We start from the raw sequence: 57,671 nt of genomic DNA on the forward strand, positions 1-57,671 counted from the left end.
TTTGTTTCGAAACCTTCAAGTCAGGGACGACTTGAAGGAGCTACAGGGATGTATTCATGCGTTTTCGAAACAAAAGGGCTAATGACAAACGTGCTACGAAGTTCCTCTACAACAAGAAATCCCTCTACAACAAACTAAAAATCAGCTAACTTAATTCCCAGCAATTTTTATTTATCCACATCAAAAAACGTCTTAATACTCTCCGCTTCCCACATCGTGTCCTGATAACCCAACTCCATCAGCTCCGTAATAAATTCTTTTACAAACAATAAATAACTTGCCGCCGTTGCACCGCCGCCCTTTGCCGTGGCACCGATGGTGCGCAGAAAGAAACGCAAGCTGTTCGGCAGATAGCGGACGCTGCGACCGGCAATAGCATCCAGCGGGCGCGAGGGGGAAATGACTTTGTTTTTTACAATCCGCAATTCCATTCCGCTCGCCTGGCGTTCACTTTCGGGAATCAGGCTCAGCAATTGATTCAAACGCTCCAGATGCTCCAGGTCACCTTCCATCGCATCGATAAATGCGCTGTTAAATAAATGCCCGACGATTTGTGCCATCGACGGTGAGTGCCGGACCGGTTTGCGTTTACCCCAGTGGACTGATTTGCGGTTGCCGCTCACGCCGATAACGAAAAGCGATTCTGCGCCGAGATGTAACGCCGGGCTGATCGGAGCCAATTGACGTAAGGCGCCGTCGCCGAAGTATTCACGATTGATACGCACAGCAGGAAAAATGGTGGGGATAGCGGATGAGGCCAGTAAATGCTCCAGGCGCAATCGGGTAGGCATGCCAGCGCGACGATAGCGATTCCAGCCGACCAGGTCAGGATGTCCCTGAAAAAAGCTCACGGTTTGCCCGGAAGAATATCCCATAGCGGAGATGCTGACGGCAAACAACTTGCCCTTCTCGATTTCGTGATCCAGATTTTCCAACCGGATCTTGCTGCCAAGTAATTGCCAGAGTGGTGAGTTGTCCAGCATCGATAGCGGGCGTTGGCGGCCGACACCTTCATTAAACAACGACAATCCAATCAAACCGATGCCTTTGAAGATGTCGCTCCAGCCATGTAGATAAATTTGATCCAGCGTAAGGTCGCGCCACATACCCGCCAGGCCGGCGACAGATTCTTTAAACGTGCCCGGATGACTCGCCAGGGCTACCGCATTGATCGCCCCGGCAGAGGTGCCGCAAATTATGGGAAAGGGGTAAGGTGCATCCTCCGGCAAGATATCCGCCAAGGCTTGTAACACACCCACTTGATATGCAGCGCGAGCGCCACCACCGGAAAGAATCAATGCTCGTTTCATCACTGCAACCAATCACGCACCCGGGGTTATTCCGGATTATTCACAAAGGACTTGTCATGCAATTTGACAAGCAGGGTCATTCCGTCTGCGCCAACAATATCAACGATGCTGCCTTGCGGCAGGTCATCATTGCAGGTAACCGTCCAGAGCGCATCCTCGATCTGCACCTTACCTGTACCATTTTGAATCGGCGTCAGCAACGAAACACTGCGACCAATCAACCGGGCTGTGCGCGAGTTTAATAAAGGCTGTTCGGTCTTGTTGTTGAACCGGCGGAACTTTTTCCAGTACACCAGGGTGATAGCGATCGACAATACCGCAAACAAGATGAATTGCCAGTACCACACAAGGCCAGGAAATACCGCTAGCACGGCAGCAACAATCAGCGCAGACACGCCGATTCCCAAGAGGAAACCACCAGCACCAAGCACTTCGAGGATTAAAATCAGCATCCCCAATGAAAGCCAATGCCAGGGTTCAAGTGATGCAAGAAATTCCATAGCCGTACCTGCCGATATTATTGTTTTTGTTTGGCTGAATTAATGAGCTCGCTGATGCCGCCGATAGAGCCGATGATACTTGATGCTTCCAGCGGCATCAGGATAACCTTGCCATTCTCGGATGCAGCCAGTCGTCCCAAGGCGTCCACATATTTTTGTGCAACAAAATAATTGATCGCCTGCGAATTTCCTTTGGCAATAGCTTCGCTCACCATTTCGGTTGCCCTGGCTTCGGCTTCCGCTTCCCGCTCACGCGCTTCTGCTTCAAGGAACGCTGACTCACGCAAGCCTTCCGCCTTAAGAATCTGGGCGCGCTTCTCACCTTCGGCTACTTTAATGGCCGCCTCGCGTTCGCCTTCGGCACGCAAGATTTGCGCACGTTTTTCACGCTCGGCTTTCATCTGGTTGGCCATCGCATCGACCAGATCGCGCGGTGGCGTGATGTCTTTAATTTCAATGCGCGTGACTTTAATGCCCCAGGGACTGGTCGCCTCATCAACTTTCAGCAATAAGCTGGTGTTGATGGCATCGCGATTGGAGAGCATCGCATCCAGCTCCATAGAACCGAGTACTGCACGGATATTAGTCATCACCAGATTTTGCATCGCATGACTCAGGTTATTTACTTCATAAGACGCTTTGGCTGCATCCAGAACCTGATAAAAACACACTGCATCGGTGGTGACCATCGCATTGTCCGCACTGATGACTTCCTGGGGTTCAATGTCGAGCACCTGCTCCATCACGGTGACCTTGCGCCCAATCGCATCGACGAAGGGCACAATGATATGCAGGCCGGGATCAAGCATACGGGTGAATTTTCCGAAACGTTCAACAGTCCAGTTTTGTCCTTGAGGCACGCTTTTGACACCCTTGACGACAATGACAATAGCAAGTGCCACCAGGATGATGATGGTTTCGTTGAAGATACCGAACATAGCGGTTTACCTTTGTTAAAAAACGCGTTGTTATTATTGAGCCGCTTTGGATTCCTGGTCTTTCAATTCACGACGCAACACTTTGCCGACATTGGTCTTCGGCAATTCGTTACGAAATTCCACCAGGTGCGGCACCTTGTAGGGTGTCAGCTTGGTCTTGGCATAATCCCGCACGTCTGCAATGGTTAACGACGGATTGTTGGTGACCACAAACGCCTTCACAGTTTCACTCCCATCGTTATCCGGTACACCGATAACAGCGGCTTCCACAATATCCGGATGACCAGCCAGCACGTCCTCCACTTCATTGGGGAAAACCTTGAAGCCCGACACGTTGATCATATCTTTTTTGCGATCAACAATCTTGATGTAGCCGTCGGCCTGGATGATGGCGATATCACCACTCTTGAACCAGCCATCCGCATCCAATACTTCTGCGGTTGCGTCTGGTCGCTGCCAATAACCTTTCATGACTTGTGGACCGCGAATACAGAGTTCGCCGGGTTCGCCAGTGGGTAGCGTGTTGCCATCTTCATCGATAACTTTGCATTCCGTATCCGGCATGGGTAAACCCACCGTCCCCTGCTGAATGCCACCCGGCGGATTGATGGCGACGACCGGTGAGGTTTCCGTCAATCCATAACCTTCATTGATGGTGCTGCCGGTCACTTCGGTCCAGTGCCGGGATGTCTCTGCGGTCAAGGCCATACCACCGGACGACGTTAAACGCAGATGACTGAAATCCAGTTTCACAAAATCCGGATTGCGCATCAGCGCGTTAAACAGGGTATTCAAACCGACAAAACAGGTAAACGGCAGGCCTTGCAGTGTTTTAACAAACGCTTTGATATCGCGGGGGTTGGGAATCAGTACGTTATGGTTGCCCAACGACAAGGCTGACATACAGTGAATAGTAAAGGCGTAGATGTGATACAGCGGCAAAGGGGTAATGTAGAGCTCCTGATTTTTTCTGAATACCTTATGCATGTGCTCGTTAACCTGCACCATATTCGCGACGAGGTTGCGGTGAGTCAGCATCGCGCCTTTGGCAACACCGGTGGTGCCTCCGGTGTATTGCAAGACGGCCACGTCCTCGGGATCACGTTTTACCGGCTGAAAGGGTTTTTGTGGTTTATTCAATGCATCCCGGTAACTCACCTGCAACGGGAATGAAAATGGCGGAACCATTTTCTTAATGTGTTTCACTGCAAAATTCAGTAACACGCGCTTAACCGGCGAATGCAAATCCGCAAGCTCGGTCACGATCACTTGCTCTACTTTTGTTTCCTGAATAATCGCGGCGGCATTCTTGGCAATATTGGCAAGTACCACCAGGATTTTCGCCCCCGAATCATTTAACTGGTGCTTTAATTCATGAGCGGTGTACAACGGGTTGGTATTGACTACCACCATGCCTGCGCGAATCGCACCGAACACGGCCACCGGGTATTGCAGGATATTGGGCAATTGAATGGCAATACGATCACCGGGCTGCAGGGACGTAAATTGTTGCAGATAGGCAGCGAAGCGTGCTGAGTAATGATCCAGGTCGCGATAGGACAGCGTTTGCTTCATGCAGGTAAATGCCGGACTATCGGCATACTCTCGACAGGACGATTCCAAAATATCGGTAATGATCTGGTTATAGTTTAACGACATGCTTCACTGACTCCTGTGATAATCCTTGAATGATAAGAGGCAAAAAATTAAAAGATAAAATCGCTTTCCGGTAAGGCCATCAGGTTGTCGGCACCGGATTTTATGGACTGCACCAACGCGCGCGTGCGCGGTAATATCCGCTCGTAATAAAAACGGGCGGTATGCAACTTGGCTTGATAAAACGCTTGCTCCTCAGGCTTTTCAGTTAATGCCTGGTGCGCACAGGCCGCCGCGCGTCCCCACAGATAAGCCAGTGTCAGGTAGCCCGAATACATGATGTAGTCCACTGAGGCTGCACCGACTTCGTCAGGGTTTTGCATGGCGCGAGCGCCAATGCTTTGCGTCAACCCCAGCCATTCACTTTTCAATTCGACCAGTGGTTTGCATAAATGTGCCAGCGCGTCGTTATCAGCTTGTGACAGGCAAAAATCATCAATCATTCGGACAAAACCCTGTAGCGCCTGCCCCTGGGTCATCAGCACCTTGCGCCCCAACAGATCCAGCGCCTGGATACCGGTAGTGCCCTCGTACAGGCTGGCAATACGCGAATCACGCACGATCTGTTCCAGACCCCACTCACGAATATAACCGTGGCCACCAAAACATTGCAGGGCGTGGTTGGTCGATTCAAAGCCGGTTTCGGTCATAAATGCTTTGGCTATCGGCGTCAGGATACTGAGCATTTCCTCGGCATCATCGCGAGCCGCCGGGTCTGCGCCATGCTGGCTGATATCAATTTGCATTGCCGCAAAGTAGGCGAGCATCCGCGCGCCTTCTGTGAGGGCTTTCTGGGTGAGCAGCATCCGGCGCACATCCGGATGAACGATGATGGGATCAGCAATACCCTGGGGATTTTTTGGGCCCGTCAGCGACCGCATCTGCAGGCGCGCGCGCGCGTAAGCCAGGGATTTTTGCCAGGCAGCTTCAGCCAAGGCCAAGCCCTGGGAGCCTGTGCCGAGCCGCGCGAGGTTCATAAAGGTGAACATGCCATTCAAGCCTTTGTTGGGTTCACCCAGCAAGGTCGCCGTCGCACCATCAAAATTCAGCACGCAGGTAGCATTACCGTGAATGCCCATCTTGTGCTCAATCGAACCACAGTTCACATGATTGGGAGCACCCAGGCTACCGTCGGCGTTCACCTGGAATTTGGGTACGATAAACAGCGATATACCTTTGGTGCCGGCTGGCGCATCAGGTAGGCGGGCTAACACGATATGGATAATGTTTTCTGCCATGTCGTGGTCGCCAGCCGAAATAAAAATCTTGGTGCCGGTGATGCGATAGCTACCATCCGCCTGCGGTTCCGCACGGGTGCGTAATAATCCGAGGTCACTGCCACAGTGGGCTTCGGTTAAACACATGGTGCCGGTCCAGTCACCGGATGTCAGGCGCGGCAGATAGGTTTGCTGCTGGTATTGGGTGCCGTGAACTTCAATGGTATGCATGGCGCCCTGGGATAAACCGGGATACATCGCCCAGGCCGCATTGGCCGAGGCCACCATCTCATTGAGCACCACACCCAGTGATAAGGGTAGTCCCTGGCCACCGTAAGCCTGGTTGCGGGTCATCGACGGCCAGCCGGCCTGGCAATACTGTTGATAGGCTTCTTTAAAGCCATCCGGCGTCTGGACCTGCCCGTCGTGCCAGCGACACCCCTGGCTGTCTCCAACGGGGTTGAGCGGTGCCAACACCTCCTGGCAAAACCGGGCATTCTCGTTAAGGATCGCCGTCGCCAGATCACGATTGAGATCGCCACCGCCGGGTAAAACCTGGCAGTGAGATTCGTAATCGAATAATTCGAACAGGACAAAATCGATATCGCGCAGAGGCGCTTGAAAATTACTCATCCTTAATTGCCTTATTGTGAAACCCGCCAGCATCAGGCTGTGGGAGAACTGTTGATCTACCGATCATGACTCTTATCGGCCGCCCTATAAAATCTGTCGTGTGGTCGGTGTTGCCCCGTCAATATTGGCAGATGGCGCCATGAAGTCAAACAGTCTCCAGCGGAAAACCGACAGGCTTCCGCTGGAACGCGAGTGTTATTCCTTGGCGAAAACCTCTTTGAGGAATTCGCGCATTTTTTCCCAGGAGTCTTTATCTGCTGCTGCGTCATAGGCCAGAGGTAAATTGTAGCGTTTGCCCAATTCGGTGACGTCCGGGTTGGTAAAGCCATGCTGGGCACCGGGATAGGTATAAATGCGGAAAGCCACATTGGCATCAGTCATCTCTTTACGGAAAGCCTCTACCTGTTCGGCAGGCACCATGGGGTCGGCTCCACCGGTCAAAATCAGTAAATCGGCTTTAACCTCGCCATCTTGCGCCGGGGTTTTGGTCGCCAGGGCGCCATGGAAACTCACCACCGCATCCAGATCCATACCCTGGCGCGCCATGTGCAACGAGGTTCCGCCACCAAAACAGTAACCCACGGCCGCGATTTTTTCCGGGTCTACCGTGGGCTGATTGCGCAGCAAGTTGTAGGCCGCCTCGAAGCGTTTCTCAGCCACTTCGACATTGCTCATCACCATCTGAACAAATTTACCGGCCTCATCAGGATGATCGGTCAATTTGCCGGTGCCGAACATATCCAGCGCGAAGGCGGTGTAGCCCTGCTCCGCCAGCATCTCGGCGCGCTTACGGACGTAATCGTTATGCCCCCACCATTCATGCACAACCAGGATACCTGGCCGCTTGCCCTGCACACTGTCGTCATAGGCAAGGTAGCCGGTAAAGCTTTCGCCATTGACCTTGTATTCGATAACTTTGGTCTGTACCTCGGCATGTGCCCATAGGCTGAAACAAAAGATGATTAAACCGGTAACAATTTTTTTCATGATGCAAACTCCTTGACTGGGAAAGACAATGTTATTCGATTGGCAGAACTTCATCGGTTGCATTGAATACAGCGGTGATAATTTCCTGGGTTAACGCGGCGGTAAAACCCCAGATTTCGTAACCCTCATGTTGATATGCCGGCACGCGCCAGGATTTACCGGCATGAGAGAAGATATCGGTGCGCGTTTGAATACCCGCACGAAAAGCAGATAAGGGTACACGAAACACCGCATCCAACTCGTCCGGGCAGGGTACGAGTTCAATGGCAGGATCGATCACACCGACAAACGGTGTTACACGCACACCGGCGCGAGTGGCACGGGGTTTACAGGCGCCTAATAATTTCACCGCAGCGGGCGATAAGCCAATTTCTTCATGACTCTCCCGCAACGCGGTATCAAGCAAGGTGTTGTCTCCGGTTTCCCACATGCCGCCGGGAAACGCTACTTCCCCCGGATGGTTCGTTAAATGTTGGGCGCGCAGGGTAAAGATCATTTCGGGATTTTCTGCATCGGTAAATAACACCATCACCGAGGCTTGGGCAGGATAAAGACCCACTTGCTGGGTCAGGGAATGATTAGGTTGGAGATAATTTTGCAAATACTGCCACAAAGGTCTCATGAGTTCGTTCCGGCACCAGACACGAGAATTCCAACCATACCACTAAGCCGAAATCTCGGCCAAGTGCCAAATATCATAGGCGGGTTCTTCGTAGGGATGGGCCGAACGCAACGCGTGGAGGGCTCCGGTTATATGCTCGTCGGCACACACCATCTCCACGCGATATTCAGCCACCACTGCCAACTCACCGGTTTTACCGATAAACGGATCACTACCAGCCAAGGGGCGAAACTGCCCCTCTCCCCGCGTTTGCCAGGCGCAACAATCGTAATGTCCGATCCGCCCGGCGCCCGCCGCAAACACAGCGGACTTTACAATCTCCAGATGCGATTCAGGGACGAAAAATACCAGTTTGTACATCGCGACCTAGATGACACGCACGGCAATCACATGATCTACAGCGCGGATAGCGGCAATCACATCGTCGCTGGGCGCTTGCTCAACATCGATGATGTTATAAGCCATCTCACCGCGGCTTTTGTTGACCATGTCCACGACGTTGACTTTTTTATCTGCCAGCAATGACAACACATGGCCAAGCACACCGGACACATTGTCGTTAGAGAAGGTAATGCGCGCGCCGGTGCCCGGGTTGCGATCCATATACACACTGGGGAAGTTAACCGAGTTTTTGATGTTGCCGTTTTCCAGGTAATCCATCAGCTGGTCTGCAGCCATGATGGCGCAATTTTCTTCAGCTTCTTCGGTACTCGCGCCGATGTGTGGCATGGCGTAAACATCCTGACGTTGCAGCAGGCAAGGCTCGGGAAAATCACACACATACTTGCGCAATTTCCCTTCATCCAGACTTGCGATCACCGCGTGGGCGTCAACAATCGCTTCACGCGCAAAATTCAGCAGCACCGCACCGGTTTTTACTGCTTTAAGTGACTCGCTGTTGATCATCTGTTTGGTCGCTTCGATGGCGGGCACGTGCAGGGTGATGTAGTCCGAGCGCGCCAGCAGCGACTGCAGGTTTTCCATCCGCCCCACCTGGCTCGGTAAACGCCATGCCGCTTCAACCGACAAGGCCGGGTCAAAGCCGACAACATTCATACCTAACGCCAAAGCAGTCTCGGCAATCATGGACCCAATGGCTCCCAAACCCACTACGCCGAGCGTCTTGCCTTGCAACTCACTGCCGGCGAAATTGGCTTTTTCTTTTTCCAGTAATTTGGACATTTCCTCGGCGTCGGTCATGTGCGTCAAACCTTGCACATACTCCATTCCCGACAAGATGCCACGTGAGGCTAACAACATACCGGCCAGCACCAGTTCTTTTACCGCATTGGCATTGGCACCCGGCGAATTGAATACCACGACACCCAACTTGGTGTAATCCCCTACGGGGACGTTGTTGACACCGGCACCGGCACGGGCGACGGCTTTTACGCTTTCCGGCAGGGCTTCGCCGTGCAACTTGTGGCTGCGCAGGATGTAAGCATCCGGGTGACCGATATCACTGGCCACTTCATATTTTTCACGGGAGAAACGATTGAGTCCTTTCACAGAAATCTGGTTGTAGGTTTTGATCTTGTACATGACCTTTCCTTCTCATTCTTCGGGCAAAAGATAGGCGCCGGCGTATACGACAACCGGCGCATGCAATTTAGGCGGCGTTTTTAGCTTCCTGATAAGCCCAGCTCAACCAGGGCATTAACGCTTCGAGATCTGCCTGTTCAACGGTTGCACCACACCAGATACGCAGGCCCGCCGGGGCATCGCGATAGGCGCCGATATCGTAGGCAACACCTGCTTTATCCAGCAGTTTCACCATAGCCTTCACTTGATCCGGCGTTGCATCCAGGGTCAGACAGACGCTGGTATTGGAGCGGGTTTCCGGGGTTTGCGGCAGGAAATTGATCCAGGCGTTTTTCGCCACAAATTTTTCCAGCACCGCGAGGTTGGCGTTTGAACGCGCGATGGTTTCTTTAACGCCACCGATGGCTTTTACCCAGTCCAGCGCATCGAGATAGTCCGCTACCGCCAACATGGAAGGTGTATTGATGGTGTCACCTTTGAAGATACCTTCGCTCAACTTGCCGCCACTGGTCATGCGAAACAGCTTCGGCATGGGCCAGGAAGGCTTGTAGGTTTCCAGTCGCTCGACCGCGCGCGGGCTGAGGATCAACATGCCGTGCGCGCCTTCGCCGCCCAGTACTTTCTGCCAGCTGAAAGTAATCACGTCCAGTTTTTCCCAAGGCATCTCCATTGCGAAAACCGCAGAGGTTGCGTCGCAAATGGTCAGGCCCGCGCGATTATCAGGAATCCAGTCGCCGTTGGGGACTTTCACACCAGAGGTGGTGCCATTCCAGGTGAAGATCACATCATTTTCAAAATTGACTTTGGATAAATCGGGCAGCAGGCCGTAATCCGCTTCGTGCGCATTAACCACCAGCTTCAATTCTTTGGTGGCATCGCTCAGCCAACCTTTACCGAAGGATTCCCATTGCAGAATATCCACACCGCGCGCACCGAGCATTGACCACATCGCCATTTCTACCGCACCGGTATCAGAACCGGGCACGACACCAACGCGGTAGCCAGCCGGCAAATCAAGGATGGCAGCGGTGTCTTCGCAAGCGCGTTGCAAGGCAGCTTTGCCGATCGTTGAGCGATGGGAACGGCCAAGCGTGGATACATCCAGTTTGGTCAGGTCATAACCCGGACGTTTGCTGCAAGGGCCGGAGGAGAAATTAGGATTGCGGGGTTTTACCTGTGGTTGCATGTTGATCCTCTGATTCAAACAATGAAGGTTAGCGCACCCGAGATAAACAACATCTGCCACACAACCTGAAACAAGTTGCACGTGTTACATAACGTTCAGTTACATAACGCGGAGGCGCTGCCAAGAGGCCGGCGAGACGGGCGTGAACTACTCGCGAAATTGCCAGCAAATTCGGGGGCGTCGATTATGCCAGCTATGCCGAAAATAACCTAGCCAGGGACTGTGACAATGGGAGGCAAAAAAAAGCCCTCCACAATGTGGAGGGCAGAGGGAGACGTCGATGCATCAACCAGACATCGACGGTGAGAGACCGGTACAACAGCGGGGAAGTCGGTGCCACCCGCCTGAACATGCTCGCTGACTCTCGGGAGCGAACCTGTGTTGAAATCAGAATTAGCGAAATAGTAACGAAAGCTGCGCCTCATGGCTACTCAAAAAGCTGGAATATGACAAGGAAGCGCTAAATTTTTGTCAAATTTTGTACGGTTTCATGAAAACGGACACACAAATGACAAATTATTTTTGTGAGAACGGTTACATCTGCGCACTGTAGTTTTCCCCATCACCGCTGTCAATGTGAACCCTGCCGCAACAAAAAAATGTCTGTAACGACAAATTCCTTAAATAGCCATTAACACTATTTCCTGAGCGTGATATCGCACAGAAACCGTTCATAAAATGCTTCTATGGTTATCGACGGCTCAAACTGGAATACCAGATACCGGAGCCCTATTCTGCAGGACATAGATGCCATGATTACGCTGTACACCTACACCACCCCCAACGGTCGGAAAATTTCGATCATGCTGGAAGAGCTGGGCGTTCCTTATAACGTGAAGGTTATCAATCTCAGCAAACGCGAGCAGTTTGACCCGGCCTTTACCGCCATTTCACCTAACAACAAAATTCCGGCGATGGTGGATGGTGAGAGCCCAGCTGTGGCCTTGTTTGAGAGCGGCGCGATTCTCACCTACCTCGCCGAAAAATACGGTCGGTTCCTTCCACCAAGTGGCCCTGCGCGCTATAAAACCCTTGAGTGGCTTTACTGGCAGGTCGGCGGGCTTGGCCCGATGTTCGGACAGTTGGGCCATTTCGGCATCTTTGCCAAAGAAAAATTGCCCGGCGCCATTCAGCGCTATGTGGAAGAAGGTGAACGCCTGCTCAACGTGATGGAACGCCAATTGGAAACCCATGCATTTCTCGCCGGCGATGATTATTCGATTGCTGATATGGCTGCTTATCCCTGGGCTTTAAATGCAGATACTTTTCTCAGCGAGTTTCTCGGGGATCTGGTAGCGACCATGCCGGCCGTGCAGCGCTGGCTCACCACGGTGGGCGAACGCCCTGCCGTGCAACGCGGCATGGACGTTCCGGTTATCCACACCGATTAATTTACAGGCCGCAAGGCGATGGCAAGGGCGGTTGCTGTTCTGCAACCTGATCCATATATTTCACCTGATGTTTGCGCAACTCGGCCACAGCCCGCTCCACTTGTTGCGGAGACATGGCAACACCGGCTTTATGGAACACCCAATCGATATCTTCGTGGTATTCACGTCGTTCCGGTGAATCTACCGGCCCCACCGAATCGTCCGCGCCTTTGGGCATAAACCATAGGTTAAAATTGATCGACATAAAATCTTCCGGATAGACCTTCTCGCTGTGTTCGGCAAACAACTTGCCATCCACGTAATAGCGCACCCGGTTATCAGCGACTGTAAATACCAGGGTCCGCCAACCGGCGTAGCTGCCTTCCTGCCGCGTAAATTCATTAACCTTGGTCCAGGGTTCCAATTGGAAGGTCTCCCAGGTTGTGGTCCACATGGCCGGTTTTGCGTCCGCACCCCAGCCACCATTCGGCAGGTATTCGAAATCGGTCTCGCTGTAGTCTTTATCCATCGGCGCTTTCAATGGGCTGATGGCATAAAAGGTCTGGATGACCTCGTCACCGTCGGGGCCATATTCGGGTTCGTCGCGGAAAAATACCCGCGCCGCATAGGTCCCTTCCCGGTATTTGCGCGCGTGGCAGAACTGGGTATGGCGAGTATTGTCGCCCGTGCCGTCGGTGACGGATGCCATGCGGATAGCGCCCTGCGCTGTCCCGTCAATATCCGTGTGGAAGGAAATTCCCTCCCCTGACCAAGTCGCCCCGGCAATACCCGGGTGGCCGGTTTCGGTTCTGACTGACCAGCCATTGGCTGTGAAATCCTGCAGCGTGGTATAGCTGAAATCATCGAAGAAAACCTGTTGGGTCGCCTGATCCGGCGCAATGGCACAGGCACCTAAACCTAAGCAGGAGGCCAGACCTAAAACAGCGGTAAACCTTGATACGCTCATTATCTTTATCCTTTTATGTGACTGACGAAGCCGACATTCTTTGGTAGTTGAGACAACGTTGTCAAAGTAATTTTGGTTCACTTACGGCTTTTTACTCCTGCTAACGAAAATTAACCCTTCGCTGAATGCCACTCAAGGCAAAACGCCGTTGTCGCGCGCGTTGACATTACAGCTAGCGTGTGGATAATTGCGAACAATTATCATCTGCATTTTTATTTGCAGCACCTACCTTATCTGCCACTCACAGGAACATGGTCACATCATGGCAAATCTGGGTCAGAGTCATGCCGTTCACGCACTGTATAACGACCATCAGGGCTGGTTACACGGCTGGTTACGCAGCAAGCTGGGCAATACCTGGGATGCAGCGGACCTGGTTCACGATACGTTCGTTAAAGTACTGCTGAAGGATGAATGGAGCTTTATCCGCGAACCCCGTGCGTATCTGACAACCATCGCCCACGGCTTAATGGTCAACAGTTTACGCCGCAAGGATTTGGAGCGCGCCTATCTGGAAGCGATTGCGCATTTGCCGGAGGATGAATACCCCTCCCCCGAAACCCGTGCCCTGGTGTTGGAAACCCTGATTGATATCGACATTATGCTTGATGGTTTGGCGCCCAATGTGCGTCATGCTTTTCTCTTGCTGCAACTGGAGGGATTACGCCATGCCGAGATAGCTGAACGGCTTGGCGTATCCGTGAGCTCAGTACGGCAATATATCGCGAAAGCGATCCAGCATTGTGTACTGCGCCACCATGACTGACGATTCACTGCAAACGGAGGCGCTCAAGGCCGCTGCGTTGTGGTTTGTGCAGCTCACCTCCGGTGACGCCACCGATGAAGAACGCGCAGCCTGGCATGCCTGGCGTCAACAAAATCCCGCCCATGAATATGCGTGGCAGCAAGTAGAAAAAGTGACCCGCAAATTCTCATCGCCGGGTATGTCTGCGGAAATCGGGCTGGCAACCCTGGAACGCCCCGCTTCACCCGGGCGACGCAAACTGTTGCAACACATAGCTACCGCTGTTGCGCTGGGCGGATTGGGCTGGATAAGTTATCGCACGGCGCCTTGGCAATCCTGGTCAGCAGATTATGTCACGGCTGTCGGCGAACAATGCGCGGTGACATTACAAGATGGTTCACAGCTGACATTGAATACTGACTCGGTGGTTGATTTGCGCTTTTCTCCGACGGAACGGCGGATTGTGTTGCACCGGGGCGAAGTGTTTATCAATACCACAACAGATACACACCCACGTCCATTTATTGCCGCCACGGCGCACGGTGATGTGACCGCGCTCGGCACACGCTTTACGTTGAGGTGCGACGACCACCTGACGCGAGTTGAATTATTTGATGGTGCCTTGGGAATCCGTACCGCGACGAGTCAAGATATTCACTATTTAAAAGCAGGACAATCCACGCGCTTCAGTCAGCAACTTGTCGAAACACCTTTTCCGCTGAATCGCACTCAGCCTGGCTGGTTGAATGGTATTTTAGTGATAGACGATATGGCTCTGCCGGATTTTATTGCGGACCTTGGACGTTACCGGCGAGGTTATTTAATCGCCGATAAAAGTGTGGAAGGACTGCGAGTTTCCGGTGCGTTCCCCATCGGGGATACGGATCGCGTCCTGGATTCCCTCGCCACCACCTTGCCGGTGGACGTGCAACGTTTTACCGATTATTGGATCACGATAAAACGTCGCACTTAAGCCAGCAGGACCGCCCGGTCCCGCTTGTTTACGATTATTTCAGCTTCATACAACTTGCATAATAGGTGACCGTGGCTGGCCAATCGGAAAACATCCCAATGATACCCACGTCCTTTGCCAACACATGCAACACGTCCATCATATCACCATCATTATTGATCGCCGGGCGAATGCTTTGGTGATACCAGCCACCGCCATTTTTTAACGGACCATCGCGCTCGAAGGACCAGGCGATGATATCCAGTCCCGCTGCCTTGGCATACTCAGCGTAAGCAGACGCCACAATACGATTGTCTTCATCCAGGGTTAACAACGCCCATAACGGCGGCGCAACGATGTTAATACCTTCGGCAGCCAGGGACTCAAGGTCTGCCTGAGAGGGTGCTTCATCCGTCGTATTGATATCATCAAGATAAACCGCCTGTTTGCCAAACCGCGGTTCGTTTTGAATCCAGTAACGCACATCCTGAATATCAAATGACTGCGGCCACACATCGCGCGGATGCACACCGGCCGCTTTGTATTCGTCAATCAATTGCTGGGCATAATCGGCTTGGGTGTATATGCCTTCAAATGGCATGGGCACGCTGGCTGACTTTAATTCCGGGGTAAATTTTACGCCGAGTTTTTTAAATAACCGGATACTTTCCGCGTGAGTCAGCAGAGTGCCTTTGTCAGCGTACAAATCCGTGCGCCAGGCTGCCGTACCCTTCATATATTCCTCGACAGTCGTGGCGCGGGGATTGAAACCGTCCATCTTTCCTTGCAGGGTTTTAAACTCGGCCAGAGTAATATCGCTGGTGCAACAGCGCGCTGATGCGGGCGTACCACTGGCGAGATCAGCGGGTGTGAAGGGTTGTGAACATTTAGCAGCCAGCGCCGGAATTGCGAGGATGTTGGTCGTGGTGTGCAGGTCGCATTGAGAATGGCGGCAAACCAGTTCCTTGTCTTGGGTAAAGGTGACATCGCACTCCATGATGCCCGCACCCATACGCGCGGCTGCTTCATAAGATTCTTTTGTGTGCTCGGGAAATTGCAAGGGTGCACCGCGATGACCGATGGAAAAATCGGTTTTACGAAAGGGCCCTTTTGCGCAGGATTGCAACTTTCGTTTCAGCGGGCTCGCATCCATATCCTCCACCAGATAAAAAGGACGCGGACCAACCTCTACCGGTTGCTGATGTTTGTATGAGTGATCGGGACGATGATGATGTTTATCATCATCGTGATGTTTACCGGCACAGGCCAGTACCGATAGACACGCGGCAGAGACGAAGACAGTCAATTTACTCAAGGTATGGGATTTCCGGAACATGAGGGTTTCTCCTTTATTAGATTCAGAACCACGCTGAATCTACCCTCGCTTTATGACTGTCCCTTGCCAGTTTGATGACAAACGCAATAACAGGAAATTTCTTGCGACAAATTAACCTTTTTGTGACGCCAATCAAGCCGTGCGCGCGGCCGGTTTTTTGCGCACATACAACTGGCGATGGACACGCGCGACCACTTGTTGTTGCTCATCGCGAATCTCGACGTGAAACTCAGGCAAATACTTTTCACCCTTTGCGGTCCTTGCCCGAATCTCGTCCAACACCGCGTCGTCGATGTGGAAATGAGCCGTCACCATACCTCTCCCCGGCGCGATATAGTCGATCGCTCCGCGTTTGTCCCACACGTAATAATCGCGCCCCAGGTTATTCATCAACATCAACATATACCAGGGGTCCGTCATAGCAAACAGGCTGCCACCAAAATGTACACCGACGTAGTTGCGGTTATACCAACGCAGCTTCATGATGACCTCTATATACCGATAATCGGCGCGGATCACCTTTGCGCGGATACCGGCAAACAATAGGGGCGGCCACAAATTAACCAAACGGCGAAATACTTCGGCTTTCAACTCACACCTCTTTCAATAAACACGCGGGGTCGGGATGCTAACCCAGTTGCAATCAGACTGGCCAGCGTGCAGATAAATCCTTCGTTCCAGCCACCCCTTTCACTTTTTACAAAAATTCACTTTTTACAAAAATTCACTTTCTACAAAAAACTGGCCTGGCGTTGTCACTTTTTGAATCTCGATTGGCATAAAGGGTGAAGACCTTGTTTTATCCTCCAGACATCAATCGCAGGAATCATCATGACTCATCGCCTTACGCCTTCGCAGCCCGGTATTGCTGCGCGCAATCCCTTAACCCTGGCTTTGCAAGCCGCGACACTGGCATTGGCCGCTGCAACCGCCCTGCCCACTCTGGCTCAGGTGGCTGAGCCTGCGGCATCGGTTAAAAAAAGCTACAACATCCCCGCCGGTCCTCTGGGGCATGCGCTATCGACCTTTGCCATGGAAGCTGGCGTGCTGCTGTCTTTTGATCCGGCGCTTGCCGCCAACAAACAAACACAGGGATTACGCGGTGAGTACGGTGTGCAAGATGGTTTTAGTGTGTTACTGGCCGGCAGCGGTTTAAGCCTGGTGCGTCAGGCCGATGGCAGTTATTCCTTGCAAGCCATCACCGGTGCAGCTGCAGCGCAATTGCCAACGGTACAAATATCCAGCAGCTATGAGCCGTTAAATGCTGGGGTCAGCGGCAATCGTCGCGTGGTCAGCCAACAGGACATCGAGCATATCCAGGCCAATGACCTGGAAGATGTATTTCGTAAAACACCATCCGTGGCTGTGGGCGGCTCCGTGGCTATCGCAGAAAAAGTTTACGTTCGCGGCCTGGAAGATGCCCTGTTGAATGTCACCATTGATGGCGCGACGCAAGCGGGCGTGTTGTTCCACCACGCCGGACGTTTGAGTATTGAACCCGAATTGTTAAAACAGGTAGAAGTCCATGCCGGTGCCGGCGTGGCTACCGATGGTCCGGGCGCACTCGGCGGTGCCATTCGGTTTACCACAAAAGATCCGGAAGATTTACTGCGCCCCGGCGAACGGTTCGGTGCATTGGTTAAAGGTGGCTATTTTGATAACACCGAAGGTTACAAAGCCAGTGTGAATGTGTTCGGGCAGCTGAATGACGATTGGAGCGGGATGGCCACTGTAGCAAAATCGGACAATGATGCGATTACCGATGGCAACGGCACTGAACTGGGCGGCACAGAATCTGAACAGGACATGGGCTATGCCAAACTGGTGGGAAAACTCACCGATAGCCAAACGGTCAGGCTCAGTTATGACCTGCGGGTGGACGACGGCATTCGTGCACAGCGCCCGCAATGGGTTATCAGCGACTGGAACCCCGGCTACCCGCTCAAGATTGAACGCAACACCACCAATCTGGGCTATCAATTAAATCCGGTCGATAATCCTTTCCTGAACCTGGAGGCCACGCTTTACAACACCCGGGCAAAGTTGCAACAAAATGTGATTGGTCGCTGGGGAATTTACAACGGGATTTCAGAGAGCCAAGGCATTAACCTGCGCAACACCACGCAGTTGAGTGCTCACGAATTAATTTACGGTGCCGAGTACCGCGACGACATTGTCAATGCTGGCCCGGAAACCAATACCAATGCAGAAGAAGAAAAGGGTACTGTAGTCGGCTTTTTCGTACAGGATCTTTATCAAGTCACCGATAAGTTATTGTTAAGCGCCGGCGTGCGTTACGACGATTACGAACTGACCGACACGAATGACAAGGAATTTGAAGCCGACGGTTTCAGCCCGAATGTGGGCGCCAGTTATCAGCTCACGCCGTCACTCAGTGTCAACGCCAGCTATGCGGAAGCACTGCGCGGCCGCCAGACCATGGAGACTTTCCTGCTGGATTCACGCATGAACGACCCGGCGCTGGAAGCGGAAGAATCAGAAAATACCGAAGTCGGTTTTGAATATTACCGTGAGGCGTTTGGATTCTCCGGTACCTTTTACCGCTCCCGTATCGACAATGCAATCAACGACCAGCGAATTCCGGTCAATGGTGTACCACGTTGGGTCTTCCGCAATATCGGCGATATTGAAACGGAAGGTTTTGATTTGCGCGTGAGCTACGATTGGACGCAAGTGCAAGTCGGCTTAAGCTACAGCGATTTTGAATCCGAGTTGGTCAGTGATGAGGGCGACCTGAAGCTTAATGCTTACGACCACGGTGCACTCGGCAACACCATCGGCAATACCTGGACGGCTGACCTGGCTTATCAAGTCACCGACACCCTGGAATTGGGCTGGAATGGTCGGCTGGTGGAGAGCCTGGAAAATATTCGCACGTCGGCCGGCACCGTGGATAAAGACGGTTATGCCGTGCACGATATCTATGCGCAATGGTTTGTGACACCGGATTTCAATGTGACATTCACGGTCAAGAACCTGTTTGATAAATACTATATCGACCACGCTACCAACGGCAGCTTCGAACACATTCCCGGTTATGAAGGCATCGTCGGTTTGTCGGAACCAGGCCGCGACCTGCGTCTTACCTTAAGCTGGCGGATATAAAATCAGCGCGGCTGCCTGATCGGGTAGCCGTCATTTTTCCTCTGGTTCAGGACCAACATTTATATGGACGTAATGCATGGATGCAAGCCAGCTTCTTTACTGATTCATCCCCCATTTACATGAAAGCCATACTATCGGCTACTCCTCTTTGTCCTGCTCAACAATAACGATTTCGTAACCTGAGGGCAGACGGATACGCACTACCCTCATACCAAGATCGCGTTGTGCGGCCTTGTCAGCGGGTAATTCGTTCGGTTTGGGCCTGCGTCGTAAACGACGCACATACTCCTGCAATTTGTTAAAAATAAACACGGCATTGATCCCTGTGAAAATGAACAGAGAATCGAATGGGGTATGAGGGAAAATATCGAGAACACTTCAGACCGCATTCGATTCGCGGTCTGAATTAAAGGAAAACCTAACTGACAGACAACGAATGCATACCCGCATGACGGACCGAGCCGGTCATCATGGAGAAGCAATTAATAGTCAGGGTTAGGGTTTGCATGGGAAGCACTTTTTTCGGAAACGAAGCCGGGAGAGTACCAGCTCAAAAAAATCCTGCAAGAATTTTTATAAGCTTATGCCAAAAAATTTTATCGACAGACAGAAGCATCCCTTTCTTTGCCGCGAAGGTTATCGATACGCACATAAAAAAACCGGGTCAACATGGTTAACCCGGTCAAGTGCTGCAATTGAGGGTGAGCAGCAAATCAAAAGGTGTATTTGAATCCTGCACTTAAACTGCGGCCCGGCTGGGGTACCACGGCAGCAAGGAAGGATGAATGATTCCAGACTTCCTCATTCAACAGGTTACTACCGCGCACGAACACCAGATAGCGCTCTTCGCCGAATAAACTGATGCTCACCGTTGCATTCAACATGTTGTAGCCGGGTGTTTCAGCTTCATAGTCGGCGATATCGTGTTGCGTGTTTACGTGGTAGTACTCCAGCTCTGCACCGATACCATCTGCCTCCATATTCAGGCGTCCACCCACGCGCGATGCCGGAATACGCGGCAGGTTACCGCCATCCACAAATTCGGCCCGTACGTAGTCACCGAACAAGGTCGCTGCAACGGTCTCATCGAACTGATAGGTCACCTCCCCTTCCACACCGGTAAATTCGGCATCCTGTTGGGTATATTTAATCAGGCGGAAATCTTCATATTGGTCCAGGGTGCGGGCATAGATGTAATCATCCACATCGTTGCGGAAGGCATTAACACTGTAGGTCAAATCGCCACTGTGTTTACGCAGTGACAATTCGATATTATTGGACACTTCTTTGGAAATCGTCGCGTTGTTCTCGACACCACCGCACGTCAGCGGATGTGGCACCAGACCGCACTCGTATGTGTTGGTTGCCAGGTGGATACCGCGTGCATACAGCTCCTGCGATTGCGGCAAACGCTCCGCATTGGCAAAGGACAAGGCCAGGGTCGTCTCCGGCACAAATTCCCAAATAATCGCCGCCGAGAAGGACGTAGCAGAATCATCAAAGGCCGGGCGATTACGCGGGTCATTTACCGGCGTGTGTTCCTGTTGTTCGTAACGCGCACCCACCTCAAGATGCCACTGGTCATTCAACTCGTAATGTTCAACGGCAAAAATACCCAGGGTTTCAGATTCGGTATCCGGAATAAACGCCTCTTCACCCAATGCGCTGAATTCAGTGCTGGAGAATTGTGCCCCCACCACACCGTGCCAACCGAGTACCGGCGCGTGATCAACTTCAATACGACCTTCGTAACCTTCGTTACGGAAGGTCGTTGAGATTTCATCTTCTTCAATTTCATGATGTTCGTAATCCGTGTGGCTGGCACGGATGCGGATTTTGTGCACACCGGCAAACGGGTCCTGCATTTCACCGCGCAGATCAAAACGTTTGCTTTTCAGATCAATGACCGGCACCTCTTCATGTTCGTGCTCATGTTCATGATCGTGATCATCTTCCTCTTCTTCATCGTGGCTGCCGCAATGCAAGCTGGCACCGTGGGGGTGACACCCTTCGTATTCATGGGCATGACCCGGCAAGCCGTATTCATCATCGCGATAAGAATAGGCAAGCCCCAAAAAGCCGCTGTCGCCGATCCAGGAGGCGCCGATGCTGGCGTTGTTGCTCTCCGAAAAGGTGCCGTGTACGTGATCTTCTTCCCAGTTGCGAACTTCATAATCATCCGCATCCCGCGACGAGCCTTCCACGTGTATGGCGAAACTATTACCTAAACGCGCTGTTGCACTCACAGCGCCGGCGCGCTCGTTGGCCACGCTGTTACCGCGCAAGGCAACAAACCCCTCAACGGGTTGCTCGGGCAGAGCCTCAGGAATCTTGTTATCCAATAGGTTCACTACACCGCCGATTGCGCCGCCGCCATACAGCAAGGTGGCGGGACCGCGTAAAACCTCTACCTTTTGGGCCAACAGCGGATCAGCCGTCACCGCATGGTCAGGTGAAATATCCGAGGCATCCAACAGGCTCGCACCATCCGACAGTACTTTTACGCGCGGAGAGGTTTGCCCCCGCACCACCGGCCGGCTCGCCCCACCGCCAAAGGTGTCGGAATGCACACCCGGCAAACCATTCAGCAATTCTCCCAGGGTAGAACTGCCGCGCTGGGTAATATGCTTGTCATCCAGGATGCTGTAGGGCGCAACGATTTTGTTCGCATCCTCATCCACCGCCAGGGCAGTAACGTGGATGATCGGCATGGCATCTTCCCGGCTGACATCAGGTTGGCCCGCACCCGGCTGGGCCACCGCTGCAGCCGAAACCGCAAGAAAACCGCCGCTCAGGATGACCTTGAGAGCTGAGGCGAGGGGGTGTGGAGGGAAACGCATGGACAAGTCCTCTTGTTTAAAACGTGTGCGATTGACAGATGTTTAAGAATAAAAGGCTCTGGGCGGCCGATTTGAATAATGTTATACCATAACATTTTGATTGCATAGAAGGTTATTACATAACATGTGAGGGATACGCTCTTACAGACAAAACACACCCCTTGTTCCCAATGCAGAAAGCTCTGAATGGGCTTTATAAAAACGTTGACTGCTACTCGTTGAGAAACCACTGCTCAATCGGCGTAATTGCGTGTAATGCTCCGCGCATTTAAAAAACTCAATAATAGATGATCCGCTAAAGCCAGCCAGCATCTGAAGCGATGACATGGGCCATCAGCTGGCATAAAAATATCCGTTTAATAGATAAAGTCACAACAGGAGATGACATAAGATGCCAACCAAAATCGGATTTTGGAATGTTGAGCACTGGAGCAACAATGCCCTCCTGAAAGCTGAAGAAGCCGAAGAAAAAGCTTCCTTCGCACTGGAGCGAATCCAAAGGGGAGCTGTTCAACGGGGGCATAACACCAAGCCGACGCGAGCGGTGACACGATTACAATTGAGAAATGACTGGAAAAAACACAAGTTCAGCGGTTTATCCCGTGCAGAAAAGAGTGAGCTGAATGCACTGAAATATGCCAAAGGTAAACTGAGAATCGCGCAGCAAAAAGTAAGGAAATATACCTATGCGCGGGATATGGTTTATTCGTGCGACCATTTGTTCTATTGCGAAGTTGAATCGAGTCATATAAATGCGCAAAGTTCCCGCTTTGACGGTCTTATAAATCCTCACCTTCTCTGTTATGCCTATTACCACAACAGAGTCAGCACACCGCTTAATCATTACGCACTCTGGCCAGGCGCAATAGCTAATTTGGATCGCGTGCCCAAATACATGGATATTGCAGGCTCCGGTCGTGGAGGTGCCGTTCGTTGTTATTTTTGGCACGCACCTTCCGGCAATAACGGCACCATAGTCGCCGCAGCTTACAATCACCTCAACACGCTTCACACCAATCTGGGCACACCATTTGTTCTGTTTGGAGACATCAATACGGAACCAAAAAATTTGATATTAAAAGGCGTTCCGCCGGCTAATATCGTGGCTACGGACGGAGGCACGCGCATCTCGACGCGGATACTTGATTACGCCATCACCAATGTTCCACAGCGCATTGCTGTCCGGAAGTATCAGGATTGCCCCGCACAATCCATTAAAGATCAAAATGGCTCAGATCATGCCTTTATGTTTCTTGAAATAACATAAGCAGGATTGTTGCCGGGACGGGTGGATGTGGAGTAACGCCGGACGTTCGTCCCGGTATTCTGTCGTTCCTCCCAAAGCCCGCTTTTAAAAGCCACACCTGCGTTACAGTCAAGCCTGAATTCAGCCACGGCAAGCAGGTAGATGCTATGCGATTTCTTTTATTTTTTCTTTCGTTGAGTCTCTCTTTCTCAAGCGTATCCACCTTCGGCGCTGACACAACCCGGGGGCGTACGATTGAGGCCGAATCCCTCAACCACTTGCGTTCCTCCAACTTCAACGTGAGTCAAACGGAAGCGGGTTTCGATTACGTCGGCCACATCGATGACAGCAGCATCCTGTGTTACGACAACATCGACATGAGCGGCGTACGCAGTATCGAGTTTGTGTATGCCCGCGGTCCCGGGGCCTATGAGACCGGTCGTGTCGCTATCCTGGTGAGTCCGCCGAACGGGCTTGGCAAACGCACAAACCTCGGCGAATTTGAGACTGCAGATACCGGTGACTGGGAGACTTTCCAACGCCAACGCGTGGGACTGACGAAGCCGACCGGTGGGCGTCACAACCTGTGCTTTTTTGGGGTGACCGGTGGCGGCATTTTTAATCTGGATAAATTCACCCTTAGTAGTCAGCCCGGTGAAAACCTGGGCATTACCAAAACCTTTGCCGACGCCTTGCCCGGTGTACTCGGTGGTGCGGGTTATCGTTTCGAACTTGAGGTGGTTGGCGAAGCTCCTAACGAAATCTGGTCCATGGCTTTCTTGCCTGACGGCGACATAGTCGCAGCACAAAAAAATGGTTACCTGCTGCGGTTTCGCGACGGCAGGCAAAGCGCGCTGATCGAAGGATTGCCTGACGTGTGGAACCGCGGTCAGGGTGGTTTGATGGCAATTCAACCCCACCCGGAATACCCGAAAAATGGCTGGCTCTACCTGACTTACTCGCACGGCAATAACGATGGCAAAGCGATGACCGTCGTGGCCAGGGGCAAAATCTCCGGGCAAAGATGGCAGGACCACGAGATCATTTACCGGGCCCCTGACGCATTTTATTCCGAATCGAATTCGCATTTCGGTTCCCGGCTGGTGTTTAAAGATGGCTACATCTTCTTCAGCGTGGGTGAGCGCGTTGACCAGGATAAAGCGCAAGACCTCGGCAGCCCGCTCGGCAAGATTCACCGCCTGCACGACGATGGCCGCGTCCCCAACGACAATCCTTTTGTAAAAACCGAAGGTGCGCTCGCCACCATCTGGAGCTACGGTCACCGCAATCCACAGGGCATGACCCTGTCACCGGATCGCAAACATGTCTGGGCTGTTGAGCATGGTCCACGCGGTGGTGACGAGCTCAACCTGATTCGGAAGGGACGCAACTATGGTTGGCCGCTGGTAAGTTTTGGCACCAACTATGACGGTACCCTTATTTCCGAAAGTCCCTGGCGCGAAGGCACTGAGCCTCCGGTGCAACAGTGGACGCCTTCGCTCGGTGTATCCCAGGCTGTGTTTTATACCGGTAACCAGTTTCCACTGTGGCGCAACCAGTTGCTGGTAGCCAGTCTCGGACAGCAACAGCTGCGCATGGTCAAACTCGACAACAATAATAAGCTCGTAAGCGATACCCTCATACTGCAAAACCTCGGCAGAATTCGCGACGTGGTAAGCGGACCGGATGGTTATCCCTATCTTGTGATCAGTCACCCTTATGGAAAAATTTATCGCTTAACGCCGGTGAAATAAATTTAAATGCGCAGGGAAGCACTACACCGGTTTGTCGCTGCGCTGCCAGATTGGATAATCAGGCAATAATATCGGAGTTCTGTATTACCTCCCAACGTCATCTCTGTAACAAACTTTCTCCTGCGCGGAATGTCGCTCACTTGGCCGATTTACACGAAGCCAATAACCGAATGACCAAGCCTGCTACTGGAGATATAAAATGTCTGGAAAACGCCTTGATAAAATCCTGCTGAAATTTATTTTTCTCTTTTTGCTATCCCTTCCGGTTTATGCCAACGTGGATAAAACACCAACGGATACTAACCGGGAATTTATCGCTGAGGCTTTTGCTCAGTGGGCTGCTGGCGGGCGAACCTTCTTTAACGATGTACTTGCACCGGATATTGTCTGGACCATCAAAGGCACCAGTCCGGCAGCGGGAACCTATCGCGGTATGCAGGATTTTATGGATCGCGCGGTTACGCCTTTTGTTCTGCGCTTGGCAACACCGATCAAACCTCGTGTTAACAATATTTGGGCAGAGGGTGACGCTGTGGTCGTTCATTGGGATGGGGAGGCAACCGCCGCCGATGGGAAACCCTATCGCAACAGTTACGTTTGGATTTTTCGCATGAAAAATCGGCGTGCCACCGAGGTTATTGCTTTTCTCGACCTTGTGCCTTACGACGATGTGATTGAACGGATACCTGTTCCGCATAAGGCCGCGGAAGAATCAAGCGTTACTCGTTGACTTATTGGCGGTGGCAGAATTTTTGAGATGGAATGCCTGAAATCTGACATCCAGACATTGCGGAGAAGGGTGCGAGACACGCCGTAAATACTTCCCTGTAGGCTCGACACCGGCATCCCTGCCGGTGACGGTCTCGCACCCTTCTCCGCAATGTCTTCCGTACTATCCTGCATTTATTCGAAAAGATTAGAGCGACTTTCTTTTAATAAAGCCAGCAGATTCTGTTGTCGGATTTCATTGGATTCAGTGGGAGAAAGTCGATCCACCAGGTTCTCAAGTGTTCGCTCTTTTTGATGGTCTTCATGACGATCTATTTCGGCAAAATTCTGGTAGAAGCGCTCCAGTATGTCATGGGTTTTCTCACGCTCTACCAATAAACTATCTACATCGCCTGCTGACATATCCAGAGTGCGTGTCGTTTTACCGCTTTCGTATTCATTGACGTACACATAATTGCCGTTTGTAAAATCCGCTGCTTCCAGCCAGGGTAAGGGTTTGAAATAGCTGCTATGCAGTTCATAAAAAGATTCCTGTTGCAGCAGCAAACGTGCACCGTCGGTTTCGGCGCGCGTTGTCTGTCCCATCGTGAGATTCATCGCTGATACTTGTGTGCGATTTTCCGGGTTATAGGTGGTTGTTGCGCGGAAGCTGGCCGTGAAATCCGGTAATCCCGTATGAAATTCATCGGGCAGGCTTTTTTCTGCCGGCGAAGATGTCGGCAGTGTTAATTCATCCAGCAACAACACACTGCGCAGCCCATCCAGCATAAAACGCACCGACGCACTCTCCGTACCACGCGCATCGCCTGCCCGGCGAATTAAATCCAGGTATTGCTCGATGGTTTGCTGGGCCGTCGCGCGATCCGTTGGTAATATGCCATTAACGTGCGCAGTAATATCAAATTGATAACCGGCCACGTCTTCACCGCGCAAGCGACGGGTTTGCGTGGTTTCATCAAACGCATAGTCGTAATTCAGCGTATCGTAGACGTCGCCGTTGGGTTTGGATAATTCAAGTTTAAAGGATTGAATATTGGCATCATCAAAGGCAGCAAGGCCACGCAGTTCCGCTTTGCCGGTACGAAAAAATTCATCCGCCACTTCACCGAGTTTACTGGCGAGTTTATCGAGCGCTTGCTGTTCCGCTTCTGATAATTCACCAACCACATCAAACGCAAACTCCAGACTCTCTCCACCAGGACCTTGGCGACGCGTCATGCGAACCGTGATGTCATCACCCTCTTTGGTACGAATGGTCAGCAAAAAAGATTCCCGACGTTTACCCACCAACGCCGAGAAATCCGGCGAAAATTTCTCCGCTGCAATATCGCCCGGCACACTGAAATTGCGTGCCTCATTGCGAAAACTATTAGTCTCGGCGCTGAGCGCACCCACCTGACTCAAAAAACTTCCCGCACGAAAACTATGCGCGCGATCATTACGGAACGTTGACCATTCATTGAGTAGTTGCTGCGACAACGCCCCCGCAACAATGCCTGTTTGTTGCTGATAGCGCAGGTAAGTAACTTCTGCGGATGGCTTGCTATAGGTCGGCGTGGAGTTTTCAAATGCACCCAGACTAACTTGAGTCGAAGGCGAGTCCTGAATAGCGAGCGGCGATGCAGTGGGCTCAACCGTTTTATTTGCGGGAAGTACCGGGGCATTTACTGTTGCACCAGGTGTAATTAACGATGAGGTGGGTGATATCGACATAAACCGCTGTTCCCAAGCAAAACCAAAAACTACCGCACACTTGACGCTCGCACGATGCAAGTTTGGCGTTAGGCCATTGGTTTCGAAACCCTCAAGTCAGGGACGACTTGAGGGAGCTACAGGGATGTATTCATGCGTTTTCGAAACCAATGGCCTAACGACAAACGAACTACGAAGCACATTTACCTCACTATCGGCCAATACCTTCTCAACTTTAATCCCAACCAAATTTACCGCGTCACCAACCGCGCACAACTTGCCAAAGCCAATAATCCCAAAGCAACCAGCGCAAACGACACCGACAAACTACTGAATTGCGCCACAAAGCCGATCATTGCCGGACCAGCAAGGATACCCGCATAACCCAGAGTAGCTACAGCCGAAATCGCCAAACTCACCGGCATGGTTTTTTGATTACCGGCCGCCGTGAATAACACCGGCACAATGTTAGAAGCACCTAAGCCGATCAACACAAAACCTAAAAACGCCGCTTCACGCGCGGGCACCAGGACCGTTAATAAAAACCCCGCCGCCGCACAAATGCCGCCGAGAAAAATCACTTTTGTTCCACCCAGTGCCTGCACAATCCGATCACCCGTCAAACGTGCGACAGTCATAGCGACCGAAAAGCCCGCAAAGCCCAAACCGGCTTGCGCTGCATCGACATTACGCATGCTGGTAAGAAAAACCGCACTCCAGTCCAGCACTGAACCTTCCGCCAGAAACACCACAAAACATAAACAACCAATCAATAAAACCTTGCCGTGCGGCATAACGAACAACGGGTCGCGACTGGTGCTGCCGTAGGGCAACAAATGTGCGAAACACACAGCGAGCAATATCAGTATGACAACCGCCATCACGACCACCGCGATAAGCGGTGAAAACGCGAGCCACAACAATCCACTCACACCCGCCGCACCGAGAATACCGCCGAGACTGTAAAAGCCGTGAAAGCCCGACATCATCGAACGGCCACTGGCTTTCTCCACCATCACCGCCTGAATATTCATCGCCACATCCACCGTGCCCACCGACGCACCGAACACCAACAACGTCAGCGCCATGGTCAACACACTCGGCGCGCTGGTCAGGCACACCAGACTCACACACATCAATAACGCCGCCACCATAATCACCCGCCGACAACCCAGGCGACCGGTAAGCATCCCGGTAATCGGCATGGACGCGAGCGAACCGGCACCGAGGCACAACAACAATAAACCCAGCGTCGCTTCGTTAACAGCGAGACGCTCTTTCGCAAAAGGCACCAGCGGTGCCCAGCTGGCCATTCCCACACCGGCAATTAAAAACGCCGCGCGGGTAGACATTTGTTCAGCAAAACCGGGGACAGGATGAGAGGCGGAAGTAACAACGGACATAACATTCACCACAAAAAATACGCAAAGCGCAAAACGCCGGAAAAAGTGCCGGGCACTATATCACCGGGATAATTTCGGGATCAGGGGTGAAAGTGTAAAAAGACGTTTAGGTCGGGAAGTCGCTCTTGAACAAATCCATATTCGGAGCACAAAGGAGTTTCCGGACAGTGTTGGGAGACCGTCAGAGGCATGGACGACCTACATGGAAGTAGGAAGTTTCCCGAAGCGCCGGGAGCGCGAAGGGATGCCTATGCCGAGCCTACATGGATGTATTCACGGCGTGTCTCCCAACACTGTCCGGAAACTCCGCTCTCCAAGATGGCACCCCTTAAATAAGAAAACCAGAAATTCCATCAATCACAAAACGTTGGGAAATGTAAAACCGGTTGCTACCCCAACACTTAACACTTACGCTCCCTCAACCAAAGCAATAACAGCGCCAATGTTTACCGATTATTGTCGCCCATACGTATTAAGAAAAAGACCGGGAAATATCGGGAATTCTGTCAGGGTTTTCTGATCCACCCCACACCCCGTTCATTTACCCCCAGCGTCAGTCAGTAGGCTTAATGTAGGAATCTTCATGTTTGCACCTGTTTCCCGTTTATCCCGCGGCCAACGGTGGCTGTTGGCCGCAGTCCTCGTTGTTGTACTGCTGTTACTCTGGTTCTTTGTCTGGCGCTCACCGGCAGAAAAATTACCGCCGCCCCCCAACCCCTGGATGAGCCCGGTGCCGGTGCGCACGGTTACTGCCACTCGTGAAGATTTAAAAGTTCACATCAAAGCCATCGGCACCGTTACCCCGCTCAACACCGTCACGGTGCGCAGTCGAGTCGATGGCCCGCTGGTTGATGTCTCGTTTCAGGAGGGACAGCAGGTCAAGGCGGGGACGGTGCTAGCAGAGATTGATCCGGCGCCTTACCGCGTGCGTTTGGCACAGGCCGAGGGTACCTTGCAGGAAACCCGTGCACAGTTAAAAACCACCGAAGAAGACCTGGTGTTGTACAAGCGCCTCTACGAACAAAAATCCATTCCCAAGCAGCAACTGGATAAACAGGAAGCCCTGGTCGAGCAATTCAAGGGAACCTTAAAGAATCACCAGGCGCAGGTTGACGATGCGAAATTGCAGTTGTCCTATACCCGCATCGAGGCACCGATTGCGGGCCGCCTGGGCCTGCGCCGGATCGACGTGGGTAATATGATCAACGCCAGCGATACCGAAGGCTTGGTCAGCATTACCCAGACTCAACCTATCGCGGTGGTGTTTACCATTCCGGAAAACCAGTTGGTGGCGGTGCGCCAGTCTTATAACGCGGCGACTGAGGCGGAGCAACGCCTGGCTGTCGAAGCCTGGGATCGCAGCGAGCAACATCAGTTGGCCACTGGCGAACTCACCACCCTGGATAACCAGATTGATTCCGCCACTGGCACCCTGCGCTTAAAGGCACAATTTGCCAATGCGGACGACATGCTCTTCCCCAACCAGTTTGTGAACGCTCGCCTACACCTGCAAACCTTGGACAAGGCCATCACTATCCCGGTGGATGCCGTACAGTTCGGCTCCCAGGGGACTTACGTGTACACCATTGAAGACGGCAAAGCCAAAATCCGCCCAATTAAACTCGGCCCTACCGAGGGTGTGCGGGTGGCGATTGAAGAAGGTTTGCAGGAAGGTGAAGCGGTGGTGCTGGAGGGGATTGATCGGCTTAATGAAGGCCGTGAGGTTAAGGTGACGAATTAAGTCCGGGATTTGTCGGCTTACGCTGCGCTAAGCCGACCTACGTCACCGAGCTGGAATACCGTAGGTCGGATTAGCGCCAGCGTAATCCGACACCAGGATCGCCGAACAAACCAATATTGATAAACGGCACCGACGACAGATCAATAAATCTGTTTTGGTTTACCAATGAGTGACTGTTGATGAGACTGTTTCAATGAGTGTGTCCCGCCCTTTTATCCTGCGCCCGGTGGCAACGTCGTTATTGATGTTGGCGCTGCTGATGTCCGGCATCCTGGCGTGGCGGTTGCTGCCGGTGGCGGCTTTGCCGCAGGTGGATTATCCGATCATCCAGGTCTTTACCTTCAACCCCGGCGCCAGCCCGGACGTGATGGCACGGACCATCACCGCACCGCTTGAGCGTCGACTGGGGCAGATTCCCGGCTTGAAACAAATGTCCTCTACCAGCTCCACCGGGGCTTCGATTATTACCCTGCAGTTTTCGCTGGAAGTTGACCTGGGCGTGGCGGAGCAGGAAGTCCAGGCCGCGATCAACACCGCCAGCAGCTTATTGCCCGGCGACCTGCCGACACCGCCAATCTATCGCAAAGTGAATCCCGCTGACGCGCCTATCATGACCTTGGCGGTTACCTCTAAAAGCCTGCCGTTGCCCGAAGTTTACGACCTGATCGACACGCGCATGGCGCAGAAGCTGGCGCAGTTACCCGGCGTGGGGATGGTGAGCCTGGCAGGCGGCCAACGCCCGGCCATTCGCGTCAAGGTTAATCCGACGGCGCTGGCGTCGCTCGGTATGAGCCTTGAAGAAGTCCGCTCCGCTATCGTCACCGCCAACGCCAACCAGCCCAAGGGCAGCTTCGACGGCCCTTACCGCTCCACCATGCTCGACGCCAATGACCAGATCAAATCGGTCGAGGAATACGAAAACCTGCTGATAAATTGGAACGCCGGAGCACCGGTGCGCCTGAAAGACGTGGCCAAGGTGGTCAACGGTGCCGAAGATCGATTCCTCGCCGCTTGGGCCGATACACAACCTGCCGTGCTGATCAATATCCAACGCCAGCCCGGCGCCAATGTGATTGACGTGGCCGACAGCGTGCAAGCGCTGATGCCGCAGCTGACCTCCACCCTGCCCGCCGCTGTGGAGGTCACCGTGTTGACCGACCGCACCAATAGTATTCGCGCGTCTATTCGCGATGTGCAAAAAGAACTGATCTTCGCCATTTGCCTGGTGGTGCTGGTGACCTTCGTCTTCCTGCGCACAATTCCCGCCACCATTATCCCTAGTGTCGCCGTGCCCCTGTCGCTGGTGGGCACCTTCGGCGTGATGTACATGATGGGCTTCTCCATCAACAACCTGTCGCTGATGGCCCTGACTATTGCCACCGGTTTTGTAGTGGACGACGCCATCGTGATGCTGGAGAACGTGGCCCGCCACCGGGAAGAAGGCGAGTCGCCCTTGCAGGCGGCGTTAAAAGGTGCGGCGGAGATCGGCTTTACCTTGATCTCGTTGACAATTTCGCTGATCGCGGTGTTGATTCCGTTGCTGTTTATGGGCGACGTGGTTGGCCGTCTGTTCCAGGAATTCGCCATTACCCTGGCGGTTGCCATCGGTATTTCGCTGGTGGTGTCACTCACCCTGACGCCGATGATGTGCGCGCGCATGCTGCGCGATGCGCCGGCCCACGATGCGGCTGATCCCGGTTTTATGGATCGCCTGATTGCCCGTTACGGTATCTGGCTGGATCGGGTGTTGGAGCATCAACCGGCGGCCATGCTGGTGATGATCGGCACAGTCGTATTGACAGCTGGCTTATACCTGCTGGTGCCCAAAGGGTTCTTTCCGGTACAGGACAGCGGCGTGATCCAGGTGGTCACCGAAGCCCCGCAGGATATTTCCTTTGATGCCATGGCCGAGCGACAGCAATTGCTGGTCGAGCGGGTGTTGGCAGACCCGGACGTGGCGAGCCTGTCCTCCTTTATCGGCGTGGACGGCAGCAATATCACACTCAACAGCGGACGCCTGCTGATCAACCTCAAATCCCATGGCGAGCGCGATGCAACCGCAGGCGAGATTATTGATCGCCTGCGGGAAAACATTAAGGGCGTCACCGGGATTACCGCCTGGTTCCAGCCGGTGCAGGAACTCAGTATCGAAGACCGTATCAGCCGCACCCAATACCAATTCACCCTCACCACACCGGACAGCCAATTGCTGGATGACTGGGTGCCACAGGTGATTGAACGCCTGCGCCAGGAACCCGCATTGGCCGATGTGGCCAGCGACCTGCAAACCCAGGGACTCCAGGCTTATGTGGATATCGACCGCGATGCTGCTGCCCGCTTGGGCGTGCGGGTCAGTGATATCGCCGCCGCGCTGCAAAGTGCCTATGGCCAGCGACAAATCGCTACATTGTTTACCCAAGCCAATCAGTATCGTGTGGTATTGGAGGTTAATCCGGATTACGCGCAAGGGTTAAAAGCCCTGGAAACGACCTATGTGTCCAACAGCGCGGGCCAGCCGGTGTTATTGTCCACCCTTGCCAGGGTGACCCAGCGGCCCACCGCCCTGCTGATCAACCACCAGGGGCAATTTCCGTCGACCACCGTGTCATTCAATCTGGCCACCGGTGCATCCTTGGGTGAAGCCATTGATGCTATCGAAACCGCCCAACAGGAGCTGGCGATGCCGGCTGCGCTGGAGCTGCGTTTTCAGGGCGCCGCGGAAGCTTTCCGTGCCTCGCTCAGCAACACCTTGTGGCTGATCCTCGCGGCTGTGGTCACCATGTACATCGTACTGGGTGTGCTGTACGAAAGTTTTATTCACCCGGTTACAATCCTATCGACCCTGCCATCTGCCACTGTAGGGGCTTTGTTGGCGCTATTACTGACCGGGCGGCCATTGGATCTGATTGCAGTCATCGGCGTGGTACTGCTGATCGGCCTGGTGAAGAAAAACGGCATCATGATGGTGGACTTTGCGCTGGAAGCTCAACGCAAAGACGGCCTGACTCCCCGCGCGGCCATCCACCGCGCCGCCATGATGCGCTTCCGCCCGATCCTGATGACCACCCTCGCCGCGCTGTTTGGTGCAATTCCCCTGATGCTCGCCTCTGGTTCCGGCGCCGAACTACGTCAGCCCCTGGGCCTGGTGATGGTGGGTGGTTTGTTGGTTAGTCAGGTTCTGACCCTGTTCACCACACCAGTGGTGTACTTATTCTTTGATCGGTGGTTGAAGAACCGCCCGAACAAGGCCGAGCAACAGGCGTTGCCGTTGCGGGAGTAAGCGGATTATGAGCCTCGCACGCCCGTTTATCCGCCGCCCCGTTGCCAGTAGTTTGCTGGCAGTCGCGATTGTATTGGTGGGACTCCTGGCCTGGCGGATGCTGCCGGTGGCGCCTTTGCCGCAGGTGGATTTTCCGTCGATCCAGATTTACGCCTCTTTACCCGGCGCCAGCCCGGAAAGTATGGCCGCCACGGTTGCCACCCCCCTTGAACGCGCATTGGGCAGCATCCCCGGCGTGACCGGCCTGAATTCCAACTCCAGCCAGGGCGCGACCCAAATCTGGCTGGAATTCGATCTTGACCGGGATCTGGATTCCGCTGCCCGCGACGTGCAGGCCGCGCTCAATGCGGCGCGCGGCCAACTGCCGGCAGGAATGCCGGGCATGCCGACCTATCGCAAGATCAGCCCCTCCCAGGCACCGATTATGGCGTTGGCATTAAGCTCGCCTAACCTATCTCCCAGCGCGCTCTATGATGCGGCCTCTACCATCCTTGCGCAAAAACTGTCGCAGATTCGTGGCGTAGGTCAGGTGGGTATCGACGGCGCCTCCCTGCCAGCGGTGCGCATCCAGCTCAACCCCGGCTCCCTCGCCCATTACGGCATCGCACTGGACGAGGTACGCAACGCTATTGCCAATGCCAATGTGGTGCAGCCGCTCGGATTGCTGGAAGAAGACGAAAGTCGCTGGCAGATCCGCACCAGCGATACCCTGCGCAGCGCCGCTGACTATAAACCGCTGATCATCCGCTACCAGGAAGGCGCGCCGGTGCGTTTGCAGGATGTGGCGGAAGTGACCGATTCAGTGGAAAACCGCTACGCCAGCGGCTTCCACAACCAGCGCTCGGCGGTCACCCTGACAGTCAGCCGCCAGACCGGCGCCAACATCATGGAAACCATCGATGCCATCAACGAGCAACTGCCCGCCTTGCGCGCGCTAATGCCAACAGATACCGAGTTAAAAGTGGTGATGGATCGCTCCCCCGGCATTCGCGCCACGCTAAAAGAAGCACAGATCACTTTGCTGATCGCGGTGTTGCTGGTGGTCGGCGTGGTCTGGGTATTCCTCGGCAGTGCCCGCAGTGCGTTGATTCCCAGCCTGGCGATTCCGGTCTCGCTGATCGGGGCTTTTGCGGTGATGTACCTCTACGGCTTCTCGCTCAATAACCTGTCGCTGATGGCGTTGATCGTTGCGGCTGGCTTGGTAGTGGATGACGCCATCGTGGTGCTGGAGAACATCAAACGCCATATCGAGCGCGGGCTATCACCCTATCGCGCAGCGATTCGCGGCGCACACGAGGTGGGTTTCACCCTGCTGGCGATGAACATCACCCTGGTGGTGGTGTTCGTGTCGATCCTGTTTATGGGCGGCGTGGTAGAAAAACTCTTCCGCGAATTCTCCATCACCCTCGCCGCCGCCATGCTGATTTCACTCGCCGTCTCCCTCAGCCTGACGCCAAGTTTGTGTGCCCACCTGCTTAAACCCGATGCACCGCCGGTGCCGGGGCAGGAGAAAAAACCCACTATCTTCGACGACATCAAACACGGCTATGCCGTCAGCCTGAACTGGGCTTTGCGCCATAGCCTGCTGGTGATTCTGTTGTTAGCGGCAGTGATCGGCGTGAATTTTTATCTCTACGTCGCAATTCCAAAAACTATGCTGCCGGAGCAGGACACCGGCCAGCTAACCGGCTGGATTCGCGGCGACGACGGCTTCTCCTTCCAGATCATGCAGCCCAAGATCGAGGAGTTCCGCCAGCTACTCTTATCCGACCCCGCAGTTGAAGACGTCTTCGGCGCTAGTGGTGGCGGCATGGGCGTGAGCAATGCCTGGATGCGTGTGAGTCTGAAACCCATGGCCGAACGCGGTGTGCCTGCTGAAGAGGTGGTGGATCGCATACGGCGACGTATGCCGCAAATTCCCGGGGGCATCCTGATGATCGGCGTAGACCAGGATATTCGTTTGAACTCGCCTTTCAGTCGCAGTGAACAGGAATTGTTAATGCTCTCCAGCGAAGTGGAACCGCTGCAAAAATGGGGCGTGAAAGTCACCCAAGCGATGGAAAAACTGCCGGAGCTGACCAGCATCGACGGCGAACGCGGCGAAGGCGCCCAGCAGGTAGTGATTAATATCGACCGCGAAGCAGCACAACGCCTGGGTGTGGATATGGCCATGGTGGCTTCGCTGCTCAATAACTCTTTCTCGCAGCGACAAGTCTCCACCATGTACGACGAGTTCAACCAATACCGGGTGGTGATGGAGCTCGAGCCTGAATACACCTCGACACCGGCGTCACTCGAGCAGATTCAGGTGATTACCCGCGATGGCAGCCGCGTTCCGCTCTCGACCTTTGCGACCTTTGGCTATGGCCTGGCCAACGACCGGGTACGTCACACCGGGCAATTTGCCTCGGTGAGTATTGGCTACGATCTGGCAGAAGGTGTCACCGCTGAACAGGCCCGTGCAGCCATCGATAATTTGCTGGCAGAGCTGATGGTGCCCTCGGAAGTTCATGTGGGTCCGCCGGGTAGCAAACAGGCGGGATGGGGACCGAGCACACCGGGCACCGATCAGAACCAGGCATGGTTGATCCTGGGCGTATTGCTGGCGGTGTATCTGGTGTTGGGGATTTTGTATGAAAGTACGATTCATCCATTAACCATTCTCTCTACCCTGCCCTCCGCCGGTGTGGGCGCTCTGCTGGCGTTGCGGCTGAGTGACACGCCCTTCAGTTTGATTGCGCTGCTGGGTTTGTTTCTGCTGATCGGTATCGTGATGAAGAACGCGATCCTGATGATTGATTTTGCGCTGGAAGCCGAGCGCCGCGATGGTTTGTCATCCCGTGAATCCATTTATCAGGCAGCATTGCTGCGCTTGCGCCCGATTTTAATGACCAACCTTGCCGGTCTGCTGGGTGCCATTCCATTGGTATTGGGCTTCCACGAAGGATCTGAATTGCGTCGCCCGCTGGGGATCACCATCATCGGCGGTCTGGCGGTCAGCCAACTCCTGACGCTCTACACCACACCGGTGGTCTATCTTTACATGGAACGCCTGCGTCAATGGGGCCTGCGCCGCAAATCGGTATTGGTTGCCCGTAACCCGTAGGTCGGATTAGCGCAGCGTAATCCGACATCTGTTCCGTAAAACGTAGCGCTTACAATACCGCACGTGTGTTGTCGGATTATGCCTTCGGCTAATCCGACCTACGTGTTCCGATAATACGGTTAAGCGAATCATATTTGGATGGAATATCTATGCGTATTGCAATGATCGGTCTGGGCGATATTGCCCGTAAAGCCTATCTACCGGTGGTAGCAAATCATCCGGAAATTACTCCGCTGTTGTGCACGCGTAATGCGCAAACACTTGCGGCGCTCGCGCAACAATATCGGGTGGCCGATTGTTTTAATACTGTGGAAAGCCTGCTCGCCGCCAAACCGGATGCGGCAATGATTCATAGCAACACCGAAAGCCACGCTCATATTGCCACGCAATTATTAAACGCAGGTATTCCGACGTTTATTGATAAACCGCTCAGTTACCAATTGCACGAATGTGAAGCGCTGTTGAACCTCGCCGCGCAAAAAAATATTCCGTTAACCGTCGGTTTCAATCGCCGCTTTGCACCGCTGATTGCACCCCTGGCAGATGTCGCTAACCCGCTTCATATTCACTGGCAAAAAAATCGGGTGAACCTGCCTAATAAGCCGCGCATCTTTATCTACGATGATTTTATTCATGTGCTCGACAGCCTGCGTTTTCTCGCACCGGGCATATTGCAAAACCTGCACATTACCACCCACGGAAAAACCAACGCCCTAGGCGCTATTCAGGTGCAGTGGCAGCGCGATAAAACCTTGCTGACAGCGAGTATGAATCGCGTCAGTGGGGTAACCGAAGAACGGGTTGAATTTTTCGCGCCGCAGCAAAAATGGCAAATCGACAGCCTGACTAACGGCGTGCATTATGAAGATAACCAGGCCCGCTCCCTGGGCTTTGGCGATTGGGAAAACACGCTCTACAAGCGCGGCTTTGTCACTATGATCAATACCTGGGTGGCGCAAGTACACAGTGGCCAGTTAAGTGCGCACGATGACATACTCGCCACCCACGCACTCTGCGAGCGCGTCGTAAATAAAGCCGAGATGATGCTCAGCAACAATTAATCATTAACGGTATTTAGGCAAGATCGACGGATCGCTATCGGTTTGCGGCGCGTCCAGTAAATATAAATAACTGTTGTGATTGTGTTGTGCCCCCACCTGATCGAGATAACCGATAGACTCCGGCAACTGCACCTGCGGCAATTTAATGATGACTTGCGGTTGCTGCCAATGACCGGCCAGTTCAGCGATACCAATAGCCGCATCAATGGCCAACCGATATAACTCTGGCACCGCTTCGGGCACCTTATCTTTCACAATATCTTTTAGACCGGCATAACCGAAAGGCACAACATCCAGCGGATTAATGACCTGAAAAGACGTCGCATGTTGGCTAAGCCAATTGGCAAAATCCGGGTCGCCTGCCGTGGGGGGTGCAAAACCATAACCCACACAATTCACCTTGCCATCCCAACTCGCCGATTGACTCAGCACCCAGGGCACAAACAGGGTAACCAAGCCCGCGCCCTGACTGTGGCCAGTAACATAGATGGTGATGTCGGTCTGCTTGCCTACACGACTGAAGAATTGCGCGAGGGATTCACCACTATCTGGATCACGCCCGCTTAATAACGCCTGCTGCGCCTCCAGAAAATGGGACGACACCTTGCCCTTTGGTACAGCGTCCGGTGCGGTCGAGGCAGGAAAAAACGGAAAGGTTTTTTGTTCGGTGGGCACGTCTTCCCAAATACTGCCGCGCTGATCGACCGTACCGCGCAATACGATGGAGTATTCAGCGGTTTGCGCGTGTTGGGCCACAAATACCAGGTTATCGCCCCACCCGTGCACCACTGGTCCCCACACCAACGACCACAAACCCTGCGTCGCATAGTGGGTTTTCAGCAGTTCCTGGATCAGTGCCTGTTTTAATTTATTGATCGCCAAACCCTCATCAACGTAAGCCAGCCCCGCCAACGTCATTTGTACTCCAGCCTGTTGTTGGTCGAATGTTGTCATCTGGTTTTCCCTAAAGTGTGGTAGTGATTGAAAATCCATTAGAAGCATAGACTAAAAATTTTTTAGGAGAGCCTGACACCCCTACTGAAAAGGCCCCAGGCACTCTGCTAAGATGTCGCGAACTACCACCTGCTGTGCTTGTCTTTATCCCTACTCCTCCCAAAAAAACCAATGAGTCGCTTATGCCGTTGATTGATCGTCGCGTTACCCTCGTTTACACCCTGTTTTATGCCCTTGTCTTCAGCTCCTGGTCGCTATCGGCGGGGGCTGATGAGACTCCCTACTACCAACTTGATTACACCGTGGAGCTGCAACCGGAAAAAGATCGGGCATTTGTCATCATGGAAGTTGATCGCGGCGACCTGTTGCGACACATCGAATTCGACGTCAAGCGCGATGTGTATACCAACATCAGCGCGAACGGCGAGTTTATGATCAAAGACGGGCGCGCCATCTGGAAACTACCCGAAGAAGACGCACGCCTCTCGTTGTACATTAAAATTACCCACGAGCGCGATCCCGGCGAGTTCGATGCGATGATGACCAAAGACTGGGCAATCTTTCGCGGCGACGACATCATCCCGGCCATCCATACCTACGAAGCGCCCGGCGCCACCGCCAAAGCCACACTGGAATTCAAACTGCCTAAAGGCTGGAGCATTGAAACCGGATGGCCGCGCAAACGCGGTACCACGTTTCGCATCGACAATCCCGAGCGCCGCTTTGATCGTCCCACCGGTTGGATGATCGCCGGCGACCTCGGCACCCGCCGCAGCAAAATTGGTAACACCAGTATTGCCGTCAGCGCACCCAAAGGTTCCAACCTGCGTCGGATGGATGCCCTAACCTTCCTCGGTTTTGTCTGGCCGGAGCTGGAGAAAGCCTTTGGCGAATCGCCCGAAAAATTATTGATTGTCGGCGGTGATGACCCACTCTGGCGCGGTGGTTTGTCCGCTTCCAATTCCTTGTTTTTGCATTCTGATCGACCGATGGTCGGCGAAGACGGCACCAGCCCGATTGTTCACGAATTGGTGCATATGGTAACGCGCATCAGTGCCGTCAAAGAGAAGCACTACAGCGACGACTGGATTGCAGAAGGGTTGGCGGAGTTTTATTCCATTGAATTGTTGTACCGCGCCAACGGCATGCCGAAAGAAAGACGCAATCACATCATGAGCAGGCTGCGTAAAAAAGGCGCTGAAGTTGAAAACCTGCGGACCAAGCGTTCTTATGGCGCGATCACCGCAAGAGCCGTGGTATTACTCGATGAGCTCGACCGGGAAATTCGCGCGCGCAGTAAAGGCGAGCATACCATCGACGATGTGACCCGCGCGTTGATTCCTATTCGCAAAGTGTCGCTGGACGACCTGCGCGATGTGACCGAAAGCTTGATTGGTCCGAACATCAAGACGTTGCAATCACCGCTATTAAAAGTACCCAAGGCCAATTAACGTTTGGCAATAGCAAAAAAACGAATGCGCTATTTTTGTGCATAGAAATTCAAAGTCACAGGGACGTGCCAACCGTTAAATCTGTTTGCAGAATCAGCGAATAAGGCATAAGTTTACAAGAGCAACTAAATCCCGGTGAACTCGGTAAATTCCATGTCCCTGTGCAAGGAGTTTGTTATGCCATCAAATTCCCTTCAGCTGATTCTTCTCGACCTCGACGGCACGCTTTACATTGGCAAGGATATTATTCCCGGCGCACCCGCCGCCCTATCCGCACTGCGCCAGCAAGGTTATGCCCTGCGCTTTCTCACCAACACCACCACCCGTTCACACGCCGAGCTGCTCACACAATTGCGCGCGATGGATTTTGTGGTGGACGACAATGAATTAATCAGCGCACCCGCTGCCGCCCGTTTAGAGTTACGCGCGATGCAAGAAAAACGCGGCGAGAAAATCCGCATCTGGCCCGTCGTGGCAGATGCTATCAAAGCAGATTTCGCACAATTTACTCTTGATGAACAACAACCGGATTTTATTGTGCTGGGCGATATTGGCGACCAATGGAACCTGGCCCTGATTAATCGCCTGTTCAATGCCATGCATAGCGGCGCGCAATTAATTTGCCTGCATAAAAACCGTTTCTGGCAAACCGCCGACGGCTTAAAAGCTGATATTGGCTTTTTCGTCGCCGGGCTTGAATATGTCACCAATCAAACCGCGCAAATCATGGGCAAGCCCACGGCTGCTTTCTTTCAGCGGGTGCTGGATTCCGCTGGCGTGAGCGCTGACAACACGTTATTGGTAGGCGATGATCTGGATAGCGATGTCGGGGGCGCGCAGGCCATGGGAATTAAAGGGGTGTTGGTAAAAACCGGGAAATTTCGTCAGAGTTATCTGGATAGTTCGGATATTAAGCCGGATGGGATATTGGATACGGTTACTGAATTGCCGGGGTGGTTGGAATCTTAATCAGAATAAAACAAATGTTACAGCGGTACTTCGTTATACGTTTGTCATTAGGGCTTTGGTTTCTAAACCAAAGCCCTAACCCCAAACTTGCATCGTGTAACCGTCAGTTTACTTGCGATTTACAATTTTCATAGAATTTTAATTACAAAGAATCCTTTCTCGGAGTTTCATCAGAATTCACTTATTAAAAACTATACCCCACCTTTGCATACCAGAACGCACCATTAAAACCAAAAGGTGCGGAGCGGCGTGAATAGGTGAAGATGCCGGGGCTGTCGGCAATGACGTTGCCGCCCGGCGCGTCTTCCAGTGCACCGCCGCGAGCGTTACCGATGGTATTTTTATCCGGGTATTCGTCGAAGATATTATTGCCACCCAGACTCAATGTCAGTCCATTGTCAAAACCGTACTCCACATTGAGGTCGGTTAATACCTTAGCGCCGTAGGTCTGACGGCCGCCGTCTTCGACGGTGTACTCGCCGTAACGGTTCAGCGCCAGGTTAACGCGCCAGTTGTCCAGTTGATAATAACCGCTCAGACTGATGCGATCTTCCGGCTGCCATTCTTCGATGATAGAAATATCTTGCGAACTGAATACCACATCGGCATCGAGTTGCGCGAGCGATCCCGCTTGCGAGGTGAACAAATCTACCACGTCGGTTTCAGTTTTATTGCCGGCCAGGGTTAAATCCAGATTGCCGCCCAGGAAATTGATGCCGGCGTAGTTAATTACGAGATCAACACCGCGCGTTTCGGTGTTTGCGCCGTTAAGAAAAAATTGTCCTGCACCGGCGCCCACGGCTTCCAGCGCATCACCCAGGGTACCGCTGGGATCATCGGCACCGCTCAGGCGGTTACTGATCACAATGCGGTCATCGATATCGATCGCGTAGTAATCCAGCGTGATAGTCAGTTGATCCACAGGGGTTAGCACAAAACCTGCGCTGTAGTTGGTTGACTCTTCCTCTTTCAACTGCGGAATACCGATGGCTTGGGCGAGTTCGCTGTCGTTGCGAAAGGTACCAACCTCAACCAGAATTTGCGGTCCAGTCGGGTCAGCCGGATTGGTGACAAACTGCGTGCCGATGTTATTGAAATATAACTGCTGCATGGAGGGCGCGCGAAAACCGGTGCTTGCTGCCGCGCGCAGACGCAGGATGTCATTCACTGCCCAATTGGCACCCAATTTGTAATTGGTGGTGTTGCCGAAATCTTCGTAATCATCAAACCGAATCGCAGCAGTTACCAATACGCTGTCAGTCAATTGATAATCCGCGTCAACAAAGGCAGAGATCACACTGCGGTCTTCATCCACCGATGACGCGGGTGCAATACCGGGAAAGCCCTGGATGCCGCCGCCGGCATCTTGCGGGTACAAAGCGACCCCGCCGTTTTCAAGGTCTGTATCGTAATCCAGATAGGAATACTCTTCGCCGGGGATAATCTTGTAATCGTCAATGCGGTATTCAAATCCCGTCGCTATCGAAAGATCACCAAAGGTGTTATCAAAATCGATGTTGAACGTCTGCAATCCCAATTCCAAACCGTAGGCGTACGCCGAGCGGGGGATGCTGCTGCGAATCTCTTCATCGGTTAAGCCTTCTTCATAATTTAAATAATTAACGTAGGAATAGTTAATGGAATTACTGGTGTCATAATCAATTTCGTTACGGCCATTGGTGTAGGAAACATCCATATCCCAGCCATTGGCGAATTCGATGCGGTAACCGATATTGGCTGAGAAGTCATCGATTTGCGAATTGATATGGGGCAGGAATCCGAGCGGAATAACATTATCGCCATCATCCAGCGCGGCGGAATAGCCCGAACTGGGATTACGATATAACGCACCAGAGGTGGATTCGCGCTCGGAGTAAGTGACAAAGCCGTAAGCTTCACCAGCACCGACATCAACCGCACCATTAAGGATTAGTGCTAATTGTTCCGAGTCGGCGTCGCCAATCCGATAAACATCGCGATTAAAATCAATTTCACGCGGATCAGCGGCTTCGACAAAGCCGTTATCGTCACTGTCAACACACCCGCCAAAAACGCAGTCGCCCGGTACGCCGGCGCGGTTGGTTCTGCCGCGATCACGGAAATTCAGAGTCATGTTGATATACCCGGTATCACCCAGGTTAAAGCCTTTATTCACATCCAGGTTAATGGTTTCACCGTCGCCTTCAGCGTACTCGCCATAATAAGCACTGACGTTACCGCCTTCGTCTGCATCGCGCAGCACGATGTTAATCACGCCCGCGATAGCATCCGAACCGTATTGCGCTGCGGCGCCATCGCGCAGGACCTCAATACGTTTTATGGATGCCGCTGGAATTGCATTCATATCGACACCGGCTGTGCCGCGTCCCACAGAGGTATTGATATGAATTAATGATGCCTGATGGCGACGTTTGCCGTTGATTAACACCAGCGTTTGATCCGGCCCCAATCCTCGCAAGGTCGCGGGTCGCAGTGCGTCGGTACCGTCACTGATGGTGGACGACGAAAAATTAAATGAAGGCGCGAGGCTTTGCAGCATGCGCCCGACTTCCGTCTGTCCGGTTTTTTCCAGCGCTTCGGTATTGAGCACATCCACAGGTACAGGTAAATCTTCAGCGGTACGCCCACGCGTCCGGCTGCCGACAATCAAGAGTTCTTCTACCGCCTGCGGCTGATCACTCGGCGCATTTTGCGCCTGGGTTATTGCACTACCGATGGCCAAGGGTAATGGCAATAGCATGGCAGCAAATAAAGAAACCGGGCGTTTTTTTGTTACTGGATGTAATGCGTGAAAGGGGGGTTGATCCAACTGCGAACAAAAAGCGGGGTGAGTTGACATGCAGGCTCTCCAATAATCCGTGAGGGTTGTCAGCTGCAGCAGGGGATCATCAGGGTGATAATCCCGCCACATCGTCCGCTACCATAAATTTATCCCGCAGGAAGTGATAATATTTTTTCTATCTTTAAAGCGAAGCGTTAGTTGTTCATTGTTATAAAAACGCGTATTTAAAAAAACAATTTTGAATTGTCGTGATCTGGGTCAAACAATCGAAAAAAAGCGTGGCGGGTTATGATCCTGCTTTTCGTTAAGGCTGTTTTTCTGTGGGATCAGCTTTTATTTCACTTTGGTCTGTCGCATTATCTTGCATGCAAATGGCGTTGATTTAGGAGCGGAGGACTTTTTCTCTTCACCAAACACCCGTATTATGTCGGCCTATTCAACATGGCTACTCAACAGCCCGACGCTACAACCATGAAAGGACTACTCTGTGCCCGCCTCACGAAAACTCCCCACCTTGTTCGCATCATTAATCATTAGTCTCGCAACTGCCAACACCTGTGCCGATGTAGTGATCACACCTAACTTGGGCCGCAGCAAGATCGATTTAAAGCCCGCCTATGCCATCGACGGTGAAGGCACGCGGGTGGACGGCACCCACACCGGCGTGTCAGTGGGTTATCGCTTTGATGCCAATATACTGATTGGCGGTAATCTGTCGTTTACCTATGGCGATAATTTATTCAGCGCAGCTGATGATTATCGATTGTACGAAGGCAAGGCTTTTATCGGCTATGTGACTTTATCTTCGGGCGAACCAAATCCATTCGTGGCGGCGTTAGCTTTCAATTTTGATCAGCACGCTGCGTTCTGGTCTCCATATTGCTAGTAGTCATTCATGATGAGGACCAATTTATGCAATGGGATGATGTGTTGCCGGCGGTGCGTGATGTAATAGCAGAACAACAATTGCCGGAGGATTTTCTCGGGGTGTGCCAGCGGTTTTATTTTCCGCTGGCACGTTATCTGTTATCACGTAAGCAGATGCACCCTATGCCGCTGGTCATCGGCATCAATGGTGCACAAGGCACGGGCAAATCGACGCTCGCCGCCCTGTTGCAGTGCATGCTTGAGAATGGCGCGCACAAACCTTGTGCTAATGTGTCTATTGATGATCTCTACCTGACGCGCGCGGAACGCGAGAAACTTTCGCAACGCGTGCATCCGTTATTAGGCACACGCGGTGTTCCCGGTACGCATGATATTGAGCTTGGCCTGGCGTTATTTGAGAGTTTACAACGGACTCCTGATTACGGTGTGATTACATTACCTCGCTTCGATAAAGCACGGGATGATCGCAAACCGGTGAAAGAATGGTCGCAACAACCGCTACCGGTAGACTTTATTATTTTTGAGGGCTGGTGCGTTGGGGCGGTCGCGCAGCCTGCACACCAACTTGTCACACCCGTCAATGCGTTAGAGGCCACAGAGGATAGCGATGGTCATTGGCGGCGTTACGTAAACCAGCAATTAGCAGAGCAATACCCGGCCTTATTTGAGCAGTGCGATTTGTTAATCATGCTTAAAGCGCCCTCCATGGAAGCCATTGAAGACTGGCGCTGGCTGCAAGAACAAAAACTGATTGTCAAAACCGGCGGTACAGGTCAGGGATTGATGACCCACGCGCAGGTCAAACGGTTTATTCAACATTATGAAAGATTAACCCGTTATATTTTGCAGGAAATGCCCCATCGCGCGGACCTGGTTTTTCATCTCACGGAAGACCATTACATTGAGCGGGCCACTGGTTCCCTGGCGAGAGAGATGATCTTATGATGCTACTGATTTTTACTGATCTGGACGGCACTCTACTGGATCATCACACCTACAGCTACACGCCCGCCCTGCCCGCGCTTACCGATATAAAAAACCGCCACCATCCCCTGATCCTCGTCTCCAGTAAAACCCGCGCTGAATTACTTGACTTGTCCAACGAACTGCACCTGGAATTTCCATTTATCAGTGAGAACGGTGCCGCCATACACTGGCAAGAAAACAATGCATGGCAGTGCCAGGCATTTTCTCCGCCGCGCGATCATATAGATAAGATCTTGCAGGAATTGCGCACACGCAAAGGCTATCGTTTTACAGCGTTTATGGATTGTACTACCGAGGACATCGCAACAATCACAGATTTGCCGCTTGATAAAGCACAGCGGGCCAACGCCCGGGAATACACAGAGCCGTTATTGTGGCACGACACACCGGAACAACTATCAAGCTTTCTCCATCAGCTCAAAGAACACGGTTTACAAGCCGTTCAGGGCGGGCGCTTTCTCAGCGTAACGGGACAGTTCAATAAAGCCAGTGCCATGCAATGGCTTGTGCAACGCTACCAGACGCATCAACCACTGTTAACCGTGGCCTTGGGCGATAGCCCCAATGACGAAGCCATGTTGCAGGCAGCAGATATCGCGGTGGTCATTCAATCTCCTCGATCAGCACAGCTTGAGATTACTCAACCGCAGTGGATTATTCGCACCACACAACCCGGCCCTCTAGGTTGGCAGGAAGCGATGGAACAAATTCTCACAAGCGATTTAAACGCATTTCATTCCAATAACAACTGATAACTGACGAGGTGCAAGATGGGCGACTTTCATCAAACCGGTATGATCACCACACTCCACAACATCGCCAAGCGACCGGTAGATGCCATGGAGGCAGAACTGAATCAATTTAAGACGACGCGACCCATGTCCCTGGTGCTACCGTCACTTTATTCAGAGTTGGCCGGTGAGGCGCTGGCTAATATTGTTAACGAATTAACCCGGGTTCCTTACCTCAATGAAATTGTGATTGGGCTGGACCGTGCCAACCGCGATGAATACCAACACGCGCTGACCTATTTCAAACAACTGCCCCAGTATCATCGCGTGTTGTGGAATGACGGGCCGCGCTTGATGGCCATTGATGCACAATTGCAATCACTGGGCCTTGCGCCCAACCAACTGGGTAAGGGCCGCAATGTGTGGTATTGCTTTGGTTACGTACTGGCATCCGGGCGCGGTATGTCCGTAGCATTGCATGATTGCGATATCGTCACGTACCACCGCGAACTGTTGGCGCGTTTGATTTATCCCGTGGCAAATCCTGCGTTTAATTATGAATTCTGTAAAGGCTTTTACGCACGCGTCGCGACTAACAAGATGGGGGGACGTGTCAGCCGTTTATTTGTCACGCCTTTGCTGCGCACCCTGAAAAAAATCTGCGGTTACAGCGAGTATCTGGAATATCTCGACAGCTTTCGCTATCCACTGGCCGGCGAATTTTCCCTGCGCACGGATGTGATCAACGACTTGCGCATCCCCAGTGACTGGGGCCTGGAGATTGGCGTGTTATCCGAGATGCATCGCAACTACGCCACCAACCGTTTGTGCCAGGTAGATATCGCCGATATTTATGACCATAAACACCAGGACACTTCCACCGAGGATGCCGACAAAGGTTTATCCAAGATGAGTACTGATATTGCCAAAGCCTTGTTTCGCAAACTGGCTACCAATGGTGAAGTGTTTTCCACGGAAAAAATTCGGACCATCAAGGCCACCTACTACCGTATTGCACTGGATTTTGTCGATACCTACCACAATGATGCACTGATTAACGGCCTGGGTTACGACCGCCACATTGAAGAAGCCACGGTGGAACTATTTGCGCAAAATGTCATGCGCGCCGGGGAGTTTTTTCTGGAAAACCCTATGGACCGGCCGTTCATTCCCAGCTGGAACCGGGTGATCAGCGCCATTCCGGATATTCTCACCCAACTCAAACAAGCCGTCGAAGACGATCACCGGGAATTTTCTGCTTAGGGCCATAGCCATGACCACCACTGCGATGACTGATTTGCTCCGCCGGGTAAAGGAACATCTGGCGTTTATTTATCCTGACCTTGACCCTGAGCGTCTTGCGCAGGAACTCATTCATGTCATGGGAATTGATGAACAATGTCGCAGCCCGCAAGCGCATCGCAACCACTGGGATGAAACCGATGCGGTTTTGATTACCTACGGCGATTCCATTGTTAAACCCGGCGAGCAGCCACTGATCACCCTGAAAGAGTTTCTCGACCGGCGTGTGCGCAACACCATCGGCAGCGTACATATTTTGCCATTCTTTCCTTACAGCTCCGATGATGGATTTTCGGTGATTGATTATCTGACGGTGAATCCGTCGCTCGGTGAGTGGGATGATATCAGCCGCATTGCAGCGGACTATAAACTCATGGCGGACCTGGTGATTAACCATGTATCCAGTCGCGGGCGCTGGTTTGAGAATTTCAAGAAACGCGTTGATCCGGGTAAGGATTATTTTGTAGAGGCTGCTCCTGACCTGGACGTGTCGGCCGTGGTCCGGCCACGCAATACGCCCCTGCTCTACGCTTACGAAACCCTGGATGGTCCGCGCCATATCTGGTGTACATTCAGTGCAGACCAGGTGGATCTGAATTTTAAAAATCCGGCGGTACTGAAGGAGTTTATCAATATAATCCGTCACTACTTACAGTGGGGCGTTAAACTATTTCGCCTTGATGCGGTTGCCTTTTTGTGGAAAGAGCCTGGTACATCGTGTATCCATTTACAGCAAACCCATGAAATTATCAAATTGCTGCGGACCCTCATCGAGCATCACAGTTCTGATGCCGTGATCATCACTGAAACCAATGTACCTAACCGCGAAAACCTCACCTATTTTGGCAATGCCAATGAAGCGCACCTGATTTACAATTTTTCCCTGCCGCCGTTGCTGTTATACACACTGGTGAGCGGAGATTGTCGCCATTTAAAAACCTGGCTGATGAGCATGCCACCCGCGCAAGCGGGCACCACCTATTTAAATTTTATTGCGTCTCACGACGGCGTCGGTTTACGTCCTCTGGACGGGTTGGTCAGCGAGGAGGAACGGCAACGCATGATCGACGCCATGACAGCCGCTGGTGGCAAGGTAACCTATCGGCGCGGGCAGGACGGCAAAGATAATCCTTACGAACTCAACATTGCGTTATACAGCGCCCTTAAAGGTACGCTGCACAATCCCGATGATGGCTGGCAACGCCAGCGGTTTATTTGTGCCCACGCCATTATGTTTGCACTGGAGGGTATCCCGGCCCTTTATATCCACAGTTTGTTCGGGACCGAAAATGATTATCAGCGCGTGGAGCACACCGGCCGTGCCCGCTCCATCAATCGCCATATCTGGCAATACGATGAACTGGAACAAGCGCTGGCCGACAGTAACCGCCATCACCGAGCAGTCTTTGACGAACTGTTAACACTACTGAGAATTCGTCGACAACAATCGGCTTTTCATCCCAACACCACGCAGTTCACCATGCACCTGGGCACCCGTGTATTTGCCTTCTGGCGACAGAGTATTGATCGTCGGCAGAGTGTGTTTTGTCTGTACAACATTACCGACGAGCAACAGGTGATTAACCTGGCGGACATTAATTTAATCGGTACAGATCATTGGGCAGATCTCATCAGCGGCGCAGTCTATGACAACCTCGGCGGCCAGCTGACGCTAGCCCCCTACCAATTCGTGTGGATCTCCAATTAGGCAACTTGACAGCTGCGGTTGTGCTCACGCATCGTGTACAACTTGTCGCCACTGAACAAGAAGCAGGACTATGATCACCACACTGGCTGTTGCAAATTACCGCTCACTCAATGAATTGATTATTCCGCTGGGAAGCTTGAACGTCGTCACGGGTGCCAACGCCAGTGGCAAATCCAATTTGTATCGCGCATTGCGTTTATTGGCCGAAACCGCGCAAGGCGGCGTGGTGCGGGCACTGGCCAAAGAAGGCGGACTCGATTCAACTTTCTGGGCCGGTCCCGAAAAAATCACGCGTCGCATGAGTTCGGGGGAAGTGCCGGTCCAGGGCGGGCCCCGACAACATACCCAACGTTTGCGCCTGGGATTTTCCAGCGATAACTTCAGTTATGCCATTGCCCTGGGCTTACCCATTCCTTCGAGTTCCGCGTTTGCATTTGATCCGGAAATCAAACGCGAAAGTATCTGGGTTGGCGAACAATACCGTCCGGCAAGTGCGTTGGTAGAGCGCGACGGAAGTCTGATTAAGGTGAGGGAAAATCGCGCGTGGGAAGTGATTGCCCAACACACCAATACCTTCGACAGTGTGTTTACACAAATCGCTGATCCGGTTAAAACGCCGGAGGTGATTGCCTTACGGGAAGAGATTCGCAACTGGCGTTTCTATGACCATTTTCGCACCGATGCCGATGCGCCGGCGCGGCAACCGCAAATCGGCACGCGCACACCGGTGCTGCATCACGATGGCCGGGATCTGGCCGCGGCGTTACAAACCATCAGAGAAATTGGCGATGCCAAGGCACTCAACGACGCGATCAATGATGCGTTTCCCGGTGCGCATCTGCAAATCAGTATGCAAGCTGGTAATCGCTTTGGTGTGGCGCTGCAACAGGAAGGTTTATTACGCCCGTTGTCCGCTGCCGAGTTATCGGACGGCACCCTGCGTTACCTGTTGTGGGTTGCCGCATTGCTGACGCCCCGCCCGCCAGCCCTGATGGTGTTAAACGAACCGGAAACCAGCCTGCACCCGGATTTATTACCCGCCCTGGCACGTTTGATAATTCGTGCGTCCGAGCACACGCAAGTGTGGGTGGTATCCCACGCGAGCCGTTTGATTGCCGCACTGGAAAGCGCACCGCAATGCAATGCTATTGCTCTGGAAAAACAGTTGGGATGTACCCGCGTCGTCGGCCAGGGTATGTTCGATGAGCCTGCCTGGACCTGGCCGGATAAAGGTCGTTAATCAGCGTTGTTCTTCTTATTACTCCACTTCAGCAACGGGCACATAAAAATATTAAACCAAAAGGTTGACAATTATTTCGCACGAGAGGAAACTAAACCACATGGTTAACAATACTCAAGCACAACTGGATGCGGTATTTCATGCATTAGCCGACCAGACCCGCCGCGCCATGCTGCAAAGCCTGGCAGCGCAACCGCGCACGGTGAGTGAACTGGCCGAACCTTTTGCCATGTCGCTGGCCGCAGCCTCGAAGCACATCAAAGTGCTCGAACGGGCCGGTCTGGTCCAACGGCGCATCGAAGGCCGCACGCATATCTGCCAATTGGATGCGCGACCTATGCACGGTGGCATGGAATGGATTCGTCATTACGAAATGTTCTGGCATCAACAACTGGATGCTTTGGAGGCAGCATTAAAAGCTGATGACAAAGCGAACCGGAAAAAACGTAAATCTCCCGACTCTTGAAATAGCTCTCAAACAATCCCCAACCGAACTTACCACGGAGGTTCATCATGAACAGTTACGGCGCTCTTGTTGCTCCTGATACTTTACGTATCGAACGTGTCTTACCCGGCCCCATCGAACGCGTATGGGAATATTTGACCGACTCCGACAAGCGCAGCACCTGGCTCGCTGCCGGTATCATGGAGCTAAAAGCAGGCGGCCATGTTGAACACCGTTTTAACAACAATGATTTAACACAGGATGATGACTTGCCTCCACCAAAATATTCCCATTGCCAGGATGAGCAATTATTGTTGGGCGAGATTACCGCCTGTAAGCCACCACATCTGTTGAGTTATATCTGGAATAAAGGCTCCAGCGAAGAATCTGAAGTGTGCTTTGAACTGACCACAAAAGGAAAGGACGTTGCTCTCACCCTGACTCACCGCCGCCTGAATTCACGCGCTGAAACACTCAGCGTAGCGGCAGGCTGGCATGCGCATCTGGATATTTTGATTGCTCAACTCAATGACGCGGTTCCACCGGGTTTCTGGCGCAACCACACGCGGCTGGAAACAGAGTATGACCAGCGTTTAGCGAACGTGTAATATTTGAGTTGCTGAAAGAAAAATGCCAGGCAGAACATTTCAGTCTGCCTGGCATCCACATAAGAGGAATCCCGGATGAGGCGCCTCTTATGCAAATTCTCGCATTGTTATTGCTAACTTGTGTCACCTTAGTCGCTGCGATTTATACCCACTATCGCATCCCCTATCACACTACCAGTACCAGGAATCGCTGGTTTACTCATCTGTTGCTGATTGTTGTCGGCCTTGCGTTCGGCTGGGTGAACAGTCAGCGATATATACTCAGTGGTATTGAAGAGGTACTGGCGTTCATGAGTGCCTTTGGCATTATCCATATTCCCGCTGCCGGCATTTTGTTTATCAAGCGGCAGCAGAAAAAACAGAACTAATGCGCTCTCTTTCTTATTAAAAGGCCTAGCAAACCAAGCAATAAAAGCAGAAAAGGTGCAGGCGCCGGAACAGCAACCAGATCGTCTATTTCAAATGTCAGATGGTCAAAATTAATCGCCGCTGTCGTGGCATCACCACCCACGATCACGCTCCATACATCATTCAGACTAATATTAATTTCAAAAGTCTCGCCCAAGGGAACTCCCTGACCTGCACCACCTTGACCAATGATATTGCCTTCATAATCAAAGGCGGCCCAAATAGCCGATAGCCCTGGAGGATATTCGTTATTAGCCAGGAGACTGACATTCGAGACGGCTTGATTAAAGGTCATTTTAAACCCGCCATAATCAGGCCCCTCCCCGAAAACAAAAAACGCATGATTGCCAAAGGTTAAATTGCCCGTTGGCGCTACGTAATTCGGGTCTCCCAATGCACCATTGTCATCGGCAAAAATTGATCCGACATCTGAACCAGGAAAGCCGGGAGAAACCACGTTTAAAGTAACGTAGGGTGAAACATTGGTGAGGTTAGCTCCCGCCGCGTAATCATCGGGCTCAACCGTGATCAATATGGCATTTGCCAGCGGAGCAAGTGCACACAACAGCAGAATCGTTAAAAAATTAGTAAACGGCTTTGGCATCAGGGAACTCCTTTAAATCACTCGTTTTAATTCTATACTTCTGAATTTATACTTCTGCAATAAATGCACCAGCCGCGAGTATATGTGCGAAATCAACAGCTTTCTAAGGGATTTACCATTCCTTGGGCCATTCATTGTAAATTTTGTCGACTCGGTTATAGATTGGCGTGCCAAGGCATCCGCTAATGTTTAAAAATAACGTACAGCGCGTGGATAATACCGGGAATAAAACCGAGCAAGGTCAACAAAATATTCAGCCAGAAATGGCCTTTGAAACCCACCTCCATAAATACGCCAAGCGGCGGCAGGATAATGGCCAGGATTATTTTTATCGGGTCTGTCGCTGTAAGTGGCATGGTGAACTCCTCTTGATTAAATACCTTGATAGCTCACGCTAATTCGATGCCTCTTATACGTCTGTGCGACCTCACACATGATCTGCCACAGCGGTGACTTTCGCTGAATCTCTTTTGCCCGGACAAGTCAAATTTCGCATACCGATAACCGGCGAAACGGCAATGTTGAACCTGACAGAAGACATCAGAATATCGACCAAAAAAATTAAAGCAGTGTTGCATGACCCTAAAAAAAGCGCACAGGCTATCAAGCTGATTTACGTCCATGACAAACAACCGGGTATCAGCAGGCTTAAACAAGGCGATAGTTTTTGTTATTACCTGAACAAGAAAAAACTGCGCGATAAGGCCACGTTGGAACGCATCAGAAAATTGGCGATCCCCCCGGCGTGGGAGTGCGTGTGGATCTGTCACCGTGAAGACGGTCATCTTCAAGCAACGGGTATCGATGCGCGGCAGCGTAAACAATATAAATATCACAGCCTGTGGAACAACTTTCGTAACCACACCAAGTTCTATCGCCTGTATGAATTCGGCCAGGCTATCCCCACTATTCGCCAGCGGTTGGAGAAGGATCTTGCAAAATCGGGGCTGCCAGTTGAGAAAGTGCTGGCCACCGTTGTGTATCTGATGGAGCAGACGAGCATCCGCATCGGCAACAGTGCCTATGAAAAATTATATGGCTCCTTTGGCCTCACAACCCTGAAAGATCAGCATGTGAAGATCAATGGCGACAAGATGCAATTTATCTTCAAGGGAAAAAAAGGTATCGCACACAATATCAGCCTCAAGAGCAAGCGGTTGGCCAAGATAGTAAAGCAGTGCCGTGATATCCCGGGGAAAGAATTGTTCCAATATTACGATCACGACGGGACGCACAAAGCCATCGATTCGGGTATGGTTAATGATTATCTAAAAGCGATTACCGGCCAGGATTTTACAGCGAAAGATTTTCGTACCTGGGTAGGCACCATACAAGCAATCAATGCATTCAGAGAGATCGACGCGGCAGACACCAAAACCCAGATCAAGAAAAATATTGTTCGCGTGCTGGATACCGTAGCCGAACATCTGGGTAATACGCGAACGGTATGCAAAAAGTATTATGTCCATCCGATTGTCATTGAGTTATACGAACGGCAAACACTGCATGATTATCTTGAGAAGGACGATATTATCCACACCTTCGAAGGTGCTCAGCGTCTCAATGGAGAAGAAAAGTTACTGCTCCATATCCTTGAGCAGGAAGATCTGGTGTAGCAAAAGGAACGGGTATCGTAAACAGGGAACTGGACGGTCTTTACAAACTGCTGACGGTTTTTACCTGAAGTTTATTAAATTCTTGTTTGGCTTCCCTGAGTTGCTCCACACTATGGGCGTGAACCGCCACGATATACTTTCCTTTACGCAATGCGGACTGCGATACGCTAACGTAGGGCATATGGTCAGGGCGGAGGGTCACCAAACCACCAAACATCATCCCGATGACAATCCCGAAAGCAATAGTGATAATCACCGTTGTAGCGGCGTTGGCAACCACAAAAGGAATGCCCATTGCCCATAAAATCAGAAATAATACCAAACCTGCTCCACCGCCAATTAATCCCAGCCACACATGCGCCTGGATCATGGTGCGCCAGATGCCCTTATCTTCCGGCTCCAGTTCCCATCCGGGGTGGCGATCATTCGGGCCTACGACAAAGAGTTGATTAATTTGCAAACTGGTGGACTTGCGTAAAATATCGACTGCACGTTTAGCGCTGAATTCGTCCTGAAAAATAGCGGCAACCTTGTGATCGAAATGCTCACCGGAAATATGGGTATCGACCTTCATGATGTACTCCAATACAAAGGGTATATGTCTATCTTGACCAAGTGTATCAGGGGAGGTTTCTTTGCCCGATGATATTTGTTACATCCATCACTGATTCAGTGATCACTTTTTCGCTCCGGTTCTGTTCAGCTGGCTTTCTCTTTCTTGATGCAGTCATAGGCGGATTGAATGTATTTAAAGCGTTCGGTTAAAGCCTTGATCATGAAGGGCGGCAAACCCTGCCCGATCAATTTATCCGGGTGGAATTGGCTGGCGAGTTTTTGGTAGGCTTTGCGAACTTCGGTATCACTGGCTGTCGGTGTCAAACCAAGGGCATCGTACGCGCAGTGGGATTGCTCCTGCTCAGTAGCGAAGCCTTTATAACGTTTTTTGCCGCGCGCCCAATCCTCGCCGGCTCTCGTGGTTTCTTCCCTCGTTGTCTCTCGATAGGCGCGCTGCGCATCTTCCTCCGCTCTGCCATCCACTTGCGCTTCACTGAAACGCTCTTGAGAAGAGAGCATCTTCAATAACTGCTCAAAGGTAATATTGGAATAACCTAACGCACGCGCAACCTCCTGCACCGCCGTGATCTCTTTGGACACCAGCAGGCCATCCACCCGCGCCAGACTCACCAGATAAACCAACAGAATCTGCGTCAGGTTAGTACTTTTACGTGATAATCCCTGGAAATCCTGTAGCGCCTCGTCGATATGGAAATCGGGCGAAGCCCCCTGGCGGAATAATTGGATCGCCTGCTGACGCTGCGCAGCATTTAAGTGCATTTTTTCCATGAAGGTTTCTGTGCGCTTGATTTCCTTCTCATTCACCGGCGCATCCCGACGGGCCACGTAACCCAGCAGACGAAACACGGTGGAAAAAAAGACGTGCTCGACTGCATTAAAGCCTGAGGTTTTTTCACCTTTATCAAACTGACCGCTGAAAAAGAATCCGAGCTTGTTACCCGTCACACCCATGACGATAAAATATATGGCCACCAGGCCAATCAGCACCGCCATCACCTGTAGCAACATAGTACTCCTTCAACGGTTAATAGTTTTATCGAGCAAAGGTGCCCATAATAAAGCCGGTTCCCAACACGTGCCCTTCCATAGCCGCGATAAGTTGGTCGCGCGTTAAACCAAATTCAACATCCAATTGTTTATCCAGCGCGAAAATCTGGAAATAATAACGGTGTGCAGGATCACCTGTCGGTGGTCTGGGCCCGAAATAACCCAGGGAGCCGCGCTCATTTTTTCCCTGCAAAGCGCCTTCCGGCAACGCCAGTTGCGGTAGAGGTGGCACACCTTCCTCAAGATGCGTGACATCACCGGGAATGTTGTATAGCAGCCAGTGAATAAACGGCGGATTTACCGGTGCATCCGGATCCTCCATGATTACTACATAACTTTGGGTGCCCTCGGGGCCCGCTTGCCAACGCAGAGGGGGCGAGATATTTTCCCCCACCGCCGAAAATTTTTCGGGCAACGGATTGCCGTCCATAAATGCCTTCGACTCCACAGGAATCGATGCTCCCGCGTTTACAAGATCCATAGTTAATCCTCCGCTATTATCACCGTCCGGCGCAGGTGAGTCGGCGTTGACAACCCGCACCTGCGTATTCCAGGAATTGGTGGGTGGTCCAACAAAATGTTTTCCTTTACGTCCGGTGTAGGCAATCCGATAAATTACGCCATTTGTGTCATCAGCCACCAGCAAAGCACCATCCTGTGCCTGGGCAATGCCTGCAAGCCGGCCGCGGTGTACCCATTGGCCGCGCTCATATCCGAGGAAACCTTGCGCAAAGGCTTCAAAGCCAACCGGCTTGCCACCGTCAAAACGAATGCGCGCCACTTCATAACCGGATGGCGGTTTACGATTCCATGAGCCGCGCATCGCAATAAATGCATCTCCGCGATAATTTTCCGGAAATTGTGCAGCAGTGTAAAAAGTCATTTGCATGGGAGCAGCATGTGGTGTGTAAAAGCCAATCGGTTCCACACTGCCTGCTGCCCACTCCGCCAGTGTAATATCACCCGGCGGTTCATCTTGCGGATTAAATTTGCTATCACCATAGATGTACGGCCAACCGTAGCGCTTGCCTTTGACGATATGATTCAATTCTTCGTATTGCTCGTTATCCCCCAGCCAATCTATCCCATGATCCATGCCATATAGCTCACCGGTTTGCGGCTCAAAGCCAAAGCCAATGGTGTTGCGCAAACCCGAAGCGAAGATCGTACGGCTTGAACCGTCGGGTTCCATTTGCAGGAGGGTGGCACTTTCCGGATTCGTTTCGTCGCAGGCATTACAGGTGGAGCCCACCGACACGTAAACTTTTCCGTCAGGCCCCACAACCAGAGTGCGGTTCGGGTGCTGTCCGCCGTCAGGTAAGTCATCAACGATATGGTCCAGCGGAGCAAAACTGCCATCGGGTTGGATAGCGGTACGGTAAATATCATTTACTGTGGCGAGATAAACATCAGTAC

47 protein-coding genes (1 of these 47 running past the window's edge) are annotated in these 57,671 nt (G+C 52.3%); 23 read left to right on the forward strand and 24 right to left on the reverse strand.

All coding sequences use genetic code 11. The features are described 5' to 3' along the window. Positions 1–167: 167 nt before the first annotated feature. The 10 genes from ACSV5M_RS17070 to ACSV5M_RS17115 all read right to left on the reverse strand — a co-directional run bounded on the left by ACSV5M_RS17070 (position 168) and on the right by ACSV5M_RS17115 (position 10,591). Positions 168–1,310, reverse strand: coding sequence for a patatin-like phospholipase family protein (locus ACSV5M_RS17070; protein ID WP_439177614.1), 1,143 nt, complete (start codon positions 1,308–1,310; stop codon positions 168–170). A 26-nt stretch (positions 1,311–1,336) separates the two neighbouring features. Then, positions 1,337–1,810, reverse strand: a complete 474-nt coding sequence (locus tag ACSV5M_RS17075; protein WP_439177615.1) for an NfeD family protein — start codon at positions 1,808–1,810, stop codon at positions 1,337–1,339. A 17-nt stretch (positions 1,811–1,827) separates the two neighbouring features. Continuing rightward, positions 1,828–2,748 (reverse strand): SPFH domain-containing protein, encoded by a 921-nt coding sequence (locus tag ACSV5M_RS17080; protein ID WP_439177617.1) that lies wholly within the window; start codon positions 2,746–2,748, stop codon positions 1,828–1,830. Between the two features lie 33 nt (positions 2,749–2,781). After that, a complete protein-coding gene (locus ACSV5M_RS17085) occupies positions 2,782–4,407 on the reverse strand; it encodes an AMP-binding protein (RefSeq protein ID WP_439177619.1) in 1,626 nt (541 codons plus the stop codon). Between the two features lie 47 nt (positions 4,408–4,454). After that, the gene (locus ACSV5M_RS17090) at positions 4,455–6,254 is read right to left on the reverse strand and encodes an acyl-CoA dehydrogenase C-terminal domain-containing protein (RefSeq protein ID WP_439177620.1); all 1,800 of its coding nucleotides are present in this window, start codon (positions 6,252–6,254) and stop codon (positions 4,455–4,457) included. Positions 6,255–6,449: 195 nt separating this feature from the next. Beyond that, positions 6,450–7,241: a dienelactone hydrolase family protein gene (locus ACSV5M_RS17095; RefSeq protein ID WP_439177622.1), complete on the reverse strand. Its 792-nt coding sequence runs from the start codon at positions 7,239–7,241 to the stop codon at positions 6,450–6,452. A gap of 31 nt (positions 7,242–7,272) precedes the next feature. Then, positions 7,273–7,863, reverse strand: a complete 591-nt coding sequence (locus ACSV5M_RS17100; RefSeq protein WP_439177624.1) for an NUDIX hydrolase — start codon at positions 7,861–7,863, stop codon at positions 7,273–7,275. 42 nt (positions 7,864–7,905) lie between these two features. Next, the gene (locus tag ACSV5M_RS17105; RefSeq protein ID WP_439177625.1) at positions 7,906–8,223 is read right to left on the reverse strand and encodes an NGG1p interacting factor NIF3; all 318 of its coding nucleotides are present in this window, start codon (positions 8,221–8,223) and stop codon (positions 7,906–7,908) included. Positions 8,224–8,229: 6 nt separating this feature from the next. Beyond that, positions 8,230–9,405, reverse strand: a complete 1,176-nt coding sequence (locus ACSV5M_RS17110; protein ID WP_439177626.1) for a phosphoglycerate dehydrogenase — start codon at positions 9,403–9,405, stop codon at positions 8,230–8,232. A gap of 67 nt (positions 9,406–9,472) precedes the next feature. Beyond that, positions 9,473–10,591 (reverse strand): phosphoserine transaminase, encoded by a 1,119-nt coding sequence (locus ACSV5M_RS17115; protein WP_439177627.1) that lies wholly within the window; start codon positions 10,589–10,591, stop codon positions 9,473–9,475. 752 nt (positions 10,592–11,343) lie between these two features. On the opposite strand from ACSV5M_RS17115, the gene ACSV5M_RS17120 reads away from it, so the two are divergent. Then, positions 11,344–11,982, forward strand: coding sequence for a glutathione S-transferase N-terminal domain-containing protein (locus ACSV5M_RS17120; protein ID WP_439177629.1), 639 nt, complete (start codon positions 11,344–11,346; stop codon positions 11,980–11,982). A gap of 1 nt (position 11,983) precedes the next feature. Here the strand turns inward: ACSV5M_RS17120 and ACSV5M_RS17125 are convergent, their stop codons facing one another. Continuing rightward, positions 11,984–12,928 carry a glycoside hydrolase family 16 protein gene (locus ACSV5M_RS17125; protein WP_439177631.1) on the reverse strand — a complete coding sequence of 315 codons (945 nt, stop codon included), beginning with the start codon at positions 12,926–12,928 and terminating at the stop codon, positions 11,984–11,986. 262 nt (positions 12,929–13,190) lie between these two features. On the opposite strand from ACSV5M_RS17125, the gene ACSV5M_RS17130 reads away from it, so the two are divergent. Both ACSV5M_RS17130 and ACSV5M_RS17135 read left to right on the forward strand, forming a co-directional pair. Then, the gene (locus ACSV5M_RS17130) at positions 13,191–13,694 is read left to right on the forward strand and encodes a sigma-70 family RNA polymerase sigma factor (RefSeq protein ID WP_439177633.1); all 504 of its coding nucleotides are present in this window, start codon (positions 13,191–13,193) and stop codon (positions 13,692–13,694) included. Continuing rightward, positions 13,687–14,646 (forward strand): FecR domain-containing protein, encoded by a 960-nt coding sequence (locus ACSV5M_RS17135; RefSeq protein WP_439177634.1) that lies wholly within the window; start codon positions 13,687–13,689, stop codon positions 14,644–14,646. The genes ACSV5M_RS17130 and ACSV5M_RS17135 overlap by 8 nt, the downstream gene beginning before the upstream one ends. Before the next feature lie 34 nt (positions 14,647–14,680). Here the strand turns inward: ACSV5M_RS17135 and ACSV5M_RS17140 are convergent, their stop codons facing one another. Together ACSV5M_RS17140 and ACSV5M_RS17145 are read right to left on the reverse strand one after the other, a co-directional pair. After that, a complete protein-coding gene (locus tag ACSV5M_RS17140; RefSeq protein ID WP_439177635.1) occupies positions 14,681–15,961 on the reverse strand; it encodes a glycerophosphodiester phosphodiesterase family protein in 1,281 nt (426 codons plus the stop codon). A 132-nt stretch (positions 15,962–16,093) separates the two neighbouring features. Further along, a complete protein-coding gene (locus tag ACSV5M_RS17145) occupies positions 16,094–16,552 on the reverse strand; it encodes a DUF4442 domain-containing protein (protein WP_439177636.1) in 459 nt (152 codons plus the stop codon). A gap of 240 nt (positions 16,553–16,792) precedes the next feature. Between ACSV5M_RS17145 and ACSV5M_RS17150 the strand changes: the two genes are divergently transcribed. After that, positions 16,793–19,087 carry a TonB-dependent receptor domain-containing protein gene (locus ACSV5M_RS17150; protein ID WP_439177637.1) on the forward strand — a complete coding sequence of 765 codons (2,295 nt, stop codon included), beginning with the start codon at positions 16,793–16,795 and terminating at the stop codon, positions 19,085–19,087. Between the two features lie 138 nt (positions 19,088–19,225). Here ACSV5M_RS17150 and ACSV5M_RS17155 read toward each other — a convergent pair whose 3' ends face one another. Together ACSV5M_RS17155 and ACSV5M_RS17160 are read right to left on the reverse strand one after the other, a co-directional pair. Further along, positions 19,226–19,399: a hypothetical protein gene (locus tag ACSV5M_RS17155; RefSeq protein WP_439177639.1), complete on the reverse strand. Its 174-nt coding sequence runs from the start codon at positions 19,397–19,399 to the stop codon at positions 19,226–19,228. Between the two features lie 401 nt (positions 19,400–19,800). Then, complete coding sequence (locus ACSV5M_RS17160; protein ID WP_439177640.1) at positions 19,801–21,927, reverse strand: TonB-dependent receptor domain-containing protein; 2,127 nt, start codon at positions 21,925–21,927, stop codon at positions 19,801–19,803. 391 nt (positions 21,928–22,318) lie between these two features. On the opposite strand from ACSV5M_RS17160, the gene ACSV5M_RS17165 reads away from it, so the two are divergent. The 3 genes from ACSV5M_RS17165 to ACSV5M_RS17175 all read left to right on the forward strand — a co-directional run bounded on the left by ACSV5M_RS17165 (position 22,319) and on the right by ACSV5M_RS17175 (position 25,657). Further along, positions 22,319–23,194, forward strand: coding sequence for a hypothetical protein (locus ACSV5M_RS17165; RefSeq protein ID WP_439177641.1), 876 nt, complete (start codon positions 22,319–22,321; stop codon positions 23,192–23,194). Between the two features lie 146 nt (positions 23,195–23,340). Then, complete coding sequence (locus ACSV5M_RS17170) at positions 23,341–24,927, forward strand: PQQ-dependent sugar dehydrogenase (RefSeq protein ID WP_439177642.1); 1,587 nt, start codon at positions 23,341–23,343, stop codon at positions 24,925–24,927. Between the two features lie 199 nt (positions 24,928–25,126). After that, positions 25,127–25,657, forward strand: coding sequence for a nuclear transport factor 2 family protein (locus ACSV5M_RS17175; protein ID WP_439177644.1), 531 nt, complete (start codon positions 25,127–25,129; stop codon positions 25,655–25,657). A gap of 173 nt (positions 25,658–25,830) precedes the next feature. On the opposite strand, the gene ACSV5M_RS17180 is transcribed toward ACSV5M_RS17175, so the two are convergent. Beyond that, positions 25,831–27,369 carry a hypothetical protein gene (locus tag ACSV5M_RS17180; protein WP_439177645.1) on the reverse strand — a complete coding sequence of 513 codons (1,539 nt, stop codon included), beginning with the start codon at positions 27,367–27,369 and terminating at the stop codon, positions 25,831–25,833. Between the two features lie 230 nt (positions 27,370–27,599). Next, on the reverse strand, positions 27,600–28,751 hold the full coding sequence (locus ACSV5M_RS17185; protein ID WP_439177647.1) for an MFS transporter: 1,152 nt from the start codon (positions 28,749–28,751) through the stop codon (positions 27,600–27,602). Between the two features lie 583 nt (positions 28,752–29,334). Between ACSV5M_RS17185 and ACSV5M_RS17190 the strand changes: the two genes are divergently transcribed. The 4 genes from ACSV5M_RS17190 (at position 29,335) to ACSV5M_RS17205 (ending at position 37,939) form a co-directional block, all read left to right on the forward strand. Further along, the gene (locus ACSV5M_RS17190; protein WP_439177648.1) at positions 29,335–30,492 is read left to right on the forward strand and encodes an MdtA/MuxA family multidrug efflux RND transporter periplasmic adaptor subunit; all 1,158 of its coding nucleotides are present in this window, start codon (positions 29,335–29,337) and stop codon (positions 30,490–30,492) included. 193 nt (positions 30,493–30,685) lie between these two features. Further along, positions 30,686–33,772 (forward strand): multidrug efflux RND transporter permease subunit, encoded by a 3,087-nt coding sequence (locus tag ACSV5M_RS17195; RefSeq protein WP_439177650.1) that lies wholly within the window; start codon positions 30,686–30,688, stop codon positions 33,770–33,772. 7 nt (positions 33,773–33,779) lie between these two features. Then, complete coding sequence (locus ACSV5M_RS17200; RefSeq protein WP_439177651.1) at positions 33,780–36,878, forward strand: efflux RND transporter permease subunit; 3,099 nt, start codon at positions 33,780–33,782, stop codon at positions 36,876–36,878. 149 nt (positions 36,879–37,027) lie between these two features. Next, the gene (locus tag ACSV5M_RS17205) at positions 37,028–37,939 is read left to right on the forward strand and encodes a Gfo/Idh/MocA family protein (RefSeq protein WP_439177653.1); all 912 of its coding nucleotides are present in this window, start codon (positions 37,028–37,030) and stop codon (positions 37,937–37,939) included. A 3-nt stretch (positions 37,940–37,942) separates the two neighbouring features. Here ACSV5M_RS17205 and ACSV5M_RS17210 read toward each other — a convergent pair whose 3' ends face one another. After that, positions 37,943–38,893, reverse strand: a complete 951-nt coding sequence (locus ACSV5M_RS17210; protein WP_439177654.1) for a lipase family protein — start codon at positions 38,891–38,893, stop codon at positions 37,943–37,945. Positions 38,894–39,075: 182 nt separating this feature from the next. Here ACSV5M_RS17210 and ACSV5M_RS17215 point away from each other — a divergent pair, with 182 nt between their 5' ends. Both ACSV5M_RS17215 and ACSV5M_RS17220 read left to right on the forward strand, forming a co-directional pair. Continuing rightward, entirely contained in the window at positions 39,076–40,344 is a 1,269-nt protein-coding gene (locus ACSV5M_RS17215; RefSeq protein WP_439177656.1) for a hypothetical protein, read from the forward strand. Positions 40,345–40,521: 177 nt separating this feature from the next. Further along, positions 40,522–41,313, forward strand: coding sequence for a TIGR01458 family HAD-type hydrolase (locus ACSV5M_RS17220; protein ID WP_439177657.1), 792 nt, complete (start codon positions 40,522–40,524; stop codon positions 41,311–41,313). A 184-nt stretch (positions 41,314–41,497) separates the two neighbouring features. Here the strand turns inward: ACSV5M_RS17220 and ACSV5M_RS17225 are convergent, their stop codons facing one another. Then, entirely contained in the window at positions 41,498–44,152 is a 2,655-nt protein-coding gene (locus ACSV5M_RS17225; protein ID WP_439177659.1) for a TonB-dependent receptor plug domain-containing protein, read from the reverse strand. 430 nt (positions 44,153–44,582) lie between these two features. Between ACSV5M_RS17225 and ACSV5M_RS17230 the strand changes: the two genes are divergently transcribed. From ACSV5M_RS17230 to ACSV5M_RS17270, 9 genes are all read left to right on the forward strand, one after another. Continuing rightward, complete coding sequence (locus ACSV5M_RS17230; protein WP_439177661.1) at positions 44,583–44,981, forward strand: hypothetical protein; 399 nt, start codon at positions 44,583–44,585, stop codon at positions 44,979–44,981. Positions 44,982–45,007: 26 nt separating this feature from the next. After that, positions 45,008–45,928: a phosphoribulokinase gene (locus ACSV5M_RS17235; protein WP_439177662.1), complete on the forward strand. Its 921-nt coding sequence runs from the start codon at positions 45,008–45,010 to the stop codon at positions 45,926–45,928. Then, positions 45,925–46,722, forward strand: coding sequence for an HAD-IIB family hydrolase (locus ACSV5M_RS17240; protein WP_439177663.1), 798 nt, complete (start codon positions 45,925–45,927; stop codon positions 46,720–46,722). The genes ACSV5M_RS17235 and ACSV5M_RS17240 overlap by 4 nt, the downstream gene beginning before the upstream one ends. 18 nt (positions 46,723–46,740) lie before the next feature. Further along, complete coding sequence (locus ACSV5M_RS17245; RefSeq protein ID WP_439177664.1) at positions 46,741–47,964, forward strand: glycosyl transferase; 1,224 nt, start codon at positions 46,741–46,743, stop codon at positions 47,962–47,964. Positions 47,965–47,974: 10 nt separating this feature from the next. Beyond that, positions 47,975–49,711 carry an alpha-amylase family glycosyl hydrolase gene (locus ACSV5M_RS17250; RefSeq protein WP_439177665.1) on the forward strand — a complete coding sequence of 579 codons (1,737 nt, stop codon included), beginning with the start codon at positions 47,975–47,977 and terminating at the stop codon, positions 49,709–49,711. 70 nt (positions 49,712–49,781) lie between these two features. Next, positions 49,782–50,951, forward strand: coding sequence for an AAA family ATPase (locus ACSV5M_RS17255; RefSeq protein WP_439177667.1), 1,170 nt, complete (start codon positions 49,782–49,784; stop codon positions 50,949–50,951). Between the two features lie 100 nt (positions 50,952–51,051). Beyond that, positions 51,052–51,417, forward strand: coding sequence for an ArsR/SmtB family transcription factor (locus ACSV5M_RS17260; protein ID WP_439177668.1), 366 nt, complete (start codon positions 51,052–51,054; stop codon positions 51,415–51,417). Between the two features lie 47 nt (positions 51,418–51,464). Next, positions 51,465–52,004: an SRPBCC family protein gene (locus ACSV5M_RS17265; RefSeq protein ID WP_439177669.1), complete on the forward strand. Its 540-nt coding sequence runs from the start codon at positions 51,465–51,467 to the stop codon at positions 52,002–52,004. 89 nt (positions 52,005–52,093) lie between these two features. Beyond that, positions 52,094–52,372 (forward strand): hypothetical protein, encoded by a 279-nt coding sequence (locus tag ACSV5M_RS17270; protein ID WP_439177670.1) that lies wholly within the window; start codon positions 52,094–52,096, stop codon positions 52,370–52,372. On the opposite strand, the gene ACSV5M_RS17275 is transcribed toward ACSV5M_RS17270, so the two are convergent. Together ACSV5M_RS17275 and ACSV5M_RS17280 are read right to left on the reverse strand one after the other, a co-directional pair. Beyond that, positions 52,369–53,016 (reverse strand): hypothetical protein, encoded by a 648-nt coding sequence (locus ACSV5M_RS17275; protein ID WP_439177672.1) that lies wholly within the window; start codon positions 53,014–53,016, stop codon positions 52,369–52,371. The genes ACSV5M_RS17270 and ACSV5M_RS17275 overlap by 4 nt on opposite strands. 182 nt (positions 53,017–53,198) lie before the next feature. Then, positions 53,199–53,372, reverse strand: coding sequence for a YqaE/Pmp3 family membrane protein (locus ACSV5M_RS17280; RefSeq protein WP_087466199.1), 174 nt, complete (start codon positions 53,370–53,372; stop codon positions 53,199–53,201). Between the two features lie 162 nt (positions 53,373–53,534). On the opposite strand from ACSV5M_RS17280, the gene ACSV5M_RS17285 reads away from it, so the two are divergent. Then, positions 53,535–54,632, forward strand: a complete 1,098-nt coding sequence (locus ACSV5M_RS17285) for a DNA topoisomerase IB (RefSeq protein WP_439177674.1) — start codon at positions 53,535–53,537, stop codon at positions 54,630–54,632. Between the two features lie 40 nt (positions 54,633–54,672). Here the strand turns inward: ACSV5M_RS17285 and ACSV5M_RS17290 are convergent, their stop codons facing one another. From ACSV5M_RS17290 to ACSV5M_RS17300, 3 genes are all read right to left on the reverse strand, one after another. Continuing rightward, complete coding sequence (locus tag ACSV5M_RS17290) at positions 54,673–55,206, reverse strand: hypothetical protein (RefSeq protein WP_439177676.1); 534 nt, start codon at positions 55,204–55,206, stop codon at positions 54,673–54,675. 125 nt (positions 55,207–55,331) lie between these two features. Continuing rightward, positions 55,332–56,216, reverse strand: a complete 885-nt coding sequence (gene djlA / locus ACSV5M_RS17295) for a co-chaperone DjlA (protein ID WP_439177677.1) — start codon at positions 56,214–56,216, stop codon at positions 55,332–55,334. A gap of 25 nt (positions 56,217–56,241) precedes the next feature. Continuing rightward, a protein-coding gene (locus tag ACSV5M_RS17300) for a YbhB/YbcL family Raf kinase inhibitor-like protein (RefSeq protein WP_439177678.1) crosses the window boundary here: on the reverse strand, positions 56,242–57,671 show its 3' portion. The gene runs 391 nt beyond the window's last position; 1,430 of the gene's 1,821 nt are visible here — the last part of the coding sequence; its start codon lies off the right edge, out of view — the gene reads right to left on this strand; it ends in the stop codon at positions 56,242–56,244.

Origin of the sequence: Cellvibrio sp. ARAG 10.3 (genome assembly GCF_051846955.1) — a bacterium.
GTDB lineage: Bacteria > Pseudomonadota > Gammaproteobacteria > Pseudomonadales > Cellvibrionaceae > Cellvibrio.

Bases quoted from the DNA above. Each gene is read 5' to 3' on its own strand.
- ACSV5M_RS17135 (WP_439177634.1), top strand. From the start codon at position 13,687: ATGACTGACGATTCACTGCAAACGGAGGCGCTCAAGGCCGCTGCGTTG.
- ACSV5M_RS17180 (WP_439177645.1), bottom strand. From the start codon at position 27,369: ATGTCGATATCACCCACCTCATCGTTAATTACACCTGGTGCAACAGTA.
- ACSV5M_RS17150 (WP_439177637.1), top strand. From the start codon at position 16,793: ATGACTCATCGCCTTACGCCTTCGCAGCCCGGTATTGCTGCGCGCAAT.
- ACSV5M_RS17265 (WP_439177669.1), top strand. From the start codon at position 51,465: ATGAACAGTTACGGCGCTCTTGTTGCTCCTGATACTTTACGTATCGAA.
- ACSV5M_RS17255 (WP_439177667.1), top strand. From the start codon at position 49,782: ATGATCACCACACTGGCTGTTGCAAATTACCGCTCACTCAATGAATTG.
- ACSV5M_RS17105 (WP_439177625.1), bottom strand. From the start codon at position 8,223: ATGTACAAACTGGTATTTTTCGTCCCTGAATCGCATCTGGAGATTGTA.
- ACSV5M_RS17115 (WP_439177627.1), bottom strand. From the start codon at position 10,591: ATGCAACCACAGGTAAAACCCCGCAATCCTAATTTCTCCTCCGGCCCT.
- ACSV5M_RS17080 (WP_439177617.1), bottom strand. From the start codon at position 2,748: ATGTTCGGTATCTTCAACGAAACCATCATCATCCTGGTGGCACTTGCT.
- ACSV5M_RS17285 (WP_439177674.1), top strand. From the start codon at position 53,535: ATGTTGAACCTGACAGAAGACATCAGAATATCGACCAAAAAAATTAAA.
- ACSV5M_RS17200 (WP_439177651.1), top strand. From the start codon at position 33,780: ATGAGCCTCGCACGCCCGTTTATCCGCCGCCCCGTTGCCAGTAGTTTG.
- ACSV5M_RS17205 (WP_439177653.1), top strand. From the start codon at position 37,028: ATGCGTATTGCAATGATCGGTCTGGGCGATATTGCCCGTAAAGCCTAT.
- ACSV5M_RS17070 (WP_439177614.1), bottom strand. From the start codon at position 1,310: ATGAAACGAGCATTGATTCTTTCCGGTGGTGGCGCTCGCGCTGCATAT.
- djlA (WP_439177677.1), bottom strand. From the start codon at position 56,216: ATGTTGCTACAGGTGATGGCGGTGCTGATTGGCCTGGTGGCCATATAT.
- ACSV5M_RS17275 (WP_439177672.1), bottom strand. From the start codon at position 53,016: ATGCCAAAGCCGTTTACTAATTTTTTAACGATTCTGCTGTTGTGTGCA.
- ACSV5M_RS17185 (WP_439177647.1), bottom strand. From the start codon at position 28,751: ATGTCCGTTGTTACTTCCGCCTCTCATCCTGTCCCCGGTTTTGCTGAA.
- ACSV5M_RS17110 (WP_439177626.1), bottom strand. From the start codon at position 9,405: ATGTACAAGATCAAAACCTACAACCAGATTTCTGTGAAAGGACTCAAT.
- ACSV5M_RS17290 (WP_439177676.1), bottom strand. From the start codon at position 55,206: ATGAAGGTCGATACCCATATTTCCGGTGAGCATTTCGATCACAAGGTT.
- ACSV5M_RS17140 (WP_439177635.1), bottom strand. From the start codon at position 15,961: ATGTTCCGGAAATCCCATACCTTGAGTAAATTGACTGTCTTCGTCTCT.
- ACSV5M_RS17195 (WP_439177650.1), top strand. From the start codon at position 30,686: ATGAGTGTGTCCCGCCCTTTTATCCTGCGCCCGGTGGCAACGTCGTTA.
- ACSV5M_RS17165 (WP_439177641.1), top strand. From the start codon at position 22,319: ATGCCAACCAAAATCGGATTTTGGAATGTTGAGCACTGGAGCAACAAT.
- ACSV5M_RS17100 (WP_439177624.1), bottom strand. From the start codon at position 7,863: ATGAGACCTTTGTGGCAGTATTTGCAAAATTATCTCCAACCTAATCAT.
- ACSV5M_RS17160 (WP_439177640.1), bottom strand. From the start codon at position 21,927: ATGCGTTTCCCTCCACACCCCCTCGCCTCAGCTCTCAAGGTCATCCTG.
- ACSV5M_RS17170 (WP_439177642.1), top strand. From the start codon at position 23,341: ATGCGATTTCTTTTATTTTTTCTTTCGTTGAGTCTCTCTTTCTCAAGC.
- ACSV5M_RS17250 (WP_439177665.1), top strand. From the start codon at position 47,975: ATGACCACCACTGCGATGACTGATTTGCTCCGCCGGGTAAAGGAACAT.
- ACSV5M_RS17245 (WP_439177664.1), top strand. From the start codon at position 46,741: ATGGGCGACTTTCATCAAACCGGTATGATCACCACACTCCACAACATC.
- ACSV5M_RS17270 (WP_439177670.1), top strand. From the start codon at position 52,094: ATGCAAATTCTCGCATTGTTATTGCTAACTTGTGTCACCTTAGTCGCT.
- ACSV5M_RS17190 (WP_439177648.1), top strand. From the start codon at position 29,335: ATGTTTGCACCTGTTTCCCGTTTATCCCGCGGCCAACGGTGGCTGTTG.
- ACSV5M_RS17225 (WP_439177659.1), bottom strand. From the start codon at position 44,152: ATGTCAACTCACCCCGCTTTTTGTTCGCAGTTGGATCAACCCCCCTTT.
- ACSV5M_RS17215 (WP_439177656.1), top strand. From the start codon at position 39,076: ATGCCGTTGATTGATCGTCGCGTTACCCTCGTTTACACCCTGTTTTAT.
- ACSV5M_RS17075 (WP_439177615.1), bottom strand. From the start codon at position 1,810: ATGGAATTTCTTGCATCACTTGAACCCTGGCATTGGCTTTCATTGGGG.
- ACSV5M_RS17220 (WP_439177657.1), top strand. From the start codon at position 40,522: ATGCCATCAAATTCCCTTCAGCTGATTCTTCTCGACCTCGACGGCACG.
- ACSV5M_RS17210 (WP_439177654.1), bottom strand. From the start codon at position 38,893: ATGACAACATTCGACCAACAACAGGCTGGAGTACAAATGACGTTGGCG.
- ACSV5M_RS17235 (WP_439177662.1), top strand. From the start codon at position 45,008: ATGCAATGGGATGATGTGTTGCCGGCGGTGCGTGATGTAATAGCAGAA.
- ACSV5M_RS17260 (WP_439177668.1), top strand. From the start codon at position 51,052: ATGGTTAACAATACTCAAGCACAACTGGATGCGGTATTTCATGCATTA.
- ACSV5M_RS17085 (WP_439177619.1), bottom strand. From the start codon at position 4,407: ATGTCGTTAAACTATAACCAGATCATTACCGATATTTTGGAATCGTCC.
- ACSV5M_RS17175 (WP_439177644.1), top strand. From the start codon at position 25,127: ATGTCTGGAAAACGCCTTGATAAAATCCTGCTGAAATTTATTTTTCTC.
- ACSV5M_RS17240 (WP_439177663.1), top strand. From the start codon at position 45,925: ATGATGCTACTGATTTTTACTGATCTGGACGGCACTCTACTGGATCAT.
- ACSV5M_RS17130 (WP_439177633.1), top strand. From the start codon at position 13,191: ATGGCAAATCTGGGTCAGAGTCATGCCGTTCACGCACTGTATAACGAC.
- ACSV5M_RS17280 (WP_087466199.1), bottom strand. From the start codon at position 53,372: ATGCCACTTACAGCGACAGACCCGATAAAAATAATCCTGGCCATTATC.
- ACSV5M_RS17120 (WP_439177629.1), top strand. From the start codon at position 11,344: ATGATTACGCTGTACACCTACACCACCCCCAACGGTCGGAAAATTTCG.
- ACSV5M_RS17090 (WP_439177620.1), bottom strand. From the start codon at position 6,254: ATGAGTAATTTTCAAGCGCCTCTGCGCGATATCGATTTTGTCCTGTTC.
- ACSV5M_RS17095 (WP_439177622.1), bottom strand. From the start codon at position 7,241: ATGAAAAAAATTGTTACCGGTTTAATCATCTTTTGTTTCAGCCTATGG.
- ACSV5M_RS17125 (WP_439177631.1), bottom strand. From the start codon at position 12,928: ATGAGCGTATCAAGGTTTACCGCTGTTTTAGGTCTGGCCTCCTGCTTA.